The sequence below is a fragment of the uncultured Caldilinea sp. genome, from assembly GCF_937128415.1.
Taxonomy (GTDB): domain Bacteria; phylum Chloroflexota; class Anaerolineae; order Caldilineales; family Caldilineaceae; genus Caldilinea.
Genome location: NZ_CAKZMJ010000096.1, coordinates 77,672 through 134,391 on the forward strand (window position 1 = coordinate 77,672; position 56,720 = coordinate 134,391).

The 56,720-nt window shown below is 61.4% G+C and carries 53 protein-coding genes and 1 riboswitch (1 of these 54 cut by a window edge); of the genes, 27 read left to right on the forward strand and 26 right to left on the reverse strand.

All coding sequences use genetic code 11. The annotated features are described in order from the left end of the window. Positions 1–25 precede the first annotated feature (25 nt). Positions 26–718 carry a 2'-5' RNA ligase family protein gene (locus Q0367_RS18785; protein ID WP_297629685.1) on the reverse strand — a complete coding sequence of 231 codons (693 nt, stop codon included), beginning with the start codon at positions 716–718 and terminating at the stop codon, positions 26–28. 81 nt (positions 719–799) lie between these two features. Beyond that, a complete protein-coding gene (gene menC, locus Q0367_RS18790) occupies positions 800–1,927 on the reverse strand; it encodes an o-succinylbenzoate synthase (RefSeq protein WP_298984095.1) in 1,128 nt (375 codons plus the stop codon). 276 nt (positions 1,928–2,203) lie between these two features. Between menC and Q0367_RS18795 the strand changes: the two genes are divergently transcribed. Together Q0367_RS18795 and Q0367_RS18800 are read left to right on the forward strand one after the other, a co-directional pair. Then, positions 2,204–3,118: a branched-chain amino acid transaminase gene (locus Q0367_RS18795; protein ID WP_363325894.1), complete on the forward strand. Its 915-nt coding sequence runs from the start codon at positions 2,204–2,206 to the stop codon at positions 3,116–3,118. A gap of 132 nt (positions 3,119–3,250) precedes the next feature. Beyond that, complete coding sequence (locus tag Q0367_RS18800; RefSeq protein WP_297629692.1) at positions 3,251–4,573, forward strand: hypothetical protein; 1,323 nt, start codon at positions 3,251–3,253, stop codon at positions 4,571–4,573. A 32-nt stretch (positions 4,574–4,605) separates the two neighbouring features. Here Q0367_RS18800 and Q0367_RS18805 read toward each other — a convergent pair whose 3' ends face one another. From Q0367_RS18805 to carA, 6 genes are all read right to left on the reverse strand, one after another. Beyond that, the gene (locus Q0367_RS18805; RefSeq protein WP_297629694.1) at positions 4,606–6,222 is read right to left on the reverse strand and encodes a hydantoinase B/oxoprolinase family protein; all 1,617 of its coding nucleotides are present in this window, start codon (positions 6,220–6,222) and stop codon (positions 4,606–4,608) included. 60 nt (positions 6,223–6,282) lie between these two features. Further along, entirely contained in the window at positions 6,283–6,573 is a 291-nt protein-coding gene (locus tag Q0367_RS18810) for a 4a-hydroxytetrahydrobiopterin dehydratase (protein WP_297629697.1), read from the reverse strand. A 60-nt stretch (positions 6,574–6,633) separates the two neighbouring features. Beyond that, positions 6,634–8,151: a trimethylamine methyltransferase family protein gene (locus Q0367_RS18815; protein WP_297629700.1), complete on the reverse strand. Its 1,518-nt coding sequence runs from the start codon at positions 8,149–8,151 to the stop codon at positions 6,634–6,636. A gap of 120 nt (positions 8,152–8,271) precedes the next feature. Further along, positions 8,272–8,679, reverse strand: coding sequence for a HEPN domain-containing protein (locus Q0367_RS18820; RefSeq protein WP_297629703.1), 408 nt, complete (start codon positions 8,677–8,679; stop codon positions 8,272–8,274). Next, complete coding sequence (locus Q0367_RS18825; RefSeq protein WP_297629705.1) at positions 8,651–9,019, reverse strand: nucleotidyltransferase domain-containing protein; 369 nt, start codon at positions 9,017–9,019, stop codon at positions 8,651–8,653. The genes Q0367_RS18820 and Q0367_RS18825 overlap by 29 nt, the downstream gene beginning before the upstream one ends. A 14-nt stretch (positions 9,020–9,033) precedes the next feature. Next, positions 9,034–10,206, reverse strand: a complete 1,173-nt coding sequence (gene carA, locus Q0367_RS18830; protein WP_297629708.1) for a glutamine-hydrolyzing carbamoyl-phosphate synthase small subunit — start codon at positions 10,204–10,206, stop codon at positions 9,034–9,036. A gap of 348 nt (positions 10,207–10,554) precedes the next feature. Between carA and Q0367_RS18835 the strand changes: the two genes are divergently transcribed. From Q0367_RS18835 to Q0367_RS18855, 5 genes are read left to right on the forward strand one after another with little or no spacing between them, the layout of a single operon-like run. After that, positions 10,555–11,979 carry a sugar ABC transporter substrate-binding protein gene (locus Q0367_RS18835; RefSeq protein ID WP_297629711.1) on the forward strand — a complete coding sequence of 475 codons (1,425 nt, stop codon included), beginning with the start codon at positions 10,555–10,557 and terminating at the stop codon, positions 11,977–11,979. Between the two features lie 12 nt (positions 11,980–11,991). Further along, on the forward strand, positions 11,992–12,558 hold the full coding sequence (gene hxlB, locus Q0367_RS18840) for a 6-phospho-3-hexuloisomerase (protein ID WP_297629714.1): 567 nt from the start codon (positions 11,992–11,994) through the stop codon (positions 12,556–12,558). A gap of 8 nt (positions 12,559–12,566) precedes the next feature. Beyond that, positions 12,567–13,451 carry a carbohydrate ABC transporter permease gene (locus tag Q0367_RS18845; protein ID WP_297629717.1) on the forward strand — a complete coding sequence of 295 codons (885 nt, stop codon included), beginning with the start codon at positions 12,567–12,569 and terminating at the stop codon, positions 13,449–13,451. Continuing rightward, positions 13,448–14,311: a carbohydrate ABC transporter permease gene (locus Q0367_RS18850; RefSeq protein ID WP_297629720.1), complete on the forward strand. Its 864-nt coding sequence runs from the start codon at positions 13,448–13,450 to the stop codon at positions 14,309–14,311. The genes Q0367_RS18845 and Q0367_RS18850 overlap by 4 nt, the downstream gene beginning before the upstream one ends. Continuing rightward, positions 14,308–15,204, forward strand: a complete 897-nt coding sequence (locus tag Q0367_RS18855; protein ID WP_297629723.1) for a sugar phosphate isomerase/epimerase — start codon at positions 14,308–14,310, stop codon at positions 15,202–15,204. The genes Q0367_RS18850 and Q0367_RS18855 overlap by 4 nt, the downstream gene beginning before the upstream one ends. Positions 15,205–15,237: 33 nt before the next feature. Here the strand turns inward: Q0367_RS18855 and Q0367_RS18860 are convergent, their stop codons facing one another. Beyond that, positions 15,238–16,794 carry an FGGY family carbohydrate kinase gene (locus Q0367_RS18860; RefSeq protein WP_298984099.1) on the reverse strand — a complete coding sequence of 519 codons (1,557 nt, stop codon included), beginning with the start codon at positions 16,792–16,794 and terminating at the stop codon, positions 15,238–15,240. A gap of 82 nt (positions 16,795–16,876) precedes the next feature. On the opposite strand from Q0367_RS18860, the gene Q0367_RS18865 reads away from it, so the two are divergent. Beyond that, positions 16,877–17,863, forward strand: a complete 987-nt coding sequence (locus tag Q0367_RS18865) for a sugar-binding transcriptional regulator (RefSeq protein ID WP_297629730.1) — start codon at positions 16,877–16,879, stop codon at positions 17,861–17,863. Between the two features lie 10 nt (positions 17,864–17,873). Here the strand turns inward: Q0367_RS18865 and Q0367_RS18870 are convergent, their stop codons facing one another. After that, a complete protein-coding gene (locus Q0367_RS18870; protein WP_298984101.1) occupies positions 17,874–18,587 on the reverse strand; it encodes a peptidase E in 714 nt (237 codons plus the stop codon). 228 nt (positions 18,588–18,815) lie between these two features. Between Q0367_RS18870 and Q0367_RS18875 the strand changes: the two genes are divergently transcribed. From Q0367_RS18875 to Q0367_RS18885, 3 genes are all read left to right on the forward strand, one after another. Next, positions 18,816–19,271: a SufE family protein gene (locus Q0367_RS18875; protein WP_298984103.1), complete on the forward strand. Its 456-nt coding sequence runs from the start codon at positions 18,816–18,818 to the stop codon at positions 19,269–19,271. Positions 19,272–19,531: 260 nt separating this feature from the next. Continuing rightward, positions 19,532–19,852 (forward strand): hypothetical protein, encoded by a 321-nt coding sequence (locus Q0367_RS18880; protein ID WP_298984105.1) that lies wholly within the window; start codon positions 19,532–19,534, stop codon positions 19,850–19,852. Positions 19,853–19,861: 9 nt separating this feature from the next. Continuing rightward, complete coding sequence (locus tag Q0367_RS18885; RefSeq protein ID WP_298984107.1) at positions 19,862–21,172, forward strand: thymidine phosphorylase; 1,311 nt, start codon at positions 19,862–19,864, stop codon at positions 21,170–21,172. Positions 21,173–21,221: 49 nt separating this feature from the next. On the opposite strand, the gene Q0367_RS18890 is transcribed toward Q0367_RS18885, so the two are convergent. From Q0367_RS18890 to coaE, 11 genes are all read right to left on the reverse strand, one after another. Continuing rightward, entirely contained in the window at positions 21,222–22,439 is a 1,218-nt protein-coding gene (locus tag Q0367_RS18890; protein ID WP_297629747.1) for a glycosyltransferase family 4 protein, read from the reverse strand. 15 nt (positions 22,440–22,454) lie between these two features. Beyond that, on the reverse strand, positions 22,455–23,429 hold the full coding sequence (locus tag Q0367_RS18895; RefSeq protein WP_297629749.1) for an ABC transporter substrate-binding protein: 975 nt from the start codon (positions 23,427–23,429) through the stop codon (positions 22,455–22,457). A 7-nt stretch (positions 23,430–23,436) separates the two neighbouring features. Beyond that, a complete protein-coding gene (gene mltG, locus Q0367_RS18900; RefSeq protein WP_297629752.1) occupies positions 23,437–24,732 on the reverse strand; it encodes an endolytic transglycosylase MltG in 1,296 nt (431 codons plus the stop codon). Between the two features lie 6 nt (positions 24,733–24,738). Beyond that, positions 24,739–25,353, reverse strand: a complete 615-nt coding sequence (gene ruvX / locus Q0367_RS18905) for a Holliday junction resolvase RuvX (RefSeq protein ID WP_298984110.1) — start codon at positions 25,351–25,353, stop codon at positions 24,739–24,741. Next, positions 25,350–26,924: a baseplate J/gp47 family protein gene (locus tag Q0367_RS18910; RefSeq protein WP_297629758.1), complete on the reverse strand. Its 1,575-nt coding sequence runs from the start codon at positions 26,922–26,924 to the stop codon at positions 25,350–25,352. Before Q0367_RS18910 ends, ruvX begins: the two co-directional genes overlap by 4 nt. Positions 26,925–27,036: 112 nt before the next feature. Further along, entirely contained in the window at positions 27,037–29,733 is a 2,697-nt protein-coding gene (alaS, locus tag Q0367_RS18915) for an alanine--tRNA ligase (RefSeq protein WP_298984113.1), read from the reverse strand. A 98-nt stretch (positions 29,734–29,831) separates the two neighbouring features. Next, entirely contained in the window at positions 29,832–30,602 is a 771-nt protein-coding gene (locus tag Q0367_RS18920) for a 16S rRNA (uracil(1498)-N(3))-methyltransferase (protein ID WP_298984135.1), read from the reverse strand. A gap of 3 nt (positions 30,603–30,605) precedes the next feature. Next, a complete protein-coding gene (prmA, locus tag Q0367_RS18925) occupies positions 30,606–31,577 on the reverse strand; it encodes a 50S ribosomal protein L11 methyltransferase (protein ID WP_297629768.1) in 972 nt (323 codons plus the stop codon). A 12-nt stretch (positions 31,578–31,589) separates the two neighbouring features. After that, on the reverse strand, positions 31,590–32,714 hold the full coding sequence (gene dnaJ, locus Q0367_RS18930; protein WP_297629771.1) for a molecular chaperone DnaJ: 1,125 nt from the start codon (positions 32,712–32,714) through the stop codon (positions 31,590–31,592). Between the two features lie 11 nt (positions 32,715–32,725). Beyond that, complete coding sequence (locus Q0367_RS18935; protein WP_297629773.1) at positions 32,726–32,917, reverse strand: hypothetical protein; 192 nt, start codon at positions 32,915–32,917, stop codon at positions 32,726–32,728. Then, positions 32,914–33,549 (reverse strand): dephospho-CoA kinase, encoded by a 636-nt coding sequence (gene coaE / locus Q0367_RS18940; RefSeq protein ID WP_297629777.1) that lies wholly within the window; start codon positions 33,547–33,549, stop codon positions 32,914–32,916. Before coaE ends, Q0367_RS18935 begins: the two co-directional genes overlap by 4 nt. 434 nt (positions 33,550–33,983) lie before the next feature. On the opposite strand from coaE, the gene Q0367_RS18945 reads away from it, so the two are divergent. The 5 genes from Q0367_RS18945 (at position 33,984) to Q0367_RS18965 (ending at position 39,508) form a co-directional block, all read left to right on the forward strand. Then, complete coding sequence (locus Q0367_RS18945; RefSeq protein WP_297629781.1) at positions 33,984–35,243, forward strand: branched-chain amino acid ABC transporter substrate-binding protein; 1,260 nt, start codon at positions 33,984–33,986, stop codon at positions 35,241–35,243. Positions 35,244–35,387: 144 nt separating this feature from the next. Continuing rightward, entirely contained in the window at positions 35,388–36,536 is a 1,149-nt protein-coding gene (locus tag Q0367_RS18950) for a branched-chain amino acid ABC transporter permease (RefSeq protein WP_297629785.1), read from the forward strand. Positions 36,537–36,547: 11 nt separating this feature from the next. Continuing rightward, positions 36,548–37,951: a branched-chain amino acid ABC transporter permease gene (locus Q0367_RS18955; protein ID WP_298984139.1), complete on the forward strand. Its 1,404-nt coding sequence runs from the start codon at positions 36,548–36,550 to the stop codon at positions 37,949–37,951. A 34-nt stretch (positions 37,952–37,985) separates the two neighbouring features. Beyond that, positions 37,986–38,792 (forward strand): ABC transporter ATP-binding protein, encoded by an 807-nt coding sequence (locus Q0367_RS18960; RefSeq protein WP_298984141.1) that lies wholly within the window; start codon positions 37,986–37,988, stop codon positions 38,790–38,792. Then, a complete protein-coding gene (locus tag Q0367_RS18965; RefSeq protein ID WP_298984143.1) occupies positions 38,789–39,508 on the forward strand; it encodes an ABC transporter ATP-binding protein in 720 nt (239 codons plus the stop codon). The genes Q0367_RS18960 and Q0367_RS18965 overlap by 4 nt, the downstream gene beginning before the upstream one ends. Positions 39,509–39,541: 33 nt before the next feature. Here the strand turns inward: Q0367_RS18965 and Q0367_RS18970 are convergent, their stop codons facing one another. Then, positions 39,542–40,207 (reverse strand): glycerol-3-phosphate acyltransferase, encoded by a 666-nt coding sequence (locus tag Q0367_RS18970; RefSeq protein ID WP_297629796.1) that lies wholly within the window; start codon positions 40,205–40,207, stop codon positions 39,542–39,544. Between the two features lie 287 nt (positions 40,208–40,494). On the opposite strand from Q0367_RS18970, the gene Q0367_RS18975 reads away from it, so the two are divergent. The 11 genes from Q0367_RS18975 (at position 40,495) to Q0367_RS19025 (ending at position 53,563) form a co-directional block, all read left to right on the forward strand. Next, the gene (locus Q0367_RS18975) at positions 40,495–42,324 is read left to right on the forward strand and encodes an ABC transporter ATP-binding protein (protein WP_298984145.1); all 1,830 of its coding nucleotides are present in this window, start codon (positions 40,495–40,497) and stop codon (positions 42,322–42,324) included. 147 nt (positions 42,325–42,471) lie between these two features. Further along, positions 42,472–44,109, forward strand: a complete 1,638-nt coding sequence (locus Q0367_RS18980; protein WP_298984149.1) for an ABC transporter substrate-binding protein — start codon at positions 42,472–42,474, stop codon at positions 44,107–44,109. Between the two features lie 84 nt (positions 44,110–44,193). Further along, positions 44,194–45,138: an ABC transporter permease gene (locus Q0367_RS18985; RefSeq protein ID WP_298984151.1), complete on the forward strand. Its 945-nt coding sequence runs from the start codon at positions 44,194–44,196 to the stop codon at positions 45,136–45,138. A gap of 110 nt (positions 45,139–45,248) precedes the next feature. Then, the gene (locus tag Q0367_RS18990) at positions 45,249–46,145 is read left to right on the forward strand and encodes an ABC transporter permease (protein ID WP_298984153.1); all 897 of its coding nucleotides are present in this window, start codon (positions 45,249–45,251) and stop codon (positions 46,143–46,145) included. 63 nt (positions 46,146–46,208) lie between these two features. Continuing rightward, positions 46,209–46,928 (forward strand): DUF1028 domain-containing protein, encoded by a 720-nt coding sequence (locus Q0367_RS18995; protein WP_298984155.1) that lies wholly within the window; start codon positions 46,209–46,211, stop codon positions 46,926–46,928. 105 nt (positions 46,929–47,033) lie between these two features. Next, a riboswitch (ZMP/ZTP riboswitch) is annotated at positions 47,034–47,130 on the forward strand. Positions 47,131–47,188: 58 nt separating this feature from the next. Further along, the gene (gene purH / locus Q0367_RS19000) at positions 47,189–48,739 is read left to right on the forward strand and encodes a bifunctional phosphoribosylaminoimidazolecarboxamide formyltransferase/IMP cyclohydrolase (protein ID WP_298984157.1); all 1,551 of its coding nucleotides are present in this window, start codon (positions 47,189–47,191) and stop codon (positions 48,737–48,739) included. Between the two features lie 141 nt (positions 48,740–48,880). Beyond that, on the forward strand, positions 48,881–49,207 hold the full coding sequence (locus Q0367_RS19005) for a hypothetical protein (protein WP_297629808.1): 327 nt from the start codon (positions 48,881–48,883) through the stop codon (positions 49,205–49,207). Positions 49,208–49,560: 353 nt separating this feature from the next. After that, the gene (locus Q0367_RS19010; protein WP_298984159.1) at positions 49,561–50,001 is read left to right on the forward strand and encodes a hypothetical protein; all 441 of its coding nucleotides are present in this window, start codon (positions 49,561–49,563) and stop codon (positions 49,999–50,001) included. A 286-nt stretch (positions 50,002–50,287) separates the two neighbouring features. Next, positions 50,288–50,578 carry an Asp-tRNA(Asn)/Glu-tRNA(Gln) amidotransferase subunit GatC gene (gatC, locus tag Q0367_RS19015; RefSeq protein WP_297629814.1) on the forward strand — a complete coding sequence of 97 codons (291 nt, stop codon included), beginning with the start codon at positions 50,288–50,290 and terminating at the stop codon, positions 50,576–50,578. 2 nt (positions 50,579–50,580) lie between these two features. Next, positions 50,581–52,053, forward strand: a complete 1,473-nt coding sequence (gatA, locus tag Q0367_RS19020; protein ID WP_297629818.1) for an Asp-tRNA(Asn)/Glu-tRNA(Gln) amidotransferase subunit GatA — start codon at positions 50,581–50,583, stop codon at positions 52,051–52,053. 328 nt (positions 52,054–52,381) lie between these two features. After that, positions 52,382–53,563 carry a pyridoxal phosphate-dependent aminotransferase gene (locus Q0367_RS19025; protein WP_297629822.1) on the forward strand — a complete coding sequence of 394 codons (1,182 nt, stop codon included), beginning with the start codon at positions 52,382–52,384 and terminating at the stop codon, positions 53,561–53,563. 257 nt (positions 53,564–53,820) lie between these two features. On the opposite strand, the gene Q0367_RS19030 is transcribed toward Q0367_RS19025, so the two are convergent. The 4 genes from Q0367_RS19030 to Q0367_RS19045 form a co-directional block, all read right to left on the reverse strand. Continuing rightward, entirely contained in the window at positions 53,821–54,399 is a 579-nt protein-coding gene (locus Q0367_RS19030; protein WP_297629825.1) for a DUF1992 domain-containing protein, read from the reverse strand. 134 nt (positions 54,400–54,533) lie between these two features. After that, on the reverse strand, positions 54,534–55,508 hold the full coding sequence (locus Q0367_RS19035) for an ABC transporter permease (protein ID WP_297629828.1): 975 nt from the start codon (positions 55,506–55,508) through the stop codon (positions 54,534–54,536). A gap of 15 nt (positions 55,509–55,523) precedes the next feature. Beyond that, complete coding sequence (locus tag Q0367_RS19040; RefSeq protein WP_298984162.1) at positions 55,524–56,636, reverse strand: ABC transporter permease; 1,113 nt, start codon at positions 56,634–56,636, stop codon at positions 55,524–55,526. A gap of 11 nt (positions 56,637–56,647) precedes the next feature. Continuing rightward, positions 56,648–56,720, reverse strand: partial view of an ABC transporter ATP-binding protein gene (locus Q0367_RS19045; RefSeq protein ID WP_298984165.1) — the end only. The gene runs 1,457 nt beyond the window's last position; 73 of the gene's 1,530 nt are visible here — the last part of the coding sequence; its start codon lies beyond the right edge, outside the window; its stop codon occupies positions 56,648–56,650.

A 56,720-nucleotide genomic window follows, 5' to 3' on the forward strand; every position in this document is an offset into this window, starting at 1 on the left:
TTTCCACTCTGCGTTGCACCGATTTTCATAGCAGGCGATGCTCCGCCAGCGCCTCCACCTTTTCGGTTCTCATGCACCAGTCGTTTTTGACGACCTGCAGCGATGCAAAAGTCGTCTGTCCAAAATGGACATCGCGATGCGCCTGAAGGAGGTCGATCAGGAGCGGCAAGGCGGAAGGAGGACGCTGAAAGCGCATCAACGTCATGTGGGCGGTGACGAGGCGATAGCGCACATCCAGGCCCTGGCCCAAATTGCGGCGATGCAGCGCTTCTCGCAATCGATCTCGCAACGCGTTCAGAGCCTCGTTGCAGGGAAACCCCTGGCAGAGAATTGCGCCCGGCGCGGCTGTGACGCCGCGGAACTCCACTGTAAAACGCTCCGCCTGAGACAACACTTCTGCACAGGCGTCCAGATAGTCGCTCAACCGGGCGAAGTGCGGCTCCCACCGCTCCGTGGCCGTAAAGAGCGACAGAATCGTCACATGCAGATCCGTCGCTCGATAGAAATATTGCTCCGGCTCGACCTCGACCATGCGGCGGATGAACGTCATCAGGCGCTCTCTCACCTCCGGAGACGGACGCGCGATCACCGTCACGCCGAGCCGACGGTCGTTCTGCGGCTCGGCAAGATAGGGATCGATTTCCACGCGACCTTCGGCGTAGTGCGCCATAGCCTGTCGCCAGAGCGCATCGTAAATGGGAGCGATCTCAAGAGCCATTTCGATTCCCAATCGTTGTCACCGGCGGATGGTTCCCGTCCTCTAGAGAAAGAGCGCCGGCTTGCTCATCGACTTTCAGTTTCATGGAGCGTTTCTCGACGTTAGAGCCAATTCCCACCGTTCCGTCGTCACATCGTCCAGATAATCTTCGTCCACGATCGCTCCATGTCCGACGCCCGTCGGCACGGTGAGGGTGCTGTCCGGATTCAGCGTGAACCGATTCCTGACGATGTCGCGTTTGAAATAGCGGTCGTTGGCGCTGATGTCTCCGGGCAGGGTGAAATTGGGCAAACTCGCCAGCGCCACGTTGATGGCGCGGCCGATGCCCGTCTCCAACATTCCGCCGTGCCAGACCGGAATGCCTGCAGCCTGCGCCATGTCGTGGATGCGCTTGGCGTCGCCCAGGCCGCCGATGCGGCTCGGCTTGATGTTGATGACGTCGCACGCCTTCATCTCGATCGCCCAGCGCGCATGGTCCGGCGAAACGATGCTTTCATCCAGGCAGAGCGGCGTCTTGAGCTGCGGCTTGAGTTTGGCGTGGTCGAAAATATCGTCATGCGCCAGCGGCTGCTCGATCAACAACAGGTTAAAGCGGTCGAGTTCGGCGAGGTGAGCGGCGTCCTCCAGGCGATAGATGCTGTTGGCGTCCACCTGCAGACGCAGGTTCGGCCAGGTCTCGCGCACCGCGCGCGTCGGCTCGACGTCCCAGCCCGGCTTGATTTTAAGTTTGATGCGCGTGTAGCCCTCGTTGAGGTACCCTTCGACGACCTTGAGCAGCGTTGGAATATCTTTCTGGATGCCGACGCTGACGCCGACCTCCACGCGCTCGCGCACGCCGCCGAGCAGGCTGGCCAGGCTACGGCCTTCGCGGCGCGCAAACAGGTCCCACACCGCAAACTCCAACCCGGCCTTGGCCATGCGGTTGCCGCGGATGCGCGCAAAGGCCGGCGTCACGTCCCAGGGGCTGGCAAGCTCGGTTTGGAGCAAGATCGGCACCAGATAATCCTGCATGATGATCCAGGCTGTCTTTTGGTTTTCCTCATTGTAAAAGGGATTTTCGCCCACCGGCGATTCCCCCCAGGCGACGAGGCCTTCCGCTTCGATGCGGACGATGATGGCGTGGCTGCCCTGTTCGCGCCATCCGCTTGTTTCAAAGACGGAGACATAGGGGAGAAAAATTTTCCGAAGCTCGATGCGTTCAATGCGCATGATTTACCTTCTTCCAGGAAGCTTGGTGAAATTTATAAAAATAGTTTTGGCAACTCGCAATTGTACAAATTTTACTCAGTTGGAGCGAATCGCCACGGTGGGCGCGCAAGGGCTCTCTTCACCCTGCACACAAGGAGGAATCGATGAAAGCCAGACGCAGCGCCCCGCCAACATGACAGAAGACAGTCAGCGCGACTATAATGCGCATAATTTCTTTTGCAAATTTGCGAACATTCCTGCGAAATCCAAACAACTCAAGGAGCATTTCTTATGGCCATGCGCGCGGATTACATCTGGATGAACGGCAAGATCATCCCGTGGGATGAGGCGAAAGTGCACGTTTTCACGCATGCGCTGCACTACGGCAGCAGCGTCTTCGAGGGCATTCGCGTCTACGAGACGACCAAGGGGCCGGCCATCTTCCGCGGCCGCGAGCACTATGAACGGTTGCTCTACAGCGCCAAGGTGGCGCGCATCCCTTCGCCCTATACGATCGACGATTATATGCAGGCCACCAAGGATGTCGTGCGCGCCAACAATCAGCGCAGCGCTTACGTGCGCCCGTTGCTCTTCCGCGGCTACAACACGCTTGGCGTCGACGGTCGCGGCTGTCCGGTGGAGGCGGTGGTGGCGTCGGTGCCGTGGGGCGCCTATCTGGGCAAAGAAGGGCTGGAGCAGGGCGTGGATGTGCAGGTCAGCTCCTGGCGACGCATGGCGCCGGACACTCTCAACGCGCTCGCCAAGATCGGCGGCCAGTACGTCAACAGCCAAAACATTGTCATGGAAGCGCGCGACAACGGCTTCGCCGAGGGCATTGCGCTCGACATCAACGGCTACGTCTCCGAAGGCAGCGGCGAGAACATCTTCGTGATCGTGAAGGGCAAAATCTACACTCCGCCCCTGTCCAACAGCATCCTCGGCGGCATCACGCGCGACTGCGCCATGAAGATCGCCGCAGAATTAGGCTACACGGTCGTCGAGGCGACCATCCCGCGTGAGATGCTCTACATGGCGGATGAAATTTTCTTCACCGGCACGGCGGCGGAGATTACGCCGGTGCGTTCGGTGGATCGCATGCCTGTTGGCGACGGCAAACGCGGGCCGATCACGGAGCGCATTCAGGCGCGTTTCTTCGGCATCGTCGAGGGCGAGCTGCCCGACACCTACAACTGGCTGACGCCGATCGAGTGACCCGCTTGCCAGGCGACAGTCGCTTGGACAGGGGCTGTCGCCTTTTCCCTTCCCGGAACCTCTCCGACGCCTCCCATCGTTGGACTACTGGAAATCAATACGACCGGCGTATCGGACGAAGGAGGGGAAGCAATGTCGTATCTGGACCGCATTCGCGCTGCACACGCCGATCCTGAGCTGCTTGAGCAGACTTATCGCAGCGCGGTGCAACAAGGAGAACGCGAGGCGTTCATCCGCGCATTAGAAGACGCCTATGCGGCAACGCCGAATCATTTGCTCTACGGAGCCTGGCATTATCGATTGGCCTATGAGCTTGCGCGTCCGGCGCGACGAGTCGTTCCGTGGCTTGCCGCCGTTGCACTTGCTGTGGTCAACGGGTTGGTCCTCTGGTGGCTTTCTTCCGAGCGATTCATGGTGCAAGTGGAAGGGAGCGACTATCTTCCGCTGGTGTTGCTTGTCTGGGCGCCCATCAGCGCCATCTCTGTGCTTGCGTTGTTGTCAAGGAGCGGCGCCGGACAGCCTTGGAGGGCGACCGGCTTAGGCGTCGCTGCGGCAGCAGTGGCCGCCTATCCGCTGTGGGCGTACGCGTTCATCGGAGACGTTGCGCTGCAACGCCACTACCTTGAGCAGATGATCCCTCACCTGGCGCTGCTGGCGTGGGCCTCGGTCGGCCTCTTCGTGTTGCATGGACGCAGCGCTCCGTTGAATCGTTTTGCGTTTCTGATCAAATCGCTGGAAATTTTCATCACAGCGGGATTGTTCGCTATCGCCGGCGGCGTCTTCGTTGCGATTACGGTCGGGCTGTTCGAGGCGCTCTCCATCACCCTGTCCGACGTCGTCATGCGCCTGTTGATCTTCGGTGGCGCCGGCCTGATTCCCGTGTTGGCGACGACGCTCATCTACGACGCAAATATTGCGCCCTCTGCACAGTCATTCGAGGATGGGCTGAGCAGAGTGATCGCAGCGCTGATGCGCGCGCTGCTGCCGCTCACACTGGTGGTGCTCGTCATCTATCTTGGCTTCATTCCTTTTCGTTTTTGGGAGCCTTTCCAAAACCGCGATGTGCTGATCGTCTACAACGCCATGCTCTTCGCCGTCATTGCGCTGTTGGTGGGGGCGACGCCGATCCAGCCTGAGCAATTGGCGCCCGCGCTACGCGTTTGGCTCCGACGCGGCCTGGTTGCGGTTGCAGCGCTCGCCATCGTGGTCAGCCTGTATGCGCTGGCGGCGATTGGGTATCGCACGTGGGAAGGCGGAATTACGCTCAACCGGTTGACAATCATCGGCTGGAACGTGATCAACGTTGGCATCCTGGTTCGACTTCTGCTCCACCAAAGGCGAGCGAACCTTTCGACCTGGGCGCGTGAGATGCAGGCCACCTTCGCTGCAGGGATGCCGGTCTACGCCGTCTGGGCGCTCTTCGTTGTGTTCGCAACGCCCTGGCTGTTCCGTTAGGGCGAATTGTGATTGGAGGGGGATCGGCGCAGTTAAGGCTTGGCGCTCAATTCCAAGGGCGCAACGATTTTTGCACTGCGAGCGCCCCACCCGCCGCCGCCGGGCGTCTCAATGCGCAGGCGATCGCCCGGCTCAAGCCGACGCGTGAATTTAGAAGGCAAGGCGACTTCGTCGCCGTTGCGCGATAGGAGCAGGTTGCGACCCGGCGCGCCCGCTTCGCCGCCGGCAAGTCCCCAGGGCGCAACGGCGCGGCGCTCGCTGATCATCGTGACGGTGACAGGCGCCAGAAACTCATACTCGCGCACGATGCCGTCCCCGCCGCGATGCGCTCCTTCGCCGCCGCTGCCCGCACGCAGGCCATAGCGCCGCACGCGCAACGGGTACGCCATCTCCAGCGCCTCCACTGGCGTGTTGAGGGTGTTGGTCATGTGCACCTGCACGCCGCTCACCCCGTCTCCCTCGGGGCCGGCGCCCATGCCGCCGCCGATGGTTTCATAGTAGGCGAAGGGCCGTCCATCCTCGCGCAGGCCGCCGATGGTCAAGTTGTTCATCGTGCCCTGGCTGGCGGCGGGAATCCGATCCGGCAGCGCCTGCGCCAGGGCGCCGAGCACCACGTCCGTAATGCGCTGCGAGGTCTCGACGTTGCCGGCGGCCACCGCCGCCGGCGGCCCGGCGTTGACAAGTGAATTGTAGGGCGCCACCACGTGCACCGGCGCAAAGCAGCCGGCGTTCATCGGCAGCTCTTCATCCAACAGACAGCGAATGACGTAGTAACAGGCCGACTGCGTGATCGCGATGACGGCGTTCAGCGAACCATGCACTACCGGCGCCGTGCCGGTGAAATCGAAAGTGATCTCGTCTCCGGCAATGGTTGCAGTCACCCGGATCGGCGTCAACGTCAGGCGATCTTCCTCGATCAGCTCGATCACGTCCTCGAAGGCGTAGGCGCCGTCGGGCCAGCGGGCAATGGCGGCGCGCGTGATGCGCTCGCTGTAGCGTTGCAGATGGTCTGCGTAGGCAAGCGCCTCCTCCAACCCATGCCGGGCTGCAAGCTCGCGCAGGCGACGGATGCCGACAGCCGCCGCAGCGCGCTGCGCCGCCAGGTCGCCGCGGCGTTCATCCGGCGTGCGCACGTTGCGCAGAATCAGGCGCAACACATCCTCATTGAGCGCGCCGCCGTGATAAAGCTTCAGCGGCGGAATGATGATGCCTTCCTGAAAAATCTCGGTGGAGAGCGGCAACGAGCCGGGCGTCATGCCGCCCACGTCGGCGTGATGGGCGCGGCTGGCGACAAAAAAGACGGGCGTTGGGGGCTGCGCCTCTCCGTCGACGAACACCGGTGCGATCATCGTAATGTCCGGCAGGTGATTGCCGCCCTCGAACGGATCGTTGACGATGACGACGTCGCCGTCTTGCCAGGTCGGGAAACGATCAAGGATCGTGCGCACGCTGGCCGGCATGGCGCCGAGATGCGCCGGGATGTGCGCCGCCTGCGCCACGAGATTCCCCCGCCCGTCGAAAATGGCGCAGGAGAAATCGAGCCGCTCCTTGATGTTGGGCGAATACGCCGTGCGTCGCAGCGTGACGCCCATCTCTTCGGCGACGCCGGCGAAGCGATGGTGATAGAGCTGAAGCGTGACCGGATCCATGGCATTCTCTTGCTGTTTTTTTGCGTCGCTGCGTCTTTGCGGCTTTGCGTTGCATCTATCTCACACCAGACTCTCGATCTTCTTGGCGAGCGCCACATCGAGGTCGCTGATGCGATTGCCGGCTTCATGGGTGACAAGGTCGATCGTCACGCGGTTCCACACGTTGCACCATTCGGGGTGGTGGTTCATGGTGTTGGCCTCAATGGCGACTTTGGTCATAAAACCAAAGGCGGCGGTGAAGTCGGCGAATTTGAAGGTCTTGTGCAGCTTGCCGTTGACGACCTCCCATCCAGGCAGTTCTGCAAGCGCAGCCTGAAGCTGCGCGTCGGAAAGTGCATTGGCTTTGGACATAGAATGAACTTCTCCTTTCTAAAAAGGCGACGCTCCAGAGGCAGAAAAAGGGGGTTGAAGTCACCGACGGAAACGTCGCTGCCGTCGACTGTCGCCCCCTTCAATTCCAGGGCGGTCGGCCACATCGGGAATCGCCGGCAGCGGCGCGTCGGCGCTCATGCCGCTGCGGATGATGCGCTCCATCTCGGCGACAATGTGCGGGTCAGTCTCCACCGGTCGATAGGCGGCCAGACGACGCTCCACCTCTTCGACGGCGCGCTGCCAGAGGGTCTTCGCCCCGGCGCGCTCCCACCCTTCCCGATTCTTGCGGTCGTAGACCGGGCCAGGCAAATACAGGGAGCGTTCCCAGTGCTTCAGCGTGTGCTCGGCCGTGATCATATGCGCCTCGGCGAGCTGCGCATCGACCAGCGGACGCGTGGGCAGGTCTTCGATCACCTGCAGCGGCTGCACCAGTTGCAAGACCTGCCCGCACACCTCGTTGTCGAAGACCAGCTTGGGCAGGCTGAAGACGAGCACGAAGTCCAGCATCCCAGGCCCGGAGACCGAGTTGACGCCGGCCAGCGCAGCCAGGAGGGCGCTGCCGAAGGTCTCGGCGCCCGCCTGGGCGTCCAGCTCTTTGGCGTCGCTCAACGCCATATACGCCTGCACCGGCAGACCCAGCCGTCTCCCCACCTGGGCGTTGATGGCGTCGAGATGCAGCGCCTTGACGCCCAGCATGGGCGAGGTCGTCTCGCGCATATGGAACTCGGCCGGTGCGCCGCCGTAGAGCACCGCCGCACCTGGACGAAGGATCTGGCTCATCACCACGCCGGCCAGCGTGTCCACCGTGTGAAAGACCGCTGCGCCCACCAGCGTCACCGGCGCCGTCAGCCCCATCAACGTCACCGGCACGATCTCCACCGGAATGCCCGCCTCCACGCAGTCGATAAGGTTCTGGCAGGAGTCCTCGCTGTAACGGAAGTTGCCTGTGGCCGTGATGGTGAAGATCGACATCGGCCGGGCGCTCAGGTCGTTGCGGTCGCGGCGGAAGAGCTGCATCATCTCCGCCATGCGCGGCACGCCGTGTTCGGTGAAGGCGCCGGAGACGACCGGCCGTTTGGAGTGGAGCAGGCAGAGATAGAGCCGCCACGCGTCGGAGACGTTGGCTTCGATGTCGCCGCCCGTGGAAAAGGCGGTGGCGAGATAGCGAATGTGCTCCAGGCCGTCGCACAGCCGCACGTACTCCACAAAGTCGGCGGTGGTCGCCTCGCGCACGAAGCCGGTGCGATGATCCTGCACCTTCAACCCGCTGGAACCGGGCGTGAAGTGCGTATGGTCGCCGCCGATCTCGGCGTGGGGACGGCCGTCGCGGTCGTAGAGGACGAAAGACGAAGGCGCGCTCGCCAGCGCGCGGTCGATGACATCGGCTGGGAAGAGGATGCGACCGGCGGGCGTGGCGGGCAACCCGGCTTCGAGCAGGCGGTTGCGCAGCGCAGGCCCGCGAATCTCCATGCCGACCTCGGCGAGGATGGTGCGCGCTTCGTCGATGATGCGGTCGATCAACGCCGGTTCAGCCACATCAAGTCGAGGACGCAGCATGATCTCACCCCCTGGCGTGCAGCCATTTCAATCTTTTGCATTCGTCTTCCTGGAAGCTCGGCGCCATCTGGAAGAAGGCGGTGCGCATGATTCGCCCAAATGTGAGTCAGGCGATTTTGTTCAACCTGCTTCGAGCAAGTTTTTCACAGCGACGGCTTCCTGCGCCAACGCAACGGCGCCTTGCGCGGCGTCGTTGGTGAAGACCTCGGCAGGGATGCCGCCGGGCAGCCCGTTTGGATAGCGCGTGGGAATATAATAGCTGTCCGGCAAGCTCCAACGCAGCGCCTTTTCTGCAAAGGCAGGCTCATAGTGAGCGGCAGCGGCGCAAAGGCGCTCCACCGAATGTCCAAGCACAATCTCTTCACCCTGCGCATACAGGAAGGCTTTGAGCGCCTTCTCCGCCACCTGTTGGGAGAGAAAGCAGGCCAGATGCCAGGCGCCTTCACGCGCGAGATGATCGGCCCAGCGTAAGTCCACTGCAGCCTGGGCGAGCCATCGCTCAGCCTCCCGCCGCCCGCTCTCTCTCATAAAGCACCTGTCCGGTCGCCAAAATCTGTCGCAGAAACCCTCGGTCCTGCATCTGTGTGAACTCTTCCGGCGTGTAGACCAACAGATCAAGGTCTACGCCGACGTTCAAATCTCGCCGCAGTCTGGCCATCCTCGTCAGAAAATCCTCTGAAGACTCCATCACCACCAGCAGGTCGAGGTCGGTGAAGAGGTCCTTGCGTCCCGCCGCGTAGGAACCGAAGAGGATCACGCGCTCCACTTCCGGCATTCGGCGCAACTGCGTCAGAATGCGCTGCAGCGCCTCCTGCAAGGCTGCAGCATAGGCGGCGCGGCGGGCGGCGAGGTCTCCAGGCTGCGTCATGATTTGGAAAGCGTCTATTTGCGATGCTGCTTCACCATCTCGGCGAAGCGGGCGAAGAGCAGGTCGGCGTCATGCGGCCCTGGGCTGGCCTCCGGATGATATTGGACGCAAAAGACCGGGCGGTCGGTCAGGCGCAGCCCTTCCACCGTGCCGTCGTTGAGGTTGCGATGGGTGACGACGGCGTTGGGGGGCAGCGTTTCCTCATCGACCGCATAGTTGTGATTTTGCGCCGTGATCTGGACGTTGGTGGCGTCGATGTCGCTGACCGGCTGGTTGCCGCCATGGTGGCCAAACTTAAGCTTATAGGTGCGCGCGCCCAACGCCAGCCCGATGATCTGGTGACCAAGGCAGATGCCGAAGGTGGGAATGCCCGTCTCCAGCAGCTCGCGCACGGCGGCGGCGGCATAGGGCACGCCGGCGGGATCGCCGGGGCCGTTGCTGAGAAAGATGCCGTCGGGCTGCATCGCCAACACCTCGCTGGCGGGCGTCGAGGCCGGCACCACGGTCACGCGCAGGCCGTGGCTGGTCAACCGGCGCAGGATGTTCTGCTTGACGCCGAAATCATAGGCCACCACCAGGGGTTTCGTTTCGTCGTCGGCCGCACTTACGGCCTTTTGGGCAGCAGCTGAACCCAGATTGCGCCCCGCAGGCACCGGCGTCCACTCGCTGCGCGTGCCGTCCACCCAGTTGTATGGCTCGGCGCAAGTCACCTCCTGCACGAGATCGCGACCGTCCAACCCTTCCCACGCGCGCGCCAGCTCCAACAACGCCTCTGCGCTGTGGGAGCCATCGGTGCACAGCGCAGCGTGCATGACGCCTTTCTCGCGAATGCGCCGCGTCAGCGCGCGCGTGTCCACCTCACTGATGCCTGGAATGCCATGTCGCGCCAGATATTCGTGCAATGTGGCGTTGGCGCGCCAGTTCGAGACCACCGGACTCACCTCGCGCACGATGAAAGCCGTCACCTGCGGCTGGTCGCTCTCGACGTCCTCGGCGTTGACGCCGGTGTTGCCGACGTGCGCCAGCGTCATGCACACCATCTGCCCTCGATAGGAGGGGTCGGTGATGATCTCCTGATAGCCGGTCAGGCTGGTGTTGAAAACTACCTCGCCGACGACAGTCTTCGCCGCGCCAAACGCCTCGCCCTCGTAGATGGAGCCATCCTCTAAAACCAGTAGCGCCTTCACGTGTTTTTCGCCCTCTTCAAACTGCCTTCAATTCTTCGATTCGTCTCAAAACAATCTCGAGCACCGTGCATCCGCCTCCCATGCGGCGGACGCCCTCTTATTTTATAGTGAAGCGCAACAAAGATGAAAGCCTACACAAAGCCTCGCAGAGTTTTCCGCTTGACAAAAAACACAAGGTCGCAAGCGCCAAGAACATCCAGATCGAATATGCACATATTTTCTAGATCAGGAAAAAACGTGCAAAAACATCTTGACAACGGCTGCAAATCTTGCTAACATGAACAAGTGTCCAGCATTGAGAACAATTGTGCAAATATTCCGTTGTTTAGCAAGCAGAAGGAGTGACCCATGCAAACATCTCGTTTTCACCGCATTGGCGCTTGGGTGAGCCTGTTGCTCATCTTCGCCGTTGTCCTCGCCGCTTGCGGCCCGCAGGCCGCCCCGTCTGCGGCGCCGGCGCAACAGCCGGCTGCGCCTGCTGCGGCGCCGGCGATGGAGGGAGAATGGACGCTCGCCAAAGCCGCTGAGCCGTACAAGGGCGTCTCGATCAACTGCGTCTTTTTGGATCGTCCAGGATACCGCGCTGCGATCGAGCTGCTGCCTGAATTCGAGCAGATCACCGGCATCGACGTCAACTGGGAGATCATGCCCTATGAGAACAGCCGCGAGAAGCAGGTGCTGGACTTCACGGGCATGACCGGCAACTACGACTGCATCCTGATCGACGTCGTGTGGATCGGCGAGTTTGCGGCCTCCGGCTGGGTGGTGCCTCTGGAGCGCTTCTACAACGATCCGGCGCTGGCCGACCCGGAGCTCAACCTGGCGGGCTTCTTCCCCATCTTGCTAGAATCCTTCGGCACGTGGGACAATGTGATCTACGGTCTGCCCTTCGACAACTATTCCGGCGTGCTCTTCTATAACCGTTGCATGTTGGAGGAGGCCGGCTTCGACGGCCCGCCGCAGACCTGGATGGAGCTGAAGGATGTCTACGGCCCGGCGTTGACAAAGGACGGCAAGTACGCCTTCGCGTTGCAGTCGCGGCGCGGCGAGACGCAGTCGGCGGACTCGTTCATGCGCATGATCTGGCCCTTCGGCGGTTCGTTGTTGGATGAAAATTTTGAGCCGAACCTGACTTCGGAAGGCTCCCTCGCCGGCCTCCGCTTCCGGCAGGACCTGATGAAGTACATGCCGCCGGACATCGTCGAGTGGGATCACGACGAGACGGTGCAGGGGCTGGCGCAGGGCAACGTCGCCATGATCACCGAGTGGAGCGCCTTCAACGCCTATTTCACCGACCCGCAGACCTCTCGCATCGTTGACTGCATCGACTATGCGGTGGAGCCGGCCGGTCCGGTGGGGCCGCGGCCTGCGCTGGGCGGCTTCTCGCTGGGCGTCAGCGCCAACAGCTCGCCCGAAAAGCAGGCGGCGACCTGGCTCTTCATCCAGTGGATCACCTCGGAAGCCAAGGCCAAGGATTACATCCGCGCCGGCGGCGTCTCCGGCCGCATGAGCGCCTACGAGGACCCGGAGCTGCAGGCGCAGTATCCGTACTTCGAGCCGCTGGTCATCTCCTGGAAGGAGTACGGCAACCCGGTCTTCCGCCCGCGCTTCCCCGAATGGCCGGCCATCTCTGAGCTGATCGCGCAGACCGGCACGGAGATGATGCTGGGCAGCATTTCGGTCGAGGACGGCGCCAAATTGTTGAACGATCAGATTCGCCAGATTCTGGATCAGGCCGGCTACTATTCCGGTCAGAAGCCCAAGTTGCAGTAAGGGAAACGATGTATGAGCGGCGCAGACTTTCATGCAATGGCTGCGCAGGCGATCCGTGAGGTGGGGGCGGTGCTGGCCGCCCTCTCCTCCGACGACGCCGAGCGCATGTGCGACGAAATCCTGCGCGCCCGGCGCATCGCCTGTTACGGCGTCGGACGCGAGGGGTTGATGATGAAGGCGCTCTGCATGCGACTGATGCATTTGGGCCTCGACGCCCACGTTGTCGGCGACATGACGACGCCGCCGATCGGTCCAGGCGACCTGTTGATCGTCAGCGCCGGGCCGGGGGCCTTCTCCACCGTGCTGGCGCTGATGGGCGTGGCGCAGGAGAGCGGCAGCCGCACGATGGTCGTCACAGCGCAGCCGCAGGGCAAGGCGGCGCAACAGGCGGACGTCGTCATCCATCTGCCTGCACAGACCATGGCGAACGACCAGACGGCGCCGAGCAGCATCCTGCCGATGGGCAGCCTGTACGAAGCGGCGCAGTTGATCTTCTTCGATCTGATCTCCATCCTGTTGCGCGAGAAGACCGGTCAGACCCCAGAGGAGATGCGGAGCCGTCACACGAATCTGGAATAGGCGAACCCATGTCGAAATCAAGAGTTAACTGGCCTGCTGTAGCGCTGATTGCGCCGGCCGTCATCATTCTGCTGGCGGTCGGCATCTATCCTTTGCTCTTTGCGCTGGACGTCAGCTTTCGCCAATACCAATTGACCAAACTCTATCTGGGAACCGACTACGTCGGTTTTCAGAACTACGTCGCCGTCTTCAACGACGCGCTTTTCTGGCAGTCGCTCGGGCGCACCGCTCAGTTTTTCGTGTTGACCGTGCCTGCGCAGATTGTATTCGGCGTGTTGATCGCGCTCTTCATCGACGGCATGCGCTGGAAGGCGCTCTCCTTCCTCATGCGCGTATTGCTCGTCATCCCGATCGCCATCACGCCGACCGTCGTGGGGTTGGTGGGCCGGCTCCTGTTCAACCGCGATTTTGGCTTCATCAACTACCTGTTGAGCCTGGTCGGTGTTCCGCCGGTCTCCTGGCTGGGCGAGCCGCTGCCGGCGATGGTGACGATTGCGCTGGTGGACATCTGGCAGTGGACGCCCTTCGTTGCGCTGGTGATGATCTCCGGGCTGTCGCTCATCTCCCAGGAGGTGTTGGAGTCCGGCAAGCTCGACGCCGGCGGCGGCTGGAATCTCTTCTGGCATGTGCAGGCGCCGTATCTGCTGCCGGGGTTGACCGCAGTGCTGATTCTGCGCACGGCGGACATCCTCAAACTCTTCGACATGGTCTTTGTCTTGACGCGCGGGGGGCCAGGCGTTTCCACCGAGCTGGTGAGCGTCTACATCCAGCGCGTCGGGTTTCGCATCTTCGACATGGGCGTGGCCTCGGCGCAGGCGATCCTGTTGCTGATCCTCTGCATCGTGCTTGCGCGCGGCTATATCCGCCTGTTTTACCGGGAGGTGGAAGCATGAGCGTTGCTCCACAGGCGCGCAGCGTCAGACGCACGCGCTTCAACCGCCATCTGTTCACCCATCTCTGGCAGGGCGCCGTGGCGCTGCTGTTGATCGTGGCTTTTCTGTTGCCGGTCTACTGGATGGTCACCACCGCGCTGAAAACGACCGCCGACACCTTCGCCGTGCCGCCGGTGCTGCTCTTTCAGCCGACGTTCGAGCATTTCCGCATCGTCTACGAGGAGGGGTCGGTCGCCAAGAGTCTGGTCAACAGCCTGATCGTGGCGACGTCGGCGACGCTGCTTTCCGTATTGATCGGCGCGCCTGCGGCCTACGTGCTGGCCCGCTTTCAATTCCGCGGCAAGGCCGACCTGTGGTTCTGGATCATCACCAACCGCTTCATCTCGCCGATCGTCGTGGCGCTGCCCTTTTTCCTGATCGCGCGCGACCTGCGCCTCCTCGACAAGCACATCGCCCTGATCCTGGTCTACCTGACCTTCGGCATCCCGCTGGTGGTGTGGCTGTGCGTTGACCAATTCCGCGCCGTGCCGCGCGAGGTCGATGAGGCGGCCACGGTGGACGGCGCCAACCTCTGGCAGGTCTTCTTCCGCATCAATCTGCCGCTGGCCATGCCGGGCATCGTCGTCTCGGCGATCCTCGCCTTCATCGCCAGTTGGAACGAGCTGATGTTTGCGCTGGTGCTGACGCGCGCCGAGGCGCGCACGGCGCCGGTGGAGGCCGCCAACTTCATGACCGGCTTCGGCATTCGCTGGGGGCCGATGATGGCGACCGGCACGCTGATCGTCCTGCCCGTGTTGATCTTTGCCCTGCTTGTCTCGCGCAACCTCGTGCGCGGATTAACGATGGGAGCCGTCAAATGAGCAACTTTCAATTCGGCGTCAACCTTGGTTTCGCCACCAAGCGCTGGCCGGAGCCGGAGGCGTGGACGGCGCTGGTGCGGGAGACGCTCGATCTACGCCTTGTGCAGTTCACCTTTGACCTGCTCGACCCCTGGTGGCCGGAGGCGGATCGCCGCCTGTTGGCGCAGAAGACGCGTCGCGCGGCTGAAGCCGCCGGCGTCACAATTCACAGCGCCTTCGTGGGGCTGGCCTCGTACACCTACAACGGATTGTTGCATCCAGAGCCGGCCGGCCATCGCACCGGCCTGGAATGGTGGCGCCGCGCCGTCGAGACGGCGGCGGAGCTGGGCGCCACTGCGGTCGGCGGCCCGCTCGGCGGCATGAGCGTGCGCAGCTTCCAAAACGAAGAACGAGACCGACTCTATCCGCGGCTGCTGGAGGACGTCTGCAGCATCAGCGAGTGGGCTGCGGCGGCTGGATTGCAAGAACTGCTGATCGAGCCGACGCCGCTTGTGCGCGAAATTCCGCATCAGGTCGACGACTCGCTGCAGCTGCTCGCCGACCTGAAAGACAAGACGGCCACGCCGGTGCGCTACGTGCTTGACGTCGGCCACGCCCTCTATCGGCCGCTCTACGGCGCCGACGCTGCGCTCGACCCCTGGTTGGAGGCGCTCGGCGAACACATCGGCCTCTTTCACCTCCAGAACACCGATTTTCAGAGCGACTCTCACTGGGGGTGGCCGGACCCGCGCGGCTGCTTCGATGTGGCCGCCTTTGCCCAGACGCTGCGGCGTCATCGCCTGACCGATCGGCCGATCTTTCTGGAGGTTTTCTATCCCTTCGAGCTGGCGGACGCAGCGCTGCTGGAGAACATCACGCAGTCGGTTGAGCATTGCCGAAGGCTGCTCGGGTGATGCGCACCAGGGCCGCCAGTGGCGCGACGGCGTCTACGCAAGCTCGTCGTCTGCATTTTCTGACCTTGCCTGCTGCGCCTCCGTCAGTGCGCGCAACAAGCCATCGATGACGGTCGCCTGCGCACGATACCTGGCAGTCGCCGCTGCGTTGGGGGTGCAGAGGGTTTGCGGCGGGTTGAGCGTCTGCATCAACGCGTTGAGGTCTGTGGCATATCCTAGCGCTGTGAACGCAACGCCCGCTGCGCCGAGCAAACTGGCCTCGGTGCAGCGGGGGCGCACTGTGCGCAAGCCGGCGGCGTGCGCCAGCAGCTGCGTCAACAGGTCGCTCTGTGCGCCGCCGCCGGCGACGCACACCTCGCGCAGAGGAACATCCATCGGATTCAGGCGACGAAAGATGCGCGCCGCCTGGATCGCCAGCCCTTCGTAAACGGCGCGCAAATAATGCGTGCGCTGGTGACGCTCCTGCACGCCCAGGAAGCCGGCGCCCAAGACGCCGGGCGCTTCTTCGCTGCGCTCGTCTGCGGCTGAAAGGTAGGGCAAGTAGATCAGGCCATCGGCGCCGGGAGGCAGCTGCTCCAACGCCGACTCCAGCGCCGTCCACCGGGCGCCGGTTTCGACCTCCGGATAGAGCAGCCGCCGCCAGTAGTCGAGATTGACCATGCCGGCGCCGGTGGCGACAAAACGCAGCCAACGGCCCGGCTGTTGGGGATGGGAGACAAGATAGCCGATCTCCGACGGAGCAAACGAAGTCACCCAGCGCTGATGGATGGCCGCCGTGCCCCAGATGGAGGACGCCTGCGTGGGCAGGACGGCGCCTGCGCCGAGCGCAGCCGCAAGCACATCGAAAGGGCCAACGTAGACCGGCAGGCCGGCCTTTACACCGATGCGGTGGGCGACATCGGGGAGGAGCGTCCCGCGCGGTTGCAGCGGCGAGGTCGGCTCTAACAGCAGCGGCTGCATCCACTCGAGGTCAAGGAGTTGCAACACCTGCGCTGCGCTGTGCGCAAAGTCGTGGTGCGGTGGATGTGCGTGGCCATAGGTGTGCTCGAAGTTAGCGATGCTCACGCCGACCCGGCCGGTTAACACGCATCCGATCCAATCTTCGGCAAAGCCGAGATAGCGCACATGCGCCAGACGTTCAGGCAGATGCGCTTTCAGCCAGGCCATCTGCGTGGTCTGGTGCGCCGAGGTCGGATAGGTGCCGGTCATCTGGGCCACGGCGGCGAGCCTGCCCTCGCTGCGCCAACGTCGCAAGACCTCGTTGCTGCGACCATCGCGCCAGATCAGCGCCGGCCCGGCCGGACGCTGCATGCGATCCAGCGGCCAGGCGCCGTCGCCTTGCGCCGTAACGGCAACGGCGACGATGGACGCCGCGTCTTCGTCGGCGCTGCATTCCTGCAAAACTTGCAGCGTTGCAGCCGCCAACGCATCCATATCGACCTCGAACGCGGGCGGCTGCGCCAGGCGATAGGGCGTGGGGTGCTGGCGCAGAGCGCCGATGCGGCCATCCGTTGAGACTACGCCCGCTTTGATCGAGGTCGTGCCGACGTCAACGGCCAGGATTAAGGGAGCAAGGTATTTGTTCGTCACTGTGCAGTCACCATAGAATTAGGTTTGACCTGACAGCGGGGCGATCGACAGGCCCCCTAGCTTTTTACACGAATGCAAAAGCATGATGGTTCATCGACACACGGGCGACGACGCAATCGACAATCTCGATCTCTTGATTGAGGTCGCCGAAAAATATTATGTTGATCAATTGACGCAGGCGCAGATCGCCGAACTCTATCATATCTCGCGGAGCACCGTCTCCCGCTTGCTCAGCAAGGCGCGCGAGGAGGGAATCGTGCGCATTCAGATTGTCCGCCCGAAGGTTCGCCAGAGCCATCTTGAACGCAGGTTGCGCGAACAATTTGGGCTGCAAGAGGCCATTGTCATCGACGTCCAACAGTATCCGAACCAGGCGGAGGAGCTGCGTCGTCTGGTGGGCGTTGAGGCGGCGCCCTTCGTCGACCCCTTGATCAAGCCGAACATGCTGGTCGGCGTCGGACGGGGGCGCACGCTGGCGGAGCTGGCCTATGGACTTTCCAAGCTCGCCACCCCGCGCAACATCACTCTGGTGCAGTTGCTCGGCGACATCGACATCAAGCACTCTCTGGCGCGCGGGGCGGAAATCACGCGCATCCTGTGCGAAGGCTACGCCGGCGCCGGCTATTTCTTGAACGCGCCTGCGCTCGTGCCCGACCGACAACTCGCTCAACTTTTGTTGCAATCTTCCAATATCCAACAGGTGAGCGCCTTCTACGATCGGCTCGACCTGGCGCTCGTCGGCATCGGCGCCCTGCACAATTCGCCGCTCGTGTTGGCCGGGCTGCTCGACGAGCCGGAGATCACGCGGCTGGCCGAGGCGGGCGCCGTCGGCGACATCTGCGGCCATTTCTACACGGTGCAGGGCGAGCTGGTCGACGACGCCTATCCCGGCGTCTCTATCGGCATCCGCTGGGAGCAGTTGCTGGCCTGTCCGCAGCTCGTCGTCATCGCCACCGGCCCGGAAAAGGTGGCGCCGATTCTAGGCCTGCTGCGCATTCAGATGATCGACGTGCTCATCACCGACGCCTGGACGGCCGAGCAGGTGTTGCACGCCGCTCAGGAGATGTGAGTCCGGCGCTTCACGCCGTCGCCGACTGAGTCAAGAGCACAGGCTGCATTTCCTCCTCGTGCACGCCGCCCTGTTCATCCTTCCATAGCCGCCATCCGCGCGCCGCCGGTCGCGAGGCCACCACCTGATGCAACGCCCCGTCGATGAAATGGAACGCTGCTCCGTCGTCCGCCGCGTAGCCAGGTTGGATGCGTCCTTCCGCCAACAGGCGATGAAAGGCCGGACGCCGCGTCGCTTCGCCGTCGTAATGTGGGCAGAAGCTGCCAGGCAAAAAGCCCAGGCAGGCCATCACATCCGGCTGCGGGGCGATGGAGTCGGTGACCCCCTGCTCGAACCAGCAGTTGGCGCCGGCGCTGACGCCCGCAAGCACGATCCCCTGTGCATACGCCTCGCGCAGGATGGAAGGCAATCCCCACGCCTCCCACAGCGCCAACATGCTCTTCGTATTGCCGCCGCCGACGTAGATGATGTCCTGGGCCAGCAGCACGCCCCTCGCATCTTCCGGCGGCGCAGCGAAGAGCGAAAGATGCGTCGGGCGGCAACCCAATCGGCTGAACGCCCGGTAAAAGTTGAGCGTATATTCCAAACTCTCGCCGCTGGCCTGCGCCAGAAAACACACCTTCGGCGTCGCCTTCCCACACTGGCGAATCACGTACTCGTCAAGCGCCGGGTTCTCCGGCTCCATAGAGAAGCCGCCGCCGCCCATGGCGATGATCTGTCGCATCGTTTCCACCTTCCGTTGTTGAATCTCTCGATAAGCATATCATAATCGAGCGCGTGGATGGAGCCGCGCCCCCAACAGTCGCAAGCAATCCAGAATCACGCGCATAGTTTGACGCAACCCACTCCATGCAGTAGGATCAAACTGTTTCGCAAACGCATCGCAGGGAGAATGGATGCAGCGCCCGCCGCGACCTGATGCGAGGCGCTCTCATTTCAGAGTGGAGAAACCATGACGACAGAGACCACCCTTCAAGATAAGATCGAGCTGTGTCCTCCAGCGCTGCAGGCGATCATCGAAGAATTCCGTGAAGCGTCTCCGCGCGACCGCATGGAATATCTGCTGGAGTACGCCATGAACCTGCCGCCGTTGCCCGAACGCTATGTGGCGCAGCGCGACAGCATGGAGCAGGTGCACGAATGCCAGACGCCGGTCTTCCTCGCCACCGAAATCGACGGAGACGGCGTGCACTTTTATCTGGACATCCCGCCGGAGTCGCCGACGGTGCGCGGCTATGCTGCGATTCTGGCGGAAGGGTTGAACGGCGCCAGGCCGGAGGAGGTGCTGGCGACTCCGGAAGACGTCTACATGCTCTTGGGGCTGCATGAAGTGATCACGCCGCAGCGCGTGCGCGGTTTGCACGCCCTGTTGCTCTACATGAAAAAACAGGTGAAAAATCGCCTATGACTTCCAGGTCTTCTTTTGTGCGGTGCCCCTATTGTCGGCGCAAATTGGATCGAGAACCGAAACGAAAGACCAGTTGCCCTCATTGCGGGCAGCCCATCTACGTGCGCGGCGGGAAACTGGTGCGTGAAGACCAGCTTGCGGAGGCCAAGACGAAACCAAATTCAAGAAAGCCAACTTCCGGGGGCAGCGTCGTTGCATCGACCAGCGCTAAAAAGCCGGCGCACCCGAAGCCAAAGCTTCAAGGACAGCTCGCCGCCGACATGAAGAAGCGCAAGGAAACCTACAGCCAGAAAGACCTGATGGCCGGACTTCAACTGCTGTTGCAAATTGCGGGCGTCCTGATCGCAGGGGGCGGACTGGGCAAGATGCTCTCGAGCTTCCTCGGAGGAGACAACAGCGCGGTGCGCAGCGAAGCAGGCGTCGCCGGCATGTTGGAAGGCGTTGATGTCAATCAGCTGCTCCAGTCCGTCTCCGAGGCGTACACCTCGCTCAATGAAGAAGAGCAATTCCAGATGCGCGCAGTGGCGACCTGGCTTCAAAACGGATTCCAGCTGCCGGCGGAGCGCAGAGCAGAAGCATAGGGAGCGAACATGAACCCGGTCGACATCATCGTCAAAAAGCGCGACGGCGGTGAACTCTCCAAAGAAGAAATTGACTTCTTCATCGACGGCGTCGTCAACGGCGCCATCCCCGACTATCAGATCGCCGCCTGGCTGATGGCCGTCTACTTTCGCGGCATGACGGACCGGGAGACCACCGACCTGACGTTGGCGATGGCCGCCTCCGGCGACCAACTTGACCTGCACGACGTCTTGCCGGGGGCGGTGATCGTAGACAAGCATTCCTCAGGCGGCGTCGGAGACAAAACCACGCTGGCGGTCGCCCCGATTGCGGCGGCCTGCGGCTTGCCCGTGGGAAAAATGAGCGGTCGCGGCCTGAGCTTTTCCGGCGGCACTATCGACAAGCTGGAAAGCATTCGCGGCTGGACCGCCGAAATTTCACAGGAGCACTTCCGCCGTCAGTTGCGCTCAATTGGGCTGGTGATTGCGGCGCAGACCGCCAACCTTGCGCCTGCAGACAAGATTCTCTACGCGCTGCGCGACGTGACCGGCACCGTGCCCAGTCTCCCCTTGATCGCCGCCAGCATCATGAGCAAAAAGCTGGCGGCCGGCGCCGACGCCATCGTGCTGGACGTGAAATGCGGGCGCGGCGCATTTATGGAGACGCTGGACGATGCGCGTGCGTTGGCGCAGCGCATGGTCGCCATCGGGCGCCTGGCCGGGCGCAAAGTGACGGCGCTCATTACGCAGATGCAGCAGCCGCTTGGGCTGGCGGTGGGCAATGCGTTGGAAGTGAAAGAGGCCATCGCCACACTGCACAACGCCAGCCCCGCCGATTTTCACGAGCTGGTCGAAACCGTGGCGGGGGAAATGCTGTTGATCGCCGGAGCAGCGGAAGACATGAACCAGGCACGCGCTGCGGTGCGCAAAGTCATCGCCGACGGCAGCGCATTCGAGAAATTCCGCGCTTTCGTCGCAGCGCAGGGAGGCGACGCGTCGCTGGTCGACCATCCAGAACGGCTGCCCACAGCGCCGGTTCAGCTTCCTGTGCCAGCGCCGGTCGACGGTTACGTTCACGCCATTGATGCCCGAGAAGTCGGCCTGGTGACCGTGGACCTGGGCGGAGGACGCCACAAAAAAGGCGACCCGATTGACCCTGCGGTGGGCGTCGTTTTGTCCGCAAAAGTGGGGGCAAAAGTGCAGAGCGGTGAAACGCTCTGCACCGTCCATGCAGCCACTGAACAGAGCGCCATGGCAGCAGCAAAACGTCTTCAAGCAGCCTACGCGATCGCAGACGCGCCGATGAGGCCGCTGGAAATTGTGCTCGACCGCGTCGCATAAGCAGGGAGGGTGCGTGTTGCGTGTTCCGTTACGCAACACGCAACACATTCTACCAATCCGTGTTTTTGCGCTCCTCCACCACGCGCTGGTAGAGGAGCGCCGTCTGTCTGGCGATGTTGTCCCAGCTATAGCGCTCCTCCACTTCGCGCAGGGCGCGGCGACGCCGTTCGGCGGCGGCCTCCGGCTCGGTGAAGAGTTTGTTCACCGCCCAGGCGATGCTCAGCGGATCGTTGGGATAGACGGTGAGGCCGGTCTCCAGATGGCGCACCACTTCCGCCAGGCCGCCGACGCTCGAGGCAATCACGTTCGTTCCGGCCGCCATCGCCTCCAACGCCACAATGCCAAAAGGCTCATACAGGCTGGGGAAAATGGCGGCGTCCACAATGCCGTAGAGGCAATCGCGCTCTTCGTCGCTGACGTAGCCCAAAAAGCTGATCGCCCGCTCCACCCCTAACTCATAGGCCAGAGGCCAATACTTTTCACTGTTCTTGCCGGCCACCAGAAGCCGGGTGTTCGGATGTTCGGCCAGGATGCGCGGCATCGCCCGAATCAACACATGGAGTCCCTTTTCGTAGACGATGCGCCCCACGAAGAGCAACAACCGCTCGTCATTCGGGGCGTAGCGCTGACGCAGCAGCGCCCGCCGCTCTTCCGAACAGCGCATCACAGCCTCGATGTTGATGCCGTTGGGGATGATGATCGTCTTGTCCTCCGGGATGCCGAAATAATGCTGCAACTCGTTGCGCATGAACTGACTGCAGGCGATAATGCTCCAAGCCTCGAAGCAGCACTGCCACTCCATGCGGTCGATCTGCGAGCTGGTTTCACTGGGGATGTGTCCTTGATGGCGCCCTCGCTCGGTGGCGTGCATCGTGGTGATCAGCGGAACTTTCCATCGATGTTTCAATGCGATGCCGGCCTTAGCGACCAACCAGTCATGAATATGGATGAGGTCATAGGGCTGCCGTTGCGCAAGCTCTTCTGCGCGCTCCACCAGGTGCTGATTGTTCTGAATTACGCTGTTGTAGTGATCGACCGGGTCGATCGGCGGAGCGTCCACCCGATAAATGCGCAGAAATTCGTTGACCTGCTCCTCCTGCGGCCCGCCGCTGTAGCGCGTCGTGAGGACATCGACGGAGACGCGATCTTCGTCCTCTGCGCCGTCGATCCTTTGGCCGCTCAGGAAAGGCGTCAATTCGGCGACATGTTTGCCCATGCCGCCCACAACGTAGGGAGGATACTCCCAGGAGATTAAAAGAACATGCATAATGCCACACCGCCTTTATTCATCCAGGGTGAAAGGACGACTCACCCCATTCTCCAGTACAAACATAGCAACACGCCAGGGTCGTGCAGGAACCGTCTCGGTTCGCATCGCAGCATCCAACGCCGCCCGTGTGGCTTCATAGGTCAAAAGAGCAGCAGGCGCCATCGGATCCCGACCCATCACGCGATCAGTATAGTGGGAATTCGACCACGTCAACCAATACAATTTCCTGTCAGTTTCGAGCCGTTCCGTCAGCACCGGGTCGCCGCCGACCGGTCCCAGCCAGAATGGAGCGCCGGCGCCTGCCGAAGGCGTCGCATTCAAGAAAGCCGCAGCTTCATCTGCAGCGCCCAGCCAAAAAATTGCTTCATCCGGCCTGAGGGAAGCGACGTCATCGTGGAGGAAACGCGTGGGCAGACCCGCAATCGCCGACCCGCGCGCTTCATCCCAGGCGGGCCAACCGCTGGGGTCGCCGGCCAGCGCCAGCGAGGCGGCTCCCTGCCGCCGGACGGCCGCCCCCACCGCCGCAAGCAAGTCGTCCGCCCAGGCTATGGAATGAAGCGCAGAGGCAAAGCCGCCTTCCGGCTCCACTGCGTAGGGAACGAACCAGGGGACGCCGGCGTCGCTCAAGACGTCGGCGACGGCGGCGGTCAACGCGGGCGCAAGCGGCCCCACGATGGAGCGCACCTGAGGATCGACCAGCAGCTTCTGGGCAGCACGTCGTGCGCGTTCCGGGGTTGCGCTGTCATCGAGCGCCAAGGGCACAACTGCCATTTCGCGCGACGGCGTCTCGGCGATGGCCTGGCGCATCGCCGTCAAGGCCTCGTAACCGGTGCGGCGATACAGCCCCTCAAACGGAGCAATCAGCCCGATCTTGACGACCGGCCGCACGTCCCGGCACGCCGCCGACAAAATGGCTATGGCGAAGAGCAGAAGGATCGCACTTCGCCATAGGATTTGCGTCAAAAAGGTGCGTCTATCGGCGTCCAAAACACCTTTACTTCGGATTATATCCGTAAATCTGCAGGTTTTGCTGCTGCTCCGCTAAAGTTTGCACGAAGACGTGTCTGCCATCTTCGCCGGTGGCGACGAAGAAGCAGTAGCCGGTGCGCGCCGGGTTGCGCGTCGCTTCGATGGCGCTCAACCCTGGGTTGGAGATTGGACCTGGCGGCAACCCAGGATAGAGATAGGTGTTGTAGGGGCTTTGCACCAGCTTGTACTCTTCGATCGACTGCGGTTTCCACCACCAGTTGCCCACCGTGCCGCGCGCATATTGCACCGTGGGGTCGGCCTGCAGGTAGGGGCCGCCCACCTCCGGGCATTTGTTGTTCAGGCGGTTGAGATAGACGCCGGCGATGATCGGTCGCTCGTCCGCCAGAACAGCCTCTCGCTCCACGATGCTGGCCAGGGTGATGAGGTCGCGACCGCTCAGGCCGCTGGCGCCGCCCGTCAAACCTTTGGAGCCGACCCGTCGCTCAAAATTGTCCAGAAACGGGCGGATCACCTGTTCAGGGGTGGCCGCCAGCACCGGGAAGCGGTAGGTGTCCGGGAAGAGGAAGCCTTCGAGCGAGGCGTCCGGCGGCAGGCTCTGCAGGAAATCATAGCGGTCGAAGATGGTGAGACTACGCGGGTTGCGCACCGCCGCCAGGAAGCGATCCGCCTCGATGACATTGGCGGCTGCAAGTCGCTCGGCGATCTCCTCCGAGCGCATCCCCTCGGGGATGGTCACCAGCGCCTCTTCAAACAGCGCGTGTTGGAGGGCTTCGGCGATTTCCGGCATGGTCATTGTTTCGGCCAGCATGAAGTTGCCGGCCTCGATTTTGCGTTCAAGGCCGGTGACGCGCAGGTAGAGGTTGAAGAGGTCCGGATCGGTGATGAAGCCTTGCGCGGCCAGCCGTGCAGCAATGAAGCGCGCTGCTTCGCCAGGAGCCACCGTGAAGGGGCGCGGCCGGGGGTTGTCGCCCGCGGGGATGTAAAGCTCATCCTCGCGCAGGCGCAGGCTAATCGCCAGAATTTGCCGCTCGATCGTGTCCGGGTCGAGCGAAAACTGGTTGGCGGTCGGATCGAGCAGGCCGGCGGTGCGCTGGGGTGCGGCGAGCAATTGTTCATGCAGATGCGCACTGCTGACCACCCAGCTTCCACCCAGCACGGCGATCACGATCGACAACGTGCCAATTTTCAGCAGGTTCCACAGCAGCGCCGCTCCACGCCATTGCTGACGCCAGTCGGACTGTCGTCGCGCCAGTTGCGTGCGGCGATAGAGCACCTGCTGTTCGCGTTCACGAAAAGTCATACGCCCTCAAATCTCAATGCGACCGTAGTCGATCCTGTTCTCGACGCCCGCCTGGGCTGCTTTATGGGCGTCCAGGTAACTCTGCAAGATGACGGCGGCTGCCACTGCGTCATCGGCGCTCTGGGGGCTTCGTCCTTTGCGCCGCCGGCCTTTGTCTCGCCCCCCTTTGAAGCGCGCCGGAAAGGCGATCGTCGCCTCGTTCTCCGCTGTCGGTGAATGTGCAGCCAGTATCGACTGCGCTTCGTAGCTGCTCAGGCGCTCATCCCAGAAGAGAATGGGAGGCGCAGCGCCCAGAATTTGGCGCAACGCCTGCGCAAGCCGCTGCGCCCAACGACGCACCGATTTCGCCTGGGCGCCCTCGCTGCCGTCCATGTGGAGCGGCAGCCCGCAGATGATCGCCTGCGCCTCCTCCTGCTGCACCAGCCGGGCGAGGGCGGCGAAATCTTCTTCTCGGCTGCGGCGTCGGATCACGGTCAGCGGTCGCGCAGCCAGATGCAACGGGTCGCAGACGGCCACGCCGATGCGCGCCTGTCCGACGTCCAGGCTCATCAGCTTGCCGGCGGGCGCCTTCTGCTGATTCAATTTGTTCACCGCATCGGCGTCGGTTGGCATCATCGTCATGGCCCAAAATCGATGCGCACCTGCATGCGGTTGATCAACGAGGGAAGCACCCCGCGCCACGCCGGGTCGAGATAGATGTCCGGCTCGCCTTCGATCAACCACTGCTCGCGGATCGTGCGCTTCGCCTCTTCCGGCGTCATGCCTGCAACTGCGCGGCGCAGCTCGTCCGGGTCGATCGGCGTCGTATAGTCGGCTGAGACGGTCATCGTGAAGGTGACGCTGGTGGTCGTCGCTTCGCTTCCCGGTTGGCGCTGGGCGCGGATGCTGTCGAGCACCAGCCTGCCGCGCTCGGGCACTTGCGCCTCTAATTTTTTCAAGATCAGGTCGGTGGCCTGCTGTTCATTGACGGCCAAGCCCTGCACCAGCACGCGAATGGACCCGCTCAACTGTTGCGCCGGTTCGTCGTTATACTGGTCGAACGACTGCGCCAGCACAAAGGTTTGCACCGATTCGGGCGGGAGCCATTCGCCTGTTTGCAGCTCCTCGCGCAGCCGATCGTACGCCTTGGATCGGGCCGAATCCAGCAGAATTTCCACCAGTCGGTCGCGGTCCGCCTGAGAAACCACCGACACCAGCTCAGCGCCGCCGCCGGCGGTGGGATTGGGGTTGTTGACGCGCAGTCGGAAGCCGAGCGCGCCGACGACGGTGTTGATGGTGTTGGCGCGCACGTTGCCGATGATGCCCGGCTCCACCGCTTCGACGGGCACGCTGACGCGTTGGCCGGCGCCGCCCTCAACGGTGGCCTCGCGCAAGGTGCGGAACTCGACCGGGATGCCGGCGCTCGTGCTCACGCGCGTGTTTTCCGGAATGGTCACAGGAACGGCGCCCAGGTTGGTGAAGACGACCTCGCCCACGGCGCGCGTGGTCGGCTTTTGGGCGGTTCCGCTGGTGGGAACTGCTCCCTGCTCGGTCAGCTCGACTTTCACCAACCGCGCAGGCAAGAGCGCTTCTTCAGCGTCAACGGCGTCGATGCCGATCAGCGCCGTCATCCGCAGATCGGTCTGCAACGGCAGTCGCCCCGGTTTGACGGTGATGGTGGCGGCGGGCAAGACGTAGAAGGTGAAGCCGGCCAGTGCAGCGACGATCAACGCGCTCATGATGAGGTTGCCGGCCAGCCGCATCCACATCGGCGTCGGTTTGCGGTAGGCGGTCTCGCTTTCGATGCGGCGCTGCCGCGCCTGTCGTTGCGTGGGCAGGGTCTGTCGCGCCACGATCTCCTCGCGGCGCCAGGGGGGAGGCTCCGGCAGCCCCGCCGCCGGGTTGCGCGGGTCGATGAGCGGCAGCAGCGGCTTCATCCGCCAGCGGTCGTTGGCCGCCTGCTCCATGTGGTTGAAGACCGGCACGCCCACCTGTTTAGCGGCCAGGCGCGTCGCCGGCTCACGCGTGATCAGCGCAATCTCGTTTTTCTGAATCTGGGCCTGGCGCTGCAAGAGCCGCATGCGCGCCACGTTGTTCAGTTCGAGCCAGCCTTCAGGCAATTCGAGCGCAATCCGCTTGTTGCGCCATTGCCCCACCGCGCGACGCACGGATTCCAGGCTGGCGTCCGGTGGAACTTGATAAAATTCAGTCATAGTTGCATTCGTGTTGCGCAGTGCGTGATTCGTGTTGCGTGATTCGTGTTGCGTGAAATTACGATCTTGGAAGAAACACGCAACACGGAACATGAACCACGCCCTGCGCCTCTCACTTCAAGTTCGTCTTCACCCATTGGGCGATGCTCTGCAGCGCCTCTTCCAGTTTGGCGCTGTCGCGTCCGCCGGCCTGGGCGAGCGTCGGGCGTCCGCCGCCGCCGCCACCCATCAATTTGGCGGCGTCGCGCACCAAATTGCCTGCATGCATCCCGCGACGGACCAGATCTTCGGTCACAGCGGCGACGATCAACGGCTTGTCGTCGATCACGGCGCCGACCGCCACGACGCTGCTGCCTAGCTTGTCGCGGAACCAGTCGGTCATCTGCCGCAAAGTCTCCACGTCTTCGGCCGGGACGCGCACGGCCAGCACCGAGAACCCATCCACGCGTTCGGCGCGCTGGAGAAGCGCCTCGGCCTCCTGTCGCGCCAGCTTCTGGCGCAGTTGCGCGACCTCCTTCTGCAACGCATGATGGCGGGCGATCAGTTCCCGCACCGCCTCAGCCGCTTCAGCGGGCTTAGTGTGCAACATTTCGGCGATGGCGTCGAGCGCAGCCAGCCGCTCTTCGATCAGCGCCTCCGCCGCACGGCCGGTGACGGCCTCGATGCGCCGCACGCCCGCGGCGACGCTCCCCTCGCTGACGATGCGGAAGGGGCCGACTTCGGCGGTGCTGTCGACGTGGGTGCCGCCGCACAATTCGGCGCTGACGCCCTCCTCTTCGCCGAAGGAGACGACGCGCACCTCGTCGCCGTATTTTTCGGTGAACAGCGCAGTCACGCCCTCGCTGATGGCCTGGTTGTAGGTCGTCCAGCGCGTGTTGACCGGGTAGTTCTGCAAGACGATCTCGTTGGCGCGACGTTCAATGGCGGCGATGTCTTCGTCGCTCAGCGGCTGACCGTAGGTGAAGTCAAAGCGCAGTCGATCCGGCGCCACCAGCGAGCCGGCCTGATGCACGTGTTTGCCCAGCCGTTCGCGCAGCGCGGCGTGCAAAATGTGCGTCGCCGTGTGATTGCGCATGATGTCCCAGCGACGCTCGGTGTCGATGACCGCCGCGGCCGGGTCGCCGACCTTGACCGTGCCGCTGGTCACCTTGCCGACGTGCAGGATCAGCCCGGGGATCGGACGTCGCATGTCGGTCACCTGGATCGACCAGACCGGTTCGGGCAGATTTTCGGGCCAGTAGTAAATTTCGCCCGTGTCGCTGACCTGACCGCCCGCCTCGACGTAAAAGACCGTCTCCGGCAACAAAACTTCGACTTCTTGCCCGACGCTTGCCTCTTCGACCGGCTCGCCATTGACGAAAAGCGCCGCCACGGTGGTGTCCACCTCAGCGAGGTCTTCATAGATGCGGTGACGCACGCCTGCAGGGTCGATCACGCCCTGCTCCTGGAGCTTGCGGAAGTGCTCCACATAGGGCTTGACGTCCAGGGCGACCTTTTCAACGGCGGTGGCGCGGCTCTTTTCTTTTTGTTCGGCCAGCGCCTTTCTGAAACCTTCCTCGTCTACGGTGAAGCCGTTGTCCTTCGCAATGTCGCGCGTCAGGTCGATCGGGAAACCGAAGGTGTCCCACAGGAAGAAGGCCTCCTGTCCAGAGATCTGCGTGCGCCCTTCGGCGCGCATGCGATCCATGACCTCATCCAGGATGCGCAGGCCGTTGTTGAGCGTGCGATGGAAGCGCTCCTCTTCGTCGGTGATGGTCTGCATGATGTAGTCGCGCTTGGGAATCAGATCGGTGTAATGGCCGCCCATCTCTTGAATGACGGCGTCGGCCACCTGCGCCAGGAAAGGGCGTTCAAAGCCGATGATCTTGCCGAAGCGCGCGGCGCGGCGCAGGATCATGCGCAGCACGTACTGGCGTCCTTCGTTGCCGGGCAGCACGCCGTCGCCGATCAGAAATGTGCAGGCGCGCGCATGGTCGGCAATGGCGCGGTAACGGAAGAGATGCTCCTGGCGCTGCGCGTCGCTATGCCCCGCCAGCTGCTGGATGCGGTTCATGATCGGCGCAAACGCGTCGGTGTCGTAGTTGTTGTCTTTGCCCTGGAGAATGCTGGCGAGGCGCTCCAGCCCGGCGCCGGTGTCCACGCTGGGCGCCGGCAGGGGAACGAGACGTCCATCCGGCTGCGCGTCATATTGCATGAAGACCAGGTTCCAGATCTCCAGATATTCGTCGCTGTTGTTGACGCCTGCGGCGCTTTGTTTTTCCAGATCGCCCCAGTAGTAATGAATCTCCGAGCAAGGGCCGCAGGGGCCGACGTCGCCCATCGACCACCAGTTGTCGCTTTTGCCAAAGCGCAGGACGCGCGAGGGGTCGGCGCCGGTTTCGATCCAGAGGCGCTCGGCCTCGTCGTCCTCTTCGTAGACGGTGAACCAGAGCCGCTCGAGCGGAAGCTCCAGCTCGTCCACCAGTAACTCCCAGGCGAAGCGAATGGCGTCCTTCTTGAAGTAGTCGCCGAAAGAGAAGTTGCCCAGCATCTCAAAAAAGGTGTGATGCCGCGGGCTAGGGCCGACGTTCTCCAGATCGTTATGTTTGCCGCTGACGCGCATGCACTTTTGCACGGTGGCCGCGCGCTTGTATGGGCGTTTTTCCAGGCCGAGGAAGACGTCCTTGAACTGGTTCATGCCGGCGTTGGTGAGCAGCAACGTCGGGTCGTTCTCCGGCACCAGGCTGCTGCTGGGGACGATCTCATGGCCGCGCTGATGAAAGAAATCCAAAAAGTACTGGCGGATCTGGTTGGTCGTCAGGTATTTCATAACCTCTATCCTGTGCATTCACCGGTTCTGCATGCGCACTATATCCTTGCGATTGTAGGGCAAAGCCAAGAGGGTGTCAAAAGATCGTGGAGATTGCGTCACAGCTCGCCGCAGCGATCCAGCGTGATGGCCACGGCCGCCAGGGCTGCGGTTTCGGCGCGCAGGATGCGGCTGCCCAGGGTGACGATGCGCCAGCCGCGCGCCGCAAGGCGCTCCACCTCGTCTGGCGTAAGCCCGCCTTCGGGGCCGATCAGCAGCGCCAGCGGAGGGAGAGGCGGCGCGCCGGTTGTGCACAAGGTCGCCACCGCCTGACCAAGGGTGGGGGCGTCTTCGCCCGCTTCCTCCCACGCCAGAAAGCCCAAAGTTCCTTCCGGCAGCTCGATTGCGCTCAGTTCGATGGCCTCCAGCAGGACGGGGGGGCGGGTGCGACCGCACTGTTCGGTCGCCTCGCGAAGGATGACGCTCCAGCGCGTGCGTTTGGCCGCCAGCGCGGCCAAGGGACGCACGACGCTGCGCCGGCTGAGAACCGGCGCAATGCGCGTCACACCCAGTTCCGTCGCTTTTTGCAAAACCCATTCAAACTTGTCCTGCTTGAGGGAGCACAAATAGAGCGTCAGGTCGATCTTCGGATCGGCGTTCGTCGCGCGTCTTTCCCGCACCTGACCGGCTGCGCGTCGCGAGGAGAGTTCGGTGAGCGTCGTGAGATATTCATAGCCGTCGCCGTTGATGAGCGTGATGGCGTCGCCGGCTTTCAAGCGCAACACGACGGCGAGCTGATGCGCCAAGGCGTCGAAGCGATGGGTTTCTCCAACCGCAAGGGGCGTCTCGACAAAGAAACGATGGCGCGCAAGCCGCTTCTCGCCGCTCATGCCTCACGCTTTGCGCACGACCAACGCCACCCAGTCGCCTTCCTGTTTGCGGTCGATCAGGGTGCAGCCATGACGCCGCGCGGCTTCGACCACCATCTCCGCGCGTTCTTCGATAATGCCGGCCAGAATCAATGCGCCGCCCGGCTTGAGCGGCTCGGCGAGCGGCGGGTAGCTGTATTCGCCGTCGAAGAGCTTAACGAGCACCTCGGCCAGGATGTTGGCGACGATCACATCGAAACGGTTGGCCATACCCTCCGGCACACTGCCTGCTTGAACGGTGACGCCCGGCGTTGCGTCGAGGGGGACGCCGTTGCGCAGGGCGTTTTCCCGGGCCACGTTCACTGCGATCGGGTCGATGTCGGTCGCTAGCACGGAGGCAGCGCCCAGCTTGTAAGCGGCGATGGCGAGCACGCCGCTGCCGGTGCCCAGGTCCAGCACGGCGTCGCCGGGGCGGACATGCTCCTCCAGCGCCGCAATGCACAACCGCGTGCTCGGGTGCAGGCCGGTGCCGAAGGCCATGCCGGGGTCCAGCTCGATCACGATGTCCTCGGGCGCAGCCTCCACGGACTCCCAGCTGGGCTTCAACAGGATGCGTCCACCGACGCGCAGCGGCTTGTAGAAGCGCTTCCAGGCGTGCGCCCAATCTTCTTCATGGAGGGTGCGAATTTGCGGCTCCGGGATCGGATAGATGCGCGAGAGGAACCACAGACCCTCTTCGATCTGACGACGGATCTGTTCCCCGCGCGCACCGGGCTTGATGTACGTCTTGACGACGATGCGAAATTGCCCATCGATCGGTTCGCCGAAGTCGTCGTAGCCGGTGGTCTCGATCACGGCGCCGCCGCCGCTGGCTTCGCCTGCTTCGCTGTCGGCGTCGTAGTCGCCGCCGTTGAAACGATTAAACAGCTCGCTGACCGCTTCGGCGGCTTCGGCGTCGCATTCGACGGCGATTTCCAGGATAGCGCTGCCTGCCATATCCGCCTCTTCTCAGTCCGCGCCGAACAGACGGTCGAAAAAACCCTTTGGCTCTTCACGGGTGGTCTCATCGCCGAAGGTGCGCGCCAGTTGTCGGAAGAGCTCCTTCTGTTCGGCGGTCAGCTTGGTCGGGATTTCCACGCGCACCGTGATCAGCATATCCCCGCGCCCGCTGCGCTGGAGATGCGGAGCGCCGAGGCCGCGTTTGCGAAATTGGGCGCCGGTCTGCGTGCCCGGAGGAATTTCGAGCGTGTCATAGCCGCCTTCGAGCGTGGGGATTTTGACCGTCGCGCCGAGAGCGGCCTGCGCCACGTTGATAGGCAGTTCGAGCAAGATGTCGCTGCCGTTGCGCACGAAAAACTTGTGCGGCTCGACGGAAACCACGACGTACAGGTTGCCCGGAGGCCCGCCCAATTGCCCGGATTCGCCTTCGCCCGCCAGCCGAATGCGCATGCCGTCGTCGACGCCAGCAGGAATTTTGACGTTGATCTTGCGGGTGACGCGCACGACTTTGCGCCCCTGACATTTCTGGCAGGGAGATGGGATCACCTCGCCGCTGCCGTTGCAGTTTGGGCAGGTGGAGGCGGTGACGATGGTGCCGAACAGCGGGCTTTGCTGTCGACGTTTCACTTCGCCGGAGCCGTTGCACATGGCGCAGACGACCGGCGAGGTGGGCGGTTCGGCGCCGGTCCCATGACAGCGGTCGCACGTCTCCATGCGCGGAATTTCGATTTCGCGCTCCGTTCCGAAGACGGCCTCCTCAAATTTCAGCCGAATATCGACGCGCAGATCGGCGCCGCGGCGCGGCTGCTGTCGCCTCGATTGGCTGCTGCGACCAAAGCCAAACAGCTCCTCGAAAATGCTGCCCAGGTCGCTGAAGCCCGCCATGTCGTCGTACCCTGGGCTGGCTGCGCCCTGCAGCCCGGCGTGGCCGAAGCGATCGTACACAGCGCGTTTTTCATCGTCGGAAAGCACCTGATAGGCTTCGTTGATCTCTTTGAAGCGCGCCTCTGCGTCCACAGACTTGTTGACGTCCGGATGATATTGTTGCGCCAGTTTGCGAAAGGCGCGCTTAATTTGTTCCTTAGAAGCGTCGCGCGGAACGCCCAACACTTCGTAATAATCGCGTCTATCCATAGTCGTTTAAACTATTCCCAGTTGATAATCCACGCGCAAAGTCCGGCGAGCGCTACGGTGGCCCCGATCAAGGCAAGCCATTGCATCGGCTCAAAGCCGACGTGACGGGCGCTAAAGTAGAGAATGACCACCATGCCGACCGCCAAAATCGCCCAGTTCGAGAGAACGGGATGTTCGAACCAGAACCGCTTTAATGCATTCATACCTTTTGACCCTCGCTTGCGTTCCAATCAACAGCGGAGTTCACCACTTCACGCCAGAGGCGATCCAGCTGTTCATACAATTGCTCAAGAGAGCCGCTGTTGTCGATGACGCGCGTTGCGCGTTTGACTTTCTCCTCCTGGGGCGACTGGGCGGCCATCCGTCGGCGAGCCTCCGCTTCGCTCATGCCGCGCCCCTGCATCAGGCGACGCAGCTGAGAGTCTTCATCCGCAGTCACGACCCACACCTCGTCGCACAATTTGAGAAGGCGCCCGGATTCCAGCAATTTGATCGCCTCGATCACGATGACGGGCGCAGCAGTCTCATGCAACATGCGCTGCGCCAGTTCAAAGACCGCCGGGTGAACGATGGCTTCCAGTTGCGCCAGCTTCGCCGGGTCGGCAAAAACGATGGCGCCCAACGCTTTGCGGTCAATCGAACCATCCGGCGCCAGAATTTGCGTCCCAAAGAGGTCGAGCACCGCCTGATAGGCCGGTCCTCCAGGGGCGATCGCCTGATGCGCCAGCGCGTCGGCGTCGATCACGGCGGCGCCGCGTTCCGCCAGATACCTGAGCACCGTGCTCTTGCCGGTTCCGATATTGCCCGTCAATCCAATCGTCTTCGGTCGAGTCATAAGCTGTCATTATAACACAGCTCTTTTTCTTCGACGAGCAGTGCAAAATGCGCAAACGCGATATTTTTTGTTGGAAATTATCCCGATTGACAAATCCTGGGACCTCTCCTATAATCCGTCCCGCCGAGCAGCATCAGTCCAATCCTTTGCCTTAATTTTGCACTCTTCCTGGAAGATTTTGCAACAGCGCCCGATTTTGTCTTGTGAATCGCGCCCAACCCTGTTCATTCTTGGCGGTGCGGAAGGCCGCAGATGAACGGAGTGAACCTCGCAAACTGCGTCTGTACAAGCTACATCTGTAATTGTCGGAGCTATTCGTTTGTTCATTTGCAATTGCTGAGGGGTTGAAGGTTGCTTGTGCTAGACGACCATTTGCGTCGTTTACAATCCTGCAGGTCTGAATCATTTTTTTCAACACAAGGAGAAAGCTGGCTATGCGCAAATTGAATTTGTTCCTGGCATTGTTGCTTGTTCTGGCCATGGTGGTTTCCGCCTGTGCGCCGGCGCCCCAGCCGGCCGCCCCTGCCGGACAACCGGCCGCTCCCGCCGAACAACCGGCGGCGCCGGCCGCCCCGGCAGCCGGCAACGTCATCCGGGTTGCGACGCAGTCCCCGTTGAGCGGCCCCCAGTCGGTGCTGGGCACCGCCATCAAGAACGGCGCCCAGTTGGCGCTGGAGCAGAAGAGCGGAAAGCTGCAGGAGATGGGCTTCACCGTCGAGCTGGCGCCGTATGACGACCAGGCCACCCCGGACATCGGCGTCGCCAACGCCAAGCAGATCGTCGCCGATCCGGCGGTGCTGTGCGTGGTGGGTCACCTGAACAGCGGCGTTGCGATTCCCAGCTCCGAGGAGTACCACAACGCACAGTTGGCGATGGTCTCGCCGGCCAACACCAACCCCTTGGTGACGACGCGCGGCTACCCGGAGGTCAACCGCATCGTAGGCCGCGACGATGTGCAAGGCGTGGTGGGCGCTGAATTCGCCTTCGGCGAAATGGGCGTCAAGAGCGTGTACATCCTGCACGACAAGACGGCCTATGGTCAAGGCATCGCCGAATTCTTCCGCCAAAAGGCCGAAGAGCTAGGCATGGCCGTGCTCGGCTTTGAAGGCACCGAGGAGCAGGCTAACTTCGACAGCGTGTTGACGCCGATCCTGGCCGCCAATCCCGATCTGGTTTACTTCGGCGGCATCTACAGCCAGGGAGGCTTGATCCTCAAGCAGATGCGTGAGAAGGGCATCGACGCTCAGTTCCTTGGCCCGGATGGCCTGGACAGCTCCGAGATGGCGAATCTGGCCGGCGAGTATGTCGTGGATATGTACTTCACGACGACGGCGGGGCCGCTGAGCCTCTTCCCCAAGGCGCAGCAATTCATCGCCGACTATGAGGCGCGCTTTGGCGAGCAAGTCCAGCCCTATGCTGCGGAAGGATACGACGCCATGAGCATCTGCCTCCTGGGCATCGAAAAAGCGATCGAGGAGAACGGCGGCGCCATGCCGACGCGGGCCCAGGTCGCTGCGGCGGTGCGCGCCACGAAGGATTACGATGGCATCACCGGCGTGAAGACCTTCAATGAGATCGGCGACTTGACCGTGGCGCAGTACTTTGTGAAGCAGGTGAAATCTGCAGACCCGGCGAAATGGGGCGAGGCGGAAGTCGTAAAAGTGCTCGACATCCCGGCGCCGACCACCAACTGAATCGCCCATTGTGCATGAAAAACGGTGCAGGTTGTGGTGTTCAAGCTCCGGCAGCCTGCACCGTTTTCCTATTCGCCGACGCCGGTTAGGTGGTTTCTTACCCATCACGCGACCTGCCTTCACATACGCCTGTGAGGAGACGTCATGCGTTTGCGTAGAGTCAATCCCATCAAAGAAATCTTGCGCCCTCTGGGTCAACTGCTAATTTTCGTCATCGGAAGCGCAGTGATCATTTCGGCGTTCGTGCTGTTGCTGGCCTTGTTGTTGCGCCCCACCCGCACCGATATCGACATCTTTCAAGTTTCCCTGATTTTATTGCCGCAGGTGTTGATCGATGGCATTACACTGGGCTTCATGTATGCCATTATTGCAATGGGATACACCATGGTTTACGGCGTGTTGGAATTTATCAATTTTGCGCATGGAGAATTCGTGATGTTCGGCGCCTTTGCAGGCGTCGAATTACTTATCTGGCTCAACGCGCAAGGTGTTTTGAGAACCTCTGAAATGTGGCTGGCGCTGCTCTGGCTCGTTCTGGCCGTTCTGCTTGGGATGAGCGTGGGGGGCGCGCTGGCGGTCAGCGCCGAACGCTTCGCCTATCGACCGCTGCGAGGAACGCCGCGATTGGTGCCGCTGATCGCCGCAATTGGAGTTTCGTTTCTGCTGCAAGACACCATGCGCTTTCTTCAAAGCGCAATCAACGGCGATTTTTATCGCACCTTCCCAGAGTTCGGCCCTTTCGCCCAACGGCTGACGCTCTTCTCTCTGTCCATTGACGAGCGCCCGATCAATATTGCGGTTCAGTACAAGGCCATTCTGCTCATCTCCTTTGCGATCATTATGCTGGTGGCGTTGAATTACCTTGTCAACGCCACGCGGCTAGGCAAGGCGATTCGGTCGGTGGCGCAAGACCAGCGCACCGCTTCCTTGATGGGCATCGACGTCAACCGCATCATCGCCTTGACCTTCCTGATCGGCGGCGCAATGGGGGGCGCGGCCGGTGTGCTCTGGACGTTTCGCTTTACCCGCGCGGATCCGTATATGGGATTTATTCCCGGCCTCAAAGCGTTCACCGCCGCCGTGCTCGGCGGCATCGGCAGCATTGTCGGCGCCATGCTGGGCGGGATGGTGCTCGGGTTGTTGGAGTCTTTCGCCGCCTCCTACTTCAGCATCTTCTCGCGCGGGGCGTTCGGGGCCGAATATAAGGATATCTTCGCCTTTGGCATCCTGATTTTGGTTCTGATTTTCCGGCCGCAAGGTCTGCTAGGCGGCAAAACGACGCAAAAGGCCTGAGGAGGAATCTGATGAGCACACAGATCGCACCCACCCATCGCTTTAGGCAACTCTTCCGCGGACCGCTCGGCGTTCTGTTGACGCTTGCTTACATCGGCGCGATCACGGCGTTGTTGATACTGGAGCCGCGTTCGCTGCTTTGGCGCCTATTGTTGTTCACCGCGCTGGCGTTGATCTATTTCATTCCGCAACGCCCCGCCGTTAAAGTGATTTTAAGTGTTTTGCTTTTGGCGATCGTCGTGCCGACGGTTGGGCTGCGAAACCCTTTCCTGCTGGAGATCGGCTTTCAAGTCGCCGTCTTTGCCACATTGGCGCTAGGATTGAACGTCGTCGTAGGGTTCGCCGGCCTGCTCGATCTGGGATACATTGCGTTTTTTGCGGTGGGCGCCTATTTATGGGCCTTCTTTGGCTCGCAGCAGCTCTGGCATCTGAATGATCCGCCCGGCACCTTTTCGATCTATCCGACCTTTCCTCTTGCCGCCTGGTGGTTTTGGATTTTCATTCCCCTGGCGATTCTCGCCGCCACTGCCACAGGGATTTTGCTGGGCTTTCCTGTGCTGCGATTGCGCGGGGACTATCTGGCGATCGTGACGCTCGGCTTCGGCGAAGTAATTCGCGTGCTTGCCAACAATCTCGACAAGCCGATCAATCTCACCAACGGTCCCCAGGGCATCACGCCCATCCAAAGGCCGCCGTTGCCGCCTTTTCTAACCTCTCCAGAGGTGCTTGCGACGCTTTCCGGGTGGGCGGGCCGGCCGATTGGCCTGAATGACGTCTACGGATTTTTCTTCTACTTCATGGGGTTGATCGTCCTGATCGTGACCATCATCATCGCCCGCCGACTGGAACACTCCAAACTAGGACGCTCCTGGACGGCGATTCGCGAAGACGACGTCGCCGCCGTCGCAATGGGCGTGCCGCTTCGCCGCACCAAGCTGACTGCTTTCGCCATCGGCGCGGCCTTCTCCGGCGCAATGGGCGTCCTCTACGCCTCGAACCGCACCTTCGTCAGCCCAGAGACCTTCTCGCTCACGGCGTCGATCAGCATTCTGGTGATGGTCATTCTCGGCGGGCTGGGCAGCATCCCCGGCGTGGTGCTCGGCGCAGCGGTTGTCACCTTACTCAACATCGACATTCTCCAGACGCTTTCACTGCTGTTGAGCAGTCTGCGCCAGGGCAACGAGGTGATCCCGCTGCTCGGGGTGCCATGGAAAAACCTGCCAACCCAGTTGGACCCGGCGCGCTATCAGCGCTTTGTCTTCGGCCTCCTGCTGATCTTTATGATGATCTTCCGTCCGGAGGGGATGGTGCCCGCCGAACGCGCACGCCTTGAATTGCACGAGAGCGAAGAGGAATTTTCCCCAGAAGTCAAGCTTGAGGGCGATGCAATGCCAGAGGAACAGCCGGTCGATTGAACAACGCGAGCGCAAGCCTTGGGGAGATCAAGCTATGAGCGCAATGCTGGAGTTAGAGAAAGTCACCAAACGATTCGGCGGTCTTGTGGCCGTCAATGCGGTGGATCTGCGTTTTGAGAAAGGGAGCATTTCCAGCGTGATCGGGCCAAACGGCGCGGGCAAAACCACGATCTTCAACATCATCACCGGCATCTATCGACCAGACGAGGGAAATGTCCGCTTTGAGGGTCGCTCCATCGTTGGAAAGCGACCCGATCAGATCACCGAGTTAGGCCTGTGTCGAACCTTTCAAAATATTCGTCTTTTCAACAATATGACCGTGCTCGAAAATATCCTGGTGGGCGCCCATACGCGCACGCCGAGCACAGCGTGGGGAGCTGTGCTGCGCACACGCCATTTCAAAGAGGCGGAAGAGGCAGCGCGGCAAGAGGCGCTGCAGCTTCTGCGTTTTGTGGGGCTGCCGCGCGGGTTGGGCGATCAACTTGCGCGCAATCTGCCCTATGGGCAACAACGCCGCGTCGAAATCGCCAGGGCGCTGGCCTCAAAACCTCGACTGCTGCTGCTCGACGAGCCGACCGCCGGCATGAACCCTCAGGAGACGGAGTCGGCCATGCGGCTTTTCCGCAGGCTGCGCGACGAACTGGGGATCACGGTGGTGTTGATCGAGCACGACATGAAAGTGGTCATGGGCATTTCAGAACGCGTCTCCGTTATCGACTATGGCCAAAAAATCGCCGAAGGCACGCCCGAAGAAGTGCGGAAAGATCAACGCGTCATTGAGGCATATTTGGGACGCAGCGCCATGGTGGAAACCGCTGCTGTCGAAAGGAGTCGACCATGAGCGCGCCGGTTCTTGAACTCATCAACGTCAACACCTATTACGGCAAAATTCACGCACTCAAAGGCGTCTCCCTCACCGTCGAACAAGGCGAGATCGTCACCCTGATCGGCAGCAACGGCGCCGGCAAGACGACGACGCTGCGCACCATCTCCGGCTTGCTGCGCCCGCGACAAGGCGACATCCGGTTAAACGGCGTCTCCACCCTGACTTTGCCGCCGCACAAAATTGTGGAGAAAGGCGTCGGTCATGTGCCTGAAGGCCGGGGCATCTTTCCAGCTTTGACCGTGCTGGAAAATCTGGAGATGGGCGCCTTTCTGGTGCGCGACAGCGCCGAAATCGATCGACGACTCGCCCTGGTCTTCTCGATTTTTCCACGTCTGCAAGAACGGATGCATCAACGCGGCGGCACCCTCTCCGGCGGCGAGCAGCAGATGCTGGCCATCGGCCGCGCCCTGATGCAACTGCCCGCTATCCTGCTGCTCGATGAGCCGTCGATGGGGTTGGCGCCTCTCCTGGTGGAGGAGATTTTTAACATCATTCGCAAGCTGAACAGCGAGCAGGGCACGACGATCCTGCTCGTCGAACAGAACGCACAGGCGGCGCTCCAGATCGCCAATCGAGCCTACGTCCTCGAAACCGGTCGCATCCTCATGAGCGGCCCGGCGCAAGAGCTGCTGCACGATCCAAGGATCATCGAAGCATATCTCGGCTTGTAGAGGAGTTCTCTCTTCGTCGGCTGGATACAGTCATCACCAGATCGTGATGATGCGCTCCTGCTGCTGGCGCAGTTTTTCCCGATTGGGACGCAAAGCGATCAGCACCGCGGCCAGCACCATCACCCCGTAAATGGCAAAGGGCCAGGGCGTGATCTGATCGACGGCGAGAATGAGAAAAAGGGCAAACGAGGAGACCGCCACGGCGAACGTGCCGATCGAGGCGATGCGCGACCACCAGATCAGGAAGGCGCCGATGATGACGACGACGCCTCCTACGAGCGGCGAAAGCGCCACGGTCGTCGCCGCCGTGGTGATGCCGCCGGCGCCGCCTTTGAAGCCGTTCAGAAACGACCAGTTGTGGCCGACGACCGCCAAGCCGCCGGCCAGCGCCAGCGCCAGGTTGAGCGCGTCGGTGCGGGCGACGGCCTCGCTGACCGACATGGCGGCCGGTTCAGGGAAGACCAGGAAGAAGAGCCAGCGCACCAGCATCACCGCAATCGCACCTTTGAGCGCGTCGCCGAGCACCGTAGGGATCGCCGCCTTCAGCCCGGCCGCGCGCCATGCGTTGGTGCCGCCGATGCGTCCGCTGCCGACGGTGCGGATGTCCACCCCATACAGGCGACAGACCCACAGACCGACCGGAATCGACCCCAAAATGTAGCCGATCAAAGCGCCGACGAGTGCAAATGCCCACATCATAGATGATTCTCCTCTCCTGCAACGCGCTCAGCATGGGGTGTGAAACGCCCATCGCCCACGCGCATGGGTCGATGTCGCCAGGCTGCATCTGCGCCGTTGCATTTGCGTCCGTCGCATCTGGATCGATAGATGCGCCGCACCGTGCGGAGAGCACAGATCAAGCGTCAATTTGCATCCCTATCGACGCGCAAGCCTGGATACTCCGGAATTCATGGTAGTATTGTAAACATCGTCGGCTCAATTGTTCAAACCTCGCCAGAACAGAACGAAGAGGAAGAGGATGCGCCATGGCATGGATGCGCGCCGGTCTGACCACTGAAACCTACGATCGAGGATACACCAATCGAGAGCTGTTGGCGCGTTTGGCCGGATATTTTCGCCCCCAGGGTAGACGATTGCTCGTGGTCATGACGCTGGTGAGCCTGATGTCGCTCACAGGCGCCCTCTTGCCGGTGCTGATGGCGCAGGGCGTCAACGTGGTGGGAGGCGTCGCCGGAAACCGAGAAGCCATCGCCGCCCTGCTCGTTGCGCTCGTGCTTGTCATCGGCGTGGCCAACTGGGCAATCAACTGGGTGCGGCGCATCCTGACGGCGAAGCTGCTCAGCGACATCGTGCTGTCCTTGCGCATCGACGCCTTCCGCGCCGTCATGAACCACGATATGAGCTTCTTCGATCGCAATCAGTCCGGCCGCATCGTCAGCCGCATCACCACCGACACCGACGAATTCAGCCGCGTCGCCGTGCTGGTGACCGAGGTCGGTTCGCAGCTGCTGCTGGTCGTCATTCTGCTCACCTATCTGTTCACGATCAACTGGCAACTGACGCTCCTGTTGATGTTGCTGGCGCCGGTGGCGGTGATCGTGGCTTCCAGCTTCCAACGCTGGGCGCGACGCGCCACGCGCACCAGCCAACAGGCCGTGGCCGACGTCAACGCCAGCATCCAGGAGGCGGTGACCGGCATCCGCGTGGCCAAAAATTTCCGCCGAGAACGGGGCATCTACGACGAATTTCTCGCCGTCAATGAACGCAGCTATGCGGTGCACGTGCATCGCGGCTTCGTGCTGGCGTTGATCTTCCCCACCTTGCAGCTGTTCGCCGGCCTGGGCACGGCGGCGTTGCTCTACGCTGGCGGCTACGCCACCTACATAGGCGCCATCAGCGCCGGCGCCTGGTTTCTTTTCATGAACAGCGTCAGCCTGTTCTGGTTTCCGATGATCAATCTCTCCGCCTTCTGGAGCCAGTTTCAGGGCGCTCTGAGCGCCACCGAGCGCATCTTCGCCCTGATCGACGCCGAGCCGGCCGTTGTTCAAATCGACAACCGTCCGACGCCGCCCCTGCGCGGGGACATTCGTTTCGAGCGCGTCGATTTTCGTTACAACGAAAAAGAACAGGTGTTGCAGGACTTTTCGCTCCACATTCGGCCCGGCGAGAGCGTGGCGCTTGTCGGACATACGGGCGCCGGCAAGTCAAGCATCATCAAACTGGTCACCCGTTTTTACGAATTTCAAGGCGGCCGCATCCTGATCGACGGCATGGACATCCGCACCCTGGACCTACACCAGTATCGTCGTCAGCTCGGCATTGTCAGTCAGACGCCCTTTCTTTTCTCCGGCACGGTGGCCGACAACATTCGATACGCCACGCCGACGCTCGACGACGCAGCCGTGGAGCGCATCGCCCGCCAGATCGGCGGCGGCGAATGGCTCGAGACCTTGCCTGAAGGGCTGCAGACCGACGTCGGCGAGCGCGGCAGCCGCCTGAGCATGGGGCAGCGCCAGTTGGTCGTGCTGGCGCGCATGCTGGCGCAAAATCCGGCAATCTTCATTCTGGACGAAGCGACGGCCAGCGTTGACCCCTTCACGGAAAGCCAGATTCAGGCCGCCTTGCAGATGATCCTGAAAAACCGCACCTCGATCGTCATCGCCCATCGCCTTTCGACGGTCAAAGCCGCCGACCGCATTCTCGTGCTCCAAAGAGGCCGCATCATCGAGGAAGGCAGCCACGAGGCGTTGATGGCGAAGGGCGGCCATTACGCAGAGCTGTATCAGACGTATTTCCGTCATCAGTCGCTGGAGTATCTGGAAACGCGCCGCTCGGCTCGGACGCCTGAGAGGTGACGACGCCGATAAAAATCAGAGCGCCCTTTCCTTTAAATGATTTTTGAAGAAGTTTTGCTAATGATATACTTTTGGTTGACACTTTAGCAGCGCCGCTCGGATTGTCATTGAGCCCTGAAGCGATAAGAATAGCAGCGAATCTTTCTAATGCTGCTCCGTCTGGAATTCGTGATTCCTGGCTTCTGTCCGTCTATCCAAACCACACCTGTTCGTCGGGAGAAAACCATCATGCTGCGTCACTTCTATGCGATAGTTATTACGAGCCTCATTCTATTCGCTTTCGCCGCTTGCGCGCCTCCAGCAGGAAGCCCGGCGCCGACGGTCGGCGAAGGTCAGGAGGGGACTTCGGGCCCCAGAACGGGTGGAGTGCTGACGGTGGCGCTCGATGGAGAAATTGATACGATCGATCCGCATAAATCTGTCACCATCGTCGGCGCACAGGTCTGGCCCAATATCTTTGAAAGTCTGGTGAAGCAGACGCCAAACCTCGACAGCGTCGAGCCTCTGCTGGCGGAGTCATGGGAGCAGGCGGATGATGTGACCTATATTTTTAAACTGCGACAAGGGGTCAAATTTCACAACGGCAAGGACTTCAAGGCAGAAGATGTGAAATTTAGTTTCGACCGCGTCATGGACGAAGCGACCGGCGCCTCACGACGTCCAGATTTTTTGCCTGTCGCATCGGTTGAGGTGGTCGACGACTATACGGTCAAGTTTGTCATGAACGCTCCTTACGGTCCGTTCTTGTCCAAACTGGAAAATCTGGCGATTTTGCCCTCCAATCAGACCACCGATCCGGCGCAGGATCCAATCGGAACCGGACCTTTCATTTTCAAGGAATGGATCACCGGACAGAGCATCACGCTGGAGCGAAATCCAGATTACTGGCAACCCGGGTTGCCTTATCTAGATGGCATCGTCTACCGCCCGATCGTAGAGCCGTCCACCCGCATTGTTGAGCTTCAAACAGGAAATGTGGATGTCCTCAACGCCGTGCCTGCGAAGGATGTGGCAACCCTCCAGGCCGACCCGAACGTCACCGTGCATCGCAATGCCGGCGTCACGCGTGACCATGTCGGTTTCAACATGGAAAATCCGCTGTTTAAGGACAACCCCAATTTGCGCAAGGCGATCGCGTGGTCGATCGACCGACAGACGATCGCCGATACGATCCTCTACGGCCTCGCCTCGCCGGCGCAGGTGGCCATCCCTACGAGCCACTGGGCCTACAATCCGGCTGTCGAGGGTGCATATGGGTTCGATCTAGAGAAGGCGAAAGAATTCTACGCTCTGGCGGATCCGAAACCGACCGAGATCACTGTGAAAGTCAGCCCCACCTATCCTGACCAGATCAAAATGGCGGAGCTGTTGCAGGCTGCTCTGAAGGAAGTCGGAATCAACCTCAAGATCGAACAACTCGAATGGTCCACGTGGATAGACACGGTGGTCGTGAGGGGCGACTACGAGATGGAGATCGTCCTGATTTCGGGAGGAAGCGACCCAGATGACTTCTTCTATCAATGGCATCATACGGGTGAGGTCTTCAATATCTGGCGATATTCGGACCCCGAAATGGACGCCTTGTTAGAGGAGGGACGCACCACGGTGGATCAGGAAAAGCGCAAGCAGATTTATTACAAGATTCAGGAAAAGCTGATCGAGGACATCCCCCTGGTGCACATCATCTATCGCGACCAGGTGATGGCGACAAACGCCGCCGTTCAGAACTTTCCCATGCGTTTGGACTCTGTGTTGAGATTCAACGAAACCTGGCTCAACCGCTAGGGTTGGAGGGGATCAACCTCCACCGCCCTTTCTCGGGCAAGGGGTTGACCCCTTCAGGAATTGCGCCTTTGCAGGCAAGGTCTCATGCGTCGATACATTGTGCTGCGCGGAGCGCAGATGATCCTCGTCATGATCGGCGTCACTGTGCTCTGTTTTTTCATGCTCAAGGTCACGCCCGGAGATCCGGCGACGGCTATTCTAGGAGTGCAGGCGTCGCCTCAGGAAGTTGAGCGCCTTCGTCGTTCGCTGGGGCTCGACCAGCCCTGGTTTGTTCAACTGGGCATTTGGGCTGGCAACGTAATGCGCGGCGATCTGGGGATTTCCTACATCTCCAAGAAACCTGTCAGCGAACTCATCTTGACGCGACTGCCTGTCACGCTTGAACTGACGATTTTTTCGATGTTGCTTGCCATCCTGATCGCTATTCCGGCGGGCATCATCTCGGCGGTGAAACGAAACACCTGGATCGATTATTTCTTCACCGGCTTTTCCCTTTTCGGGGTGAGCATGCCGTCGTTCTGGTTTGGCATTTTGCTGATTTTGGTGTTTTCGTTATGGCTGGGCTGGTTGCCTGCATCGGGCTATGTCCCATTGCAACGAGGGATCTGGCCTCATTTTCGTTCCTTGATTCTTCCCGGGCTGGCGCTTGGACTCTTCCTGGCCGGCGTCCTTGTACGTTTTAGCCGCGCATCGATGGTTGAAACGCTGGTGCAGGATTACATTCGCACAGCCCGCGCCAAAGGGCTGTCAAACCGCCATATATTGCTCGGTCATGCATTGCGCAACGCCCTGATTCCAACGGTTACGATAGTGGGCATCCAATTTGGCGCTCTGCTCGGAGGCGCGGTCATCATCGAAACCGTGTTTGCCTTTCCCGGGGTTGGCACCATGCTGTTAACAGCAGTCAACCAACGGGATTACCCGGTGGTCATGGGAGTGACGCTCGTGATTGCACTCTTATACACGATAACCAATTTGTTGGTCGATTTTATTTACATGTGGCTGAATCCACGCATTCGATTCGGTTGATCTTCTCTTCTTAAGGCGCAGATGCAACGACTTTTGACGACTCTGATTGAAAATCAAGTTTTATTCAAAACCGAGCCGCGGTTGGCTCGATTGTTTGATTCGACACTCCTATGACGGCGCAAGCAGTTCGCTCCGCTTCGATAGAACACAAGGCCTCAAAGACGCGTGGGGGGGAAACGCCGTGGCGACGCACGCTACGACGGTTTGGCCGACATCGAGCGGCTGTCATCGCTCTCTTCTTTTTGCTCCTTCTGCTCCTATGCGCAATTGCGCCTCAGTGGATTGCGCCTTATGATCCATTGGCGATCAACATGCAGATGCGTCTTCATCCTCCTTCTGCGGTGCATCTTTTGGGCACCGACGATTTTGGTCGAGACATTCTTTCACGACTCATCTATGGCTCGCGCATCTCATTGCAGGTTGGCCTGATCTCCGTCGCAATTTCGGCGATTTTCGGCGTCGTGATCGGAATCCTTGCCGGCTATTTTGGAGGCTTCGTCGACGCCCTTCTGATGTTGTTCATGGACATTCTGTTTGCTTTTCCGGCCATCTTGCTGGCGATCGCCATCATGGCAATCCTGGGCGCATCCACCGTGAATGTAATGATTGCTGTAGGCATTGTTTACATTCCGGTCTTTGCCCGCATCGTGCGCAGCGTGACGCTGGAGCTGCGCGTCCAAGATTACGTCGATGCGGCCCGCGCCATCGGCGCAAAGCCGCACAGAATTCTGCTCCGCCACATTCTGCCTGGCACATTTGGAACGCTCACCGTTCAAATTACGCTTTCCCTCGCCTTTGCAATTCTGGCCGAAGCTGCGCTATCTTTTCTAGGATTGGGCGTTCAGCCGCCGGAGCCTTCGTGGGGCAGCATGCTCAGTTTCGGCCGCGAATGGGTGCGCGAAGCGCCGTGGTTCTCTTTTTTCCCCGGCCTTGCGATTTTTATGACCGTGCTCAGCCTGAATCTGGTGGGGGACGGTTGGCGCGATGCGCTCGATCCTCGCCTGTAGAACAAGTTCAATGATCGTCGGATGATTTTTTATTGACTCCATAAAGTGCACGGAGGGTTTACGATGACATTTTCGATTGTGGCCTGGGATGAAGCCACGGGACAAACCGGCGTCGCCGTTTCGACGAAATTTCTTGCAGTGGGTTCGCTCTGTCCTTTCGCCAAAGCCGGGGTGGGCGCCGTGGCTACACAAGCGTTTGTCAATCCCACCTTCGGCCCGCGCGGCCTGCGTCTTCTCGAAGAGGGAATTGCTCCAGAAGACGTCGTTGCGCTCCTGATTAAAAGCGACGAGGGGCGAGAGCATCGTCAGCTTCATCTGGTCGACCGCTACGGACGCACAGCCGCTTTCACCGGCAGCGAAACGGTGGAGTGGGCGGGTCACAAGACCTTCCCTTACTTTTCAGTCGCCGGCAATATGTTATCGAACGCCCAAGTGCTCGAAGCGATGGCCGAGGCCTATCAGGCCAACATGGATCAACCGTTCGCAGAAAGGCTGATCCGAGCCCTGGAAGCCGGCCAACTTGCAGGCGGGGATAAACGCGGGCGGCAATCGGCGGCGCTGTACATCATGAGCACAGAGGTGTACCCTAAACTCGATCTGCGCGTAGACGATCACCCCGATCCGGTGGCGGAGCTGCGTCGCCTCTACGAAGAAGCAAAGAAAGAATTTATTCCATTTCAACAATTTCTCCCTACAGCCGCGCAGCCGGCAGGCGTCTATGATCGTGCAATTATCGATAGAATCATTGCGCAACAGGCGGAGAACGATCGGCTTCGCAGGTAAATCGCTTTCCAACCTCGTTATGATATTGTGATGCTTGGCGATTGACGTGTTTGGAGGATAGCGTTTTTCTTTTACACTCAACTCGATAGTGTGAACGGAAAATATCTCCTGCACGCTGACTGGCGAGGCTCAAAGGTGGAAGCAACCACCGGGAAAGTGTGCGAGGAAGATCGGGCGCCCATCGTTCGCCTGGGTCGGGCAGCCGGACCGTGCGTCTGGCTGCCCGTTTTTGTATTTGAGCACATGGAAGGAGCATCGACATGACATCGTTTCGCGCATTGCTTTCGGTTTCAGACAAGACCGGCCTGGAGGCGTTTGCGCAAAAACTGGCGGCGGCCGGCGGCGAGCTGATCGCCAGCGGCGGCACGGCGCGCAGGCTGATGGAGGCCGGCGTGCCTGTCCTCCAGGTGGAGGATGTGACCGGCTTCCCGGAGATTTTGGGCGGCCGGGTGAAGACGCTGCACCCGGCGATCCACGGCGGCATTCTGGCGCGGCGCACGACGCAGCACCTGGAAGAGCTGGCGCAGCACAACATTCGCCCGATCGATCTGGTCGTGGTGAACCTCTATCCCTTCCAGAAGACGGTTGCGCAACCCAACGTTTCATTGGCCACCGCCATCGAGGAGATCGACATCGGCGGCGTGGCGCTGCTGCGCGCCGCCGCCAAGAATCACGAGTCGGTGACGGTCGTCTGCGACCCTGCAGACTACGACGCCGTGGCCGAAGCCATTGCGTCGGGCGGCGTCAGCTCTCGGCTGCGACGCAAGCTGGCGGTCAAGGCCTTCCAGCACACCGCCGCCTACGACGCCGCCATCGCCGCATATCTGGCCGAACAGATCGGCGAAGAGCCACCGCAGGCGGCGGCTGAACCCTCTGCACTTCCTGCAGAGCTTCATCTCGATCTCACGCTCGTTCAGCGCAATCGCTACGGCGAAAATCCGCATCAGCAAGGCGGCCTGTACGGATATAAGGGCGATGCGCCGGCCTTCGAGGTGCTGCACGGCAAAGAGATGAGCTACAACAACTGGCTGGACCTGGACGCAGCGTGGATGGCGGCGCAGGATTTTTCTGAGCCCACGGCTGCAATTATCAAACACGGCAATCCTTGCGGCCTCGCCAGCGCCGAAACGCTCGAAGCAGCCTACGTCAAGGCGCTGGCCTCCGACCCGGTCAGCGCCTTTGGCGGCATTCTGGCCGTCAATCGAACGCTCGATGCGGCCACTGCGCAGCGCGCCGCCGAGCTTTTCCTGGAAGTCGTGGCCGCTCCCGCCTACGAGCCGGAGGCGCTGGCCATCTTGCAAAAAAAGAAAAATGTGCGCCTTCTCCTCCACACCGGCGCCGCCGCGCGCCCGTTGAGCCTGCGCAGCATCGTCGGCGGCGTACTGGTGCAGGAGCTCGACCGCAGCGAGGACGACATGAACCCTGCCAACTGGCGCGTGGTGACGCACCGCCAGCCGACGCTGGCCCAATTGGCGGACCTGGCCTTTGCCTGGCGCGTGGCGCGACACGTCAAAAGCAACGCGATCGTCTACGCGCGCGAGCGAGCCACCGTCGGCATCGGCGCCGGACAGATGAGCCGCATCGACTCGGTGATGATGGCGGGGCACAAAGCGGGCGACCGCAGCCGCGGCGCCGTGATGGCCTCCGACGCTTTCTTCCCCTTCCCCGACGGCATCGAAGCTGCGGCCAAACACGGCATCACCGCCGTCGTGCAGCCGGGCGGCTCGGTGCGCGATGAGGAGGTCATCGCCACGGCCGACCAGCTCGGCCTCGTCATGTGCTTCACCAGCGTGCGTCACTTCCGCCATTGATCTGAAGGCCAACGCCCCTTGGAACATGGGACGATCGTCCCATGTTCCAAGGAGATGGATTCGGTATGCTGAAGGGTAAGCAAATCCCGGGTCTCAGACGAGCGTAGCAGGCTTCACCGGCCGTGAAACAGGAGAACCTATATGAAAATCATCATGGATCGAGGCTATTGTGATGCTGCGCTTCCATTTTGCGCCCGCTGTTCTGCGGCGTTTTTCCAAAAGCCGCTGGGCACCGACCGTCCCTGCATCGTCGACATCATCGACGACGGCAACGACGAGGTGCTTCACTTCGAGGTGCGCACCGATGGCCGCACGTTAGAGTTTGACCTGACGCAAGAGTTGCAGGAAGGTCTGGCCACAGAGGGCTGGGAATTTCTCGCCAACTTCGATCCGGCGCTCTTCCGCCGCGGGGCTGCGGAGCGCTGGCGAGCGCTGCGCGAGTTGCCAGCCCAACACGGCGCTGCATAAGCCCGGCCTCTCCCCTTGGTTTTGCGCCCTTCGCGGCTGCGAGTCAACGCCGATGGCGTCGGGGCGCCCTCAATCGTTCACTCCAACCTCCCTGCTGCAAGGATGGCGCAGCAGTTGGGAGATTCAAGCTGCGCCGTGGTATCCTCCTCTCAATTTCAGAATCGTCCACACGACCTTGTTGCGTAGTGCGTAGTTGCATAGGGCGCGGCGCCTATCTGCACGGAGCACGCGCCACGTGACACACTTGATTGCAAGCGATGAATGACGCTCCATCCGGTTTCGACGCCTTCTGTGCATATTTGCAAGGGAAAGCGGCGCAGGCGCCTCCCGGCTGGCCTGGAACAGCATGGTTTGTGCTCGCCATCAGCGAAGAGTGTGCAGGGATTTTCACCCAATACATTTTTGTCGATCCGTTGCGATTTTTGCAGCTTGCCGCCAACGCGCCGCCTCTCCAATTCGGGACAGAAGGTTTTGCCCCATCCTTGATTGATGACCGGAATCCGGCGCGCCATTATGTGGCGTTCGTTTTCATCGGCTTCTGGCTGCCGAAATTTCTGGCGGTCGTTTTTTTATATCTTTGGGAAATCGCCGGTTTTGTTCGTTATAAAGGCCATTGGAGTTCTAAAGACATCGTCTGCGGACGCATCGGGATCGCTCATGGGGAGTGGGTGCGACGCTCAGGCCCTACAGTCCTGCCCGCTCTGGCTGCAGCGGAGCTGGCGGACCGCCGGCGAATCCATCTCTCCGCCGCGCAGTTTGACAAGAACAGGGCAAGAGGATATACTCAGCCCTAAATTTGGGAGCGATGTTTACCCAATCCTTGTTCATTTCGATAGAAATTCAACAGAAAAATTTGCAATGAAACGACTTTGTTGGCTTTCCATCAACTGCATCGCCGGAGGAGCAGCCGGAAAGGCGGCCGCCGCTCAATGCGCGCCCCGGCGAAGGTGATGTGAACGCCGACGCCGTGGCGCTGACCGACCACGGCGTGTCTGATGGGAGCAACGGTCCTGCCCGACGTCGTGGAGCCTTCAGCCACGACGTTTTTTTGTTGCAACTTCGGTGCAAAGGAAAACGTTTATGCATTTGACCAGCGATGACGTGCGCCACGTAGCCGATCTGGCCCGGCTGCATCTGACGGATGAAGAGGTGCGTCTCTATACACAACAGTTGTCGGCGATTCTGGACTATGCGGAGCGATTGCAAGAGGTCGATACAAGCGGCGTTCCTCCGACGCCCTACGTGCTGCCGCTGCAAAACGTGATGGCGGAGGACATCCCCCAGCCGTCGCTGCCCAACGAAGTCGCCCTGGCCAATGCGCCGGACAAGGCCAACGGTTTCTTCCGCGTGCGCGCGGTCTTCGAGGAGTGAACATGAGCAAGGCGCTGTATGAACTGACGATCCACGAAGCGCTGGAGGGCATGCGACGCAAAGAGTTTAGCGCCGTGGAGCTGACCCGTTCCCTGCTCGAACGCATCGAGCAGGTGGAAGACCAGGTGAAGGCCTACCTGACCGTGACGGCGGACCTGGCGCTTGAACAGGCGGCGGCCGCCGATGCGCGGCGTCGCGCCGGCGAAGAAGCGGCGCTGCTGGGCATCCCGATGGGAATCAAAGACGTGCTGTGCACTGCGGGCGTGCGCACGACCTGCGGCAGTCGCATCCTGGAGAATTTTATTCCGCCCTACACAGCCACGGCGGTGCAACGCCTGCTGGACGCCGGCATGGTGCTGCTGGGCAAGACCAACACCGATGAATTCGCTATGGGGTCCAGCACGGAGAACAGCGCCTACTTCCCCACGCGCAACCCCTGGGCGCTCGACCGTGTCCCGGGCGGCAGCAGCGGCGGCTCGGCTGCGGCGGTGGCGGCGCAGGAGGCGATGGCGGCGCTCGGCACCGACACAGGTGGAAGCGTGCGTCTGCCTGCCTCCTATTGCGGCGTCGTCGGTTTGAAACCTTCCTACGGTCGCGTCAGCCGCTACGGCCTGGTCGCCTACGGCAGCAGCCTCGACCAGATCGGCGTGCTGGCCAAAGATGTGCGCGACGCAGCGCTGGTGCTCACCGTGATGGCCGGCCACGACCCGCACGACAGCACTTCGATGCCTGCGCCGACGCCCGACTACCGGGCTGCGTTGACCGGCGACGTGCGCGGGCTGCGCATCGGCCTGCCGGAGGAGTACTTCATCGCCGGCGTGCAGCCGGAGGTGGAGGCCGCCGTGCGACGAGCCCTCGACGTGCTCGTCGATTTGGGCGCCGAAGTGCGGCCGGTCTCGTTGCCCAACACCGACAAGGCGCTGCCCGTCTATTATTTGGTGGCGACCGCCGAAGCCAGCGCCAACCTGGCGCGCTTCGACGGAGTGCGCTACGGCTACAGCGCCGGCGCCGACAGCATCCTGGAAAATTATCGTCTGTCGCGCGGGCGAGGCTTCGGCGCCGAGGTCAAGCGACGCATCATGTTGGGAACTTATGCGCTCAGCGCCGGCTATTACGATGCGTATTACTTGAAGGCGCAACAGGTGCGCACGCTGATCAAACAAGACTTCGAGCGGGCGTTCGAGCAAGTCGACGTCATCGCCAGCCCGGTGGCGCCGACGACGGCCTTCCGCCTGGGCGAAAAGACCGACGATCCGTTGGCCATGTATCTGAGCGACGTCTTTACGATCACGCTCAACCTGGCCGGCATGTGCGGCGTCAGCGTGCCCTGCGGCTTCGACCAACAGGGGCTGCCCATCGGGCTGCAGATCATGGGGCCGCATCTTGGGGAAGAGATTGTGCTGCGGGTGGCGCACGCCTATGAACAGGCGACGGATTGGCGCCGCCGGCAGGCTCCACTTTCGATTGAGGCGTAGGATGGTTGTCATGTGCTATCCGATCGGCGCTGGCGTAGGAGGACTGGCCACAGCTTACCGCCGGCAACCTGCGGCGTAGGCCGGGTTGCAGGTTGTGAGCGGCGCTCACCGGCTCTTGGCTGTGGGGCTGTGGATGGCGAGCATCTGCAGCTCGTAGGAGTCCTTGACCAGTCTCTACAAATCTCGAATTAGAAAAGGCGTCGATCCAATGAAAACGTTCTCTGTTTTTCCCAAAACCGATTCTGCCCCGTCTACTTCTTCGCATTCCAGTTCTTCGCATTCCAGCGGGCGTCACGAAGCGCTCACAAACGGTCATCACGCTGCTCCGATGCGTCCTCTGGCAAGCCGCCTGAGCCAGCGCGTGCTTGCCGTGCCCCCCTCGGGGATTCGGAAATACTTTGACATCGCCGCCACGATGGAGGACGTCGTCAGCCTGGGGATCGGCGAGCCGGATTTCGTCACGCCGCCGCCGATCCTGCAGGCCGGCATCCAGAGCCTGCAGCGCGGGCGCACTTCATACACATCCAATTCCGGCCTTTACGAGCTGCGCAGGGCGGTGGTGGAAAACTTGCAACAACGCTACGGCGCCGCTGCATATGATCCGGAAAAAGAAGCGCTGATCACGGTGGGCGTCAGCGAGGCGATGTACCTGGCCATGCAGGCGATCCTCGATCCAGGGGATGAGGTGATTGTTCCGCAACCCTGCTTTGTCAGCTATACGGCGAGCGTCATCCTGGCGGGCGGAACCGTCGTGGACCTGCCCACCTACGCAGAAGATAACTTCGAGGTGCGCCCCGAGGCGATTCGCGCCGCCATCACCCCGCGCACCAAGGCGCTGCTGATCGGCTTTCCCTGCAATCCCACCGGCGCCGTGATGGATCGGGCGGGATTGCTGGAGATTGCCCGCATCGCCGAGGAGCACGACCTGATCGTCATTTCCGACGAAATCTACGATCGCCTCGTCTACGGCGGACACCAGCATGTCATGTTTGCGTCGCTGCCGGGCATGGCGGCGCGCACCATCCACCTGGGCGGCATGAGCAAAGACTACGCCATGACCGGTTGGCGCATCGGCTACGCGGTGGGGCCGGCGGACCTGATCGGCGCCATGCGCAAGATTCATCAATACCTCATCATGTCGGCGCCGACGACCGGACAGGAAGCGGCGCTGGCGGCTTTCAACGACCCGGCGACCGAGGAGTATGTTCAGCAGATGGTCGAGAGCTACGACCGTCGCCGACGTCTGATTCACCAGGGGCTGAACGAAATCGGGCTGGAGTGCTTTGAACCAAAGGGCGCTTTTTACGTCTTTCCGAGCATTCAATCGACGGGCATGAACGAGCATGAGTTCTGCGAGCGCCTCCTGCTGGAAGAGCACGTCGCCGTGATTCCGGGCAGCGCTTTTGGGCGCGGGGGGGAAGGTCACATTCGCTGCGCCTACGCCGCCAGCATCGAGCACATCGAAACGGCCCTGGAGCGGATGTATCGATTCGTGCGCAGGCACAGCTAGAGGGGAAGATGACGTCTTCCAGGAAACCGCCTGGAAATGAAAAGCCACTCCGGCGATCTGCAGGCGCTGCTATGAGCAGCGCCTGTCTTTTTTATTGATTCACGTCATGCAATTGGCTTTGTTTCGTTTCCGGGAAGCTCCAGCTTTTTAACAAAATCATCTGACAATGCCGGTGAGTGCGGCTCCTAAGCGCACGCTCTCGATGGCTCGCAAGGTCTTGGGGAATTCAAGGAAGCGCAGCTACGAGCTGCGCCTGCTCAGGCGTTTTCCTCTCGATTCTCTCGTTCCGCCCGCCGGATTTCATCGGCCAGGCGCAGCTTGAAGATTTCGAGAAAAAGGGCGGGCTGCTTGAAATTCTGAATTTCGATGCGGCGATTCAGCGCTGCGATCTCTTCTTCCCATGCGACGAGCTGACGCTGCCATCGTTGTTCGAGTGCGGCCTGGGCGGCGTTTGTCCTGGCAGCGGCCAGGGCAGTGCGATGCTCCACCATCGTTCTGCGCACTTTGCTGCGAAAACGCTCAATTTCGGCCAGCACCTGGTTGCGCTCACTGATCCAGGCCGGCGCCAGGCCATTGTTCTTCAACAGGGAGTTGGCCATCTGCATGTCGGCGGGCACATACGGCTGCGGCGTGAGGTCGAGCGGCTTGCCTTTGCCCGGCAGGTTGTCGAACTTGCCCTCGCGCATGGCCTCCTCGATGCGCTGGCTGATCAGATCGCGCCATTGCTCTGGGGTGCGATGGCCGGAGGACTTCTGCGGCTCCTCCTGGACAGTTTCTTCTCGCCGCCGTCGATACTCTTCGGCGCGCTGTTTGGGATTCGACGCTTCTTTGCTCATTGGATAAGACCTTCCTTGCGCCATTGATTGTATGTCCGGAGCTGCAACTGCGCAAGCGAGGCTCTCCCAATGCGCCTCTGGAAGAACATGATGTGCTATCGGCGCCAACCTCGAAGAATTTCAGAACAAGCTCTTTATTCCTTTACATAGGCCTTGCCCAAAGCTGCTGGCGCCGTGCTGCGGCTATCGCCTCGCAGCAGCACCAGCAGCGTCAGAACATAGGGCAGCATCAGTAATAATTCGTAGGGAATGGCTCCCAAATTGAGCGCCTGAATGCGGAACTGGAGCGCAGTGGCGATGCCAAAAAGGAAGGCGCCGGCAAAAGCCCGCTCTGGTCGCCAGCGAGCAAAGATGACCAGTGCCACCGCGATCCACCCGCGGCCGGCGGTGATGCCCTCGTTGAAGATACCCAATTGCGCTACGGTCAACACAGCGCCGCCCAGCCCGGTCAGAGCCGCGCCCAGCAGCACCGCCGCATAGCGGACAACCGCCACATTCACCCCGGATGTCTCTGCCGCTCCCGGATGCTCTCCTACGGCTCGAATGTTCAACCCCCAGGTGGTCTGATATAAAAAGAAAAGAGAAGCCAATAGCAGAAACAGGCTGCCGTAAGTCACTGGGTCAAGGTTGAAAAATATCGGCCCAACGAGGGGCAACTCTGCAAACCCTGGGATAGGCATGGACGGCATGGTTGTAACGCGGGCTGTCAGAGAGCCAAACTGCTGGCGGTAGACGTATGTGGTAATTCCTTGCCCGAGGATCACCAACATGATGCCGGTCACGACCTGGTCGGTCTGTAAGGAAACTGCGAAGACGGCCATGATGAGCCCCATGAGGGCGCCGGCTAGCAAGCCTGCTGCGAGGCCTAGCCAGGGCGCTAATCCCACCAGCCATGGGGTGGCGCTCTGCTCAACGGCGTAGGCCGTCATGAATCCCGCGAGCGCGCCGACCAGCATAATCCCCTCTAATCCCAGGTTTAAAACGCCTCCCCGTTCGGTGATGATCTCGCCCAGCGCCGCCAGGAAAATCGGAATGGCGAGCCGGATGCCGGAGATGAGCAATGTGGTCAAGAACGCCAGCGTTAAGAGAGAGCTCCAGTCCGCCATCATTCCCTCAATTTTCCGTCATCTAGTCCCAATCCAACGTCGAGTCAGCGCGTCCGCGGCTAACACAAAGAGCACCACCAGCCCTTGAATCACCTGAGCGAGGGCCATAGGCAAGCCGTAGAGGCTGTGCATGGTCTGGGCGCCGATGGTGAGCGCAGCGAAGAAGAGGGAAGCCATCAACACACCTGCAGGATGAAGCCGGCCCAGGAGGGCCACCAGAATTCCACTGAAGCCATAGCCGCCCAGGATTCCTGCCTTGAGCCGGGTATGGAGCGCACTGACCTCCATGATCCCGGTCAAACCGGCCAGTGCACCGCTGAAAAGCAAGGCGAAGACGATGCCCCGGCTTACGTTCATTCCGGCGTAACGGGCCACCGTCTGGCTGGCGCCGATGGCCCGGATGCGAAAGCCTAAAGGCGTCTTCCAGAGGAGCAGATAGACCAGGGGCGCCAGTCCTAGCGCAATGAGAAAGCCTATGTGAATGCGGGTGTCCCCCAGGGTAGGCAAACGCACCGACCGAACCAACTGGATGCTCTGCGGCAGGAAGCTGTCCGGATCTTTGAGGGGAACCCGCACCAGATAGAGCAGCCAGTATTCGGCGATGTAATTGAGCATTAAAGTGGAAATAATCTCGTTAATTTGAAAGCGCAGCTTGAGGAAAGCCGCCACTGCAGCCCAGAGTGCGCCGCCCACCAGGCCTCCCATCAACATCAGAGGGATCACCAGCGCAGGCGGCGCGATGGCCTGCAAGCTCAGGCCAATCCCTGCGCCGACCAAGGCGCCCATCAGATACTGACCCTCTCCGCCGATATTCCAGACCTGAGCGCGGAAGGCTACGGTCAGCCCCAGGCCCATCAGCAGCAAAGGCGCTGTCTTGAGCAACGTTTCCGTCAAGGCCCTTTGACTGCCAAAAGCGCCCTGGAACATGGCTAAATAGGCCGCCGCCGGGTCGGCGCCGGAGAGGAAGATCAGGATGGCGCCGGCCAATAATCCTACGACAACACCGGCGAGGGCGGCCAGCAACGGTATGACCTGCCGGAGCCGGGCGGTCCGCCAGTCTGGAGAAAAGTCACCTGCTGTCGCCGGTTCAGACCGGACGGTGACCGGAGAGGAGGGAACCGAATCGCTCACAGCCAGGTCCTTTACAAGGCGTGAGAGGGCGTCCCCCCCATCATCAGCCCCAGCGCTTCCACACTCACTCCTTCAGCCGGACAC

Excerpts from the sequence above, each read along its gene's own strand:
- Q0367_RS18805 (WP_297629694.1), bottom strand. The coding sequence starts at position 6,222 with ATGGATCCGGTCACGCTTCAGCTCTATCACCATCGCTTCGCCGGCGTC.
- gatC (WP_297629814.1), top strand. The coding sequence starts at position 50,288 with ATGCATTTGACCAGCGATGACGTGCGCCACGTAGCCGATCTGGCCCGG.
- Q0367_RS18795 (WP_363325894.1), top strand. The coding sequence starts at position 2,204 with ATGCGCGCGGATTACATCTGGATGAACGGCAAGATCATCCCGTGGGAT.
- Q0367_RS18980 (WP_298984149.1), top strand. The coding sequence starts at position 42,472 with ATGCTGCTCCGTCTGGAATTCGTGATTCCTGGCTTCTGTCCGTCTATC.
- Q0367_RS18955 (WP_298984139.1), top strand. The coding sequence starts at position 36,548 with ATGAGCACACAGATCGCACCCACCCATCGCTTTAGGCAACTCTTCCGC.
- gatA (WP_297629818.1), top strand. The coding sequence starts at position 50,581 with ATGAGCAAGGCGCTGTATGAACTGACGATCCACGAAGCGCTGGAGGGC.
- Q0367_RS18870 (WP_298984101.1), bottom strand. The coding sequence starts at position 18,587 with ATGCGACAGATCATCGCCATGGGCGGCGGCGGCTTCTCTATGGAGCCG.
- Q0367_RS18800 (WP_297629692.1), top strand. The coding sequence starts at position 3,251 with ATGTCGTATCTGGACCGCATTCGCGCTGCACACGCCGATCCTGAGCTG.
- Q0367_RS19005 (WP_297629808.1), top strand. The coding sequence starts at position 48,881 with ATGAAAATCATCATGGATCGAGGCTATTGTGATGCTGCGCTTCCATTT.
- Q0367_RS19025 (WP_297629822.1), top strand. The coding sequence starts at position 52,382 with ATGCGTCCTCTGGCAAGCCGCCTGAGCCAGCGCGTGCTTGCCGTGCCC.
- Q0367_RS18875 (WP_298984103.1), top strand. The coding sequence starts at position 18,816 with ATGACGACAGAGACCACCCTTCAAGATAAGATCGAGCTGTGTCCTCCA.
- dnaJ (WP_297629771.1), bottom strand. The coding sequence starts at position 32,714 with ATGGATAGACGCGATTATTACGAAGTGTTGGGCGTTCCGCGCGACGCT.
- menC (WP_298984095.1), bottom strand. The coding sequence starts at position 1,927 with ATGCGCATTGAACGCATCGAGCTTCGGAAAATTTTTCTCCCCTATGTC.
- Q0367_RS18855 (WP_297629723.1), top strand. The coding sequence starts at position 14,308 with ATGAGCAACTTTCAATTCGGCGTCAACCTTGGTTTCGCCACCAAGCGC.
- Q0367_RS18990 (WP_298984153.1), top strand. The coding sequence starts at position 45,249 with ATGACGGCGCAAGCAGTTCGCTCCGCTTCGATAGAACACAAGGCCTCA.
- Q0367_RS18935 (WP_297629773.1), bottom strand. The coding sequence starts at position 32,917 with ATGAATGCATTAAAGCGGTTCTGGTTCGAACATCCCGTTCTCTCGAAC.
- Q0367_RS18885 (WP_298984107.1), top strand. The coding sequence starts at position 19,862 with ATGAACCCGGTCGACATCATCGTCAAAAAGCGCGACGGCGGTGAACTC.
- Q0367_RS18960 (WP_298984141.1), top strand. The coding sequence starts at position 37,986 with ATGAGCGCAATGCTGGAGTTAGAGAAAGTCACCAAACGATTCGGCGGT.
- Q0367_RS18850 (WP_297629720.1), top strand. The coding sequence starts at position 13,448 with ATGAGCGTTGCTCCACAGGCGCGCAGCGTCAGACGCACGCGCTTCAAC.
- Q0367_RS18985 (WP_298984151.1), top strand. The coding sequence starts at position 44,194 with ATGCGTCGATACATTGTGCTGCGCGGAGCGCAGATGATCCTCGTCATG.
- Q0367_RS18975 (WP_298984145.1), top strand. The coding sequence starts at position 40,495 with ATGGCATGGATGCGCGCCGGTCTGACCACTGAAACCTACGATCGAGGA.
- ruvX (WP_298984110.1), bottom strand. The coding sequence starts at position 25,353 with ATGACGATGATGCCAACCGACGCCGATGCGGTGAACAAATTGAATCAG.
- hxlB (WP_297629714.1), top strand. The coding sequence starts at position 11,992 with ATGAGCGGCGCAGACTTTCATGCAATGGCTGCGCAGGCGATCCGTGAG.
- Q0367_RS18815 (WP_297629700.1), bottom strand. The coding sequence starts at position 8,151 with ATGCTGCGTCCTCGACTTGATGTGGCTGAACCGGCGTTGATCGACCGC.
- mltG (WP_297629752.1), bottom strand. The coding sequence starts at position 24,732 with ATGACTTTTCGTGAACGCGAACAGCAGGTGCTCTATCGCCGCACGCAA.
- Q0367_RS18880 (WP_298984105.1), top strand. The coding sequence starts at position 19,532 with ATGAAGAAGCGCAAGGAAACCTACAGCCAGAAAGACCTGATGGCCGGA.
- Q0367_RS18845 (WP_297629717.1), top strand. The coding sequence starts at position 12,567 with ATGTCGAAATCAAGAGTTAACTGGCCTGCTGTAGCGCTGATTGCGCCG.
- Q0367_RS18835 (WP_297629711.1), top strand. The coding sequence starts at position 10,555 with ATGCAAACATCTCGTTTTCACCGCATTGGCGCTTGGGTGAGCCTGTTG.
- Q0367_RS18945 (WP_297629781.1), top strand. The coding sequence starts at position 33,984 with ATGCGCAAATTGAATTTGTTCCTGGCATTGTTGCTTGTTCTGGCCATG.
- Q0367_RS19030 (WP_297629825.1), bottom strand. The coding sequence starts at position 54,399 with ATGAGCAAAGAAGCGTCGAATCCCAAACAGCGCGCCGAAGAGTATCGA.
- Q0367_RS18995 (WP_298984155.1), top strand. The coding sequence starts at position 46,209 with ATGACATTTTCGATTGTGGCCTGGGATGAAGCCACGGGACAAACCGGC.
- Q0367_RS18920 (WP_298984135.1), bottom strand. The coding sequence starts at position 30,602 with ATGAGCGGCGAGAAGCGGCTTGCGCGCCATCGTTTCTTTGTCGAGACG.
- Q0367_RS18910 (WP_297629758.1), bottom strand. The coding sequence starts at position 26,924 with ATGACTGAATTTTATCAAGTTCCACCGGACGCCAGCCTGGAATCCGTG.
- Q0367_RS18820 (WP_297629703.1), bottom strand. The coding sequence starts at position 8,679 with ATGAGAGAGAGCGGGCGGCGGGAGGCTGAGCGATGGCTCGCCCAGGCT.
- Q0367_RS18965 (WP_298984143.1), top strand. The coding sequence starts at position 38,789 with ATGAGCGCGCCGGTTCTTGAACTCATCAACGTCAACACCTATTACGGC.
- coaE (WP_297629777.1), bottom strand. The coding sequence starts at position 33,549 with ATGACTCGACCGAAGACGATTGGATTGACGGGCAATATCGGAACCGGC.
- Q0367_RS18825 (WP_297629705.1), bottom strand. The coding sequence starts at position 9,019 with ATGACGCAGCCTGGAGACCTCGCCGCCCGCCGCGCCGCCTATGCTGCA.
- Q0367_RS18785 (WP_297629685.1), bottom strand. The coding sequence starts at position 718 with ATGGCTCTTGAGATCGCTCCCATTTACGATGCGCTCTGGCGACAGGCT.
- Q0367_RS18950 (WP_297629785.1), top strand. The coding sequence starts at position 35,388 with ATGCGTTTGCGTAGAGTCAATCCCATCAAAGAAATCTTGCGCCCTCTG.
- Q0367_RS19035 (WP_297629828.1), bottom strand. The coding sequence starts at position 55,508 with ATGATGGCGGACTGGAGCTCTCTCTTAACGCTGGCGTTCTTGACCACA.
- Q0367_RS18865 (WP_297629730.1), top strand. The coding sequence starts at position 16,877 with ATGATGGTTCATCGACACACGGGCGACGACGCAATCGACAATCTCGAT.
- Q0367_RS18890 (WP_297629747.1), bottom strand. The coding sequence starts at position 22,439 with ATGCATGTTCTTTTAATCTCCTGGGAGTATCCTCCCTACGTTGTGGGC.
- Q0367_RS18970 (WP_297629796.1), bottom strand. The coding sequence starts at position 40,207 with ATGATGTGGGCATTTGCACTCGTCGGCGCTTTGATCGGCTACATTTTG.
- alaS (WP_298984113.1), bottom strand. The coding sequence starts at position 29,733 with ATGAAATACCTGACGACCAACCAGATCCGCCAGTACTTTTTGGATTTC.
- purH (WP_298984157.1), top strand. The coding sequence starts at position 47,189 with ATGACATCGTTTCGCGCATTGCTTTCGGTTTCAGACAAGACCGGCCTG.
- prmA (WP_297629768.1), bottom strand. The coding sequence starts at position 31,577 with ATGGCAGGCAGCGCTATCCTGGAAATCGCCGTCGAATGCGACGCCGAA.
- Q0367_RS18810 (WP_297629697.1), bottom strand. The coding sequence starts at position 6,573 with ATGTCCAAAGCCAATGCACTTTCCGACGCGCAGCTTCAGGCTGCGCTT.